The organism is Nonomuraea sp. NPDC050663 (assembly GCF_044456985.1).
Taxonomy (GTDB): domain Bacteria; phylum Actinomycetota; class Actinomycetes; order Streptosporangiales; family Streptosporangiaceae; genus Nonomuraea.
Map to the genome: position 1 here is coordinate 109952 of NZ_JBITGL010000004.1, position 55900 is coordinate 165851.

A 55900-nucleotide genomic window follows, 5' to 3' on the forward strand; every position below is an offset into this window, starting at 1 on the left:
GGGGCCTTGGCGTCGGCGAAGGCGTTGCTGTGACGCAGCGCCGGGTTGGCCGGGTTGTGCGGGCCGATCGGCGCCAGGTACAGGAAGAAGGGGTCGTCGGAGGCGGCCACGAACTCGCCCGCCTTGGTCGCGAGCACGTCGGACAGGTAGTCGGTCTCGGCCCATCCGTAGTCGACCAGCTTGCCGCTGGAGTTGAGGGTGTAGCCGTACTCCTCGTAGAGGTTGCGGACCGGCACCTCCCACCGGTCCCAGCCGGGCGGCACGTAGGTGGCCGCCGTCGAGGAGCCCGGGTAGTGGTTGAGGTACTTGCCCATGAGGGCGGTGCGGTATCCGGCGTCGTTCATCCAGGTGCCGACCGTGGAACGATCCAGTTCGAGCTGGTAGAAGCGGTCGAACCCGCCCTCGGGGGCCGTGTTGGTCAGCACCCCGTGGCTGTGCACGTACTGGGAGCGCAGGATCGAGGCGCGGGAGGGGCAGCACCAGGAGTTGGTGACGAAGGTGCGGTCGAAGGACATGCCCTGCCGGACGAGGTGCTGGGAGATCTTCGGGAAAAGCGCCAGATTTCCAGCCTCGAGGTCATCGGCCAGAATCAGCACGATATTCGGGCGTTTGGCACGTTCCATTCCCATGGCCGTCATCGGTTCGGCTGCCACAACCAGCAACAACAGGACACATATGACGCGGTACAGACCCTTCAGCACAGAGGTCACCTTGCCCTGAAGATCGTGCATTGACACCCGGCTCCGGATAATAGAACTTGTTCTAATGAAACTCGGTCTCAATCTCGGCTACTGGCAGCGCTCCGCGGACGACGCCACCGAGACCGTGCAGCTGGCCGAGCGGCTCGGCTACGACTCGGTGTGGACGGCCGAGGCCTACGGCAGCGACGCCTTCACCCCGCTGGCCTGGTACGGCGCGCGCACCAGCCGCATCAAGCTGGGCACCTCCGTGGCGCAGATCTCCGCCCGCACCCCCGTCGCCACCGCCATGACCGCGATGACCCTCGATCATCTCACCGGCGGCCGCCTGCTGCTCGGCATCGGCGCGTCCGGCCCTCAGGTCGTCGAGGGCTGGTACGGCCAGCGCTTCGCCCAGCCGCTGGCCAGGACCCGCGAGTACGTCGACATCATGCGCAAGGTGTGGCGGCGCGAGGAGCCCGTCACCAACGACGGCAGGCACTACCCCCTGCCGCTGCCCGACAGCATCGGCAAGCCGCTGAAGTCGATCACCCATCCGCTGCGCGCGGACATCCCGCTCTACCTCGGCGCCGAGGGCCCCAAGAACGTCGCGCTCTCCGCCGAGATCGCCGACGGCTGGCTGCCGCTGTTCGCCTTCCCCTCGAAGATCCAGGAGATGTACGGCGAGGCGCTGTCGGGAGCCCACGCCGACTTCGACATCGCCGCCATGGTGATGGTGATCATCAACGACGACGTGAAGCAGGCGCTGAACACGGTCAAGATGATGCTCACCCTCTACATCGGCGGCATGGGCGCCAAGCAGCGCAACTTCCACGCCGACATCATCGGCCGCATGGGCTTCGCCGACGCGGCCGAGCACATCCAGGCGCTGTACCTGTCGGGCAAGAAGGACGAGGCCTTCCACGCCATCCCCGACGAACTGGCCGACGGCATCTCGCTCGTGGGACCGGCCGGGCGCATCAAGGAGCGGCTGGAGGCCTGGCGGGCCAGCCCGGTGACGAGCCTGCTGGTCATGGGACCGCGCGACGAGCAGTCGCTGACGACCGTGCGGGACCTGGTGCTGGGCTAGCGGATCTGCCGGGTGCCTGGGCTAGAGTCCGGCGGATGATCCGCGTCTTACGTCCGGTCCTGGCCCTCGTCCTGCTCGGCGCCGGCACCGCCGCCAGCGCCACGGAGCCCGTGCGGCGCACGATCTGCCTCACGTTCGACGGCTCCATGTCGTGCGGCGACCCCGAGCTCGAGGCGTCGCTGCGGAAGCGGATGCTCTCTCCCGCGCAGGCCCAGGCCGCCGGATGCACGCCCGTGACCATCGGCCGGGGCGCGATGGACCGTCCCACCGGCCTGCGGCCGGCCGACGAGCCCACCCCTCCCCCACGTTCCCTCGACTCCGCCAAGGCCTCGCGGGTGAGCCGGGCCTGGGACCGGATCGAGCGCTGGCTGGGCTCCTACGCCTCCGGCACGCTGCGCAAGCTGGAGCACCCCAACGGCGAGTTACCGGTCTGGAAGCCGCTCCCCGACGAGCTCGACGCCTCCCTGATGCGACACGACGGCGGCCTGCCCCTCCCGCACGGCCTGGAGCTGCATGACCGCTGGGGCATCGCCGCCGACCAGGAGAGCCACTGCAACGACCTCGTGCTGGCCGGATCCGTGGACGAGGCCGATCCCGACGACGGCACCTGGCACGGCAGCCTCGTGCCGTTCGCGAGCGACTCCCGGGGGACGTCGCTGTTCATCGACCCGCGCACCGGCCGCGTCGGCGAGAAGCGGTGGGACGAGAACGTCGACTACGAGGGCTCCATGGGCTGGCCGTCGTACATCGCCCTCCTGGAAGCCATCGCGACCGCCCTGGAGAGCGGGCAGCCGCTGCGCGACTGGCAACCGGGCGTCTCCGCCGCCTGCGAGCTGACCTGGAGCACCGAACCCGCCGGTCCTCCCCCTGCCACGTGCGCCGGGCCGCCGCGCCCCTCCCCCACTCCCCAGGTGGAGCCGACCCAGCCCGGACCCACGCCCGCGACCGACGCGCAATTGAGCGAGCTCGGATGCCTGCCGTCCGAAGACCCCCCGGTCGTGAAATCTCCGGACAAGTCGGTGCGGAGGCAGGTCGACGCCGTCTGGTCGCGCATCGAACGATGGCTGGCCCGCAAGGCGCCCAAGTCCCTCCAGAGGCTGAACCCTCCCGCGGCGCCGCGGACCATCGCCAGGACCGAGCGGGCGATGGGCCTGACCTTCCCCGACGACTACCGCGCCTCGCTGCTGCGGCACGACGGCGCGCGCGACTGGGGGCTGCCCACCGACGGCCTGCACGCCCTGGTCCCCCTGAAGGAGGTCCGCGACGAGTGGCACATGATGTGCGGCATGTACCGCGACGGCACCACCACCCCCGACTTCGCCTTCTGGTGGCACGGCCACAGCGTTCCCTTCGCCAAGGCCGTCGACGGCGGGCACCAGCTGATCGACGTCAGGACGGGCGAGGTCTTCCACTTCTACAACGAGACGGGCCTGACCCAGGAGGCGCCCTCCTACCTGACCTTCCTGCGGCGCATCGCCACCTCCCTGGAGTCCGGCAGGCCCATGGGCATGTGGCAGCCGAAGGTGCGCGACGGCTTTCTCGACTGGAGCTCCGACTAGGCAGCTCTCAGGCGTGTCGCTCGACGAGCGCGTTGCCGATCGAGACCAGGTGGTCTCGCACCCCAGGAGGGCCGGTCACCTCGAGCCATTCGACCAGCCCGGCGATCTCGCACGCGAGCGTGTACTCGTCGTGGCCGCGGATCACGACCTCGACACGGCCGTCGGCCGTGGAGCCTCCCACCTGGAGCCGGTCGCCGAGCATCAGCCGGAGCGCGCCCATCGCCTGGGGCGCGCACACCGCCCGGAGCTCGAGCGGCGTCCGCCTGCGGTCGACCTCGTCGGCGATCTCGCGCCAGCTCGCGGCCAGGTCGAAGTCCTCCGGCCGGTGCACGGGATCGCCGGTCGGCTCGGCGGACGACACGCGGTCGACGCGGAAGGTCCGCCGCCCCGCCCCGGTGTGGGCGACCAGGTACCACGACGGGCCCTTGGCGACGATGCCCAGCGGGTGCACGGTCCTCTCGGTCACGGCGCCCTCGCGGTCGACGTAGCCGAGCCGTACCTGGACGCCGCGGATCACCGCGTCCAGGAGTTCGTCGAGGAACCGGGGCGAGCGGCGCTCGACCCGGCCGGCCCCCCACCGTTGCGGGTCCATGACCAGCGACGTCGCCGCCGCCTCGGCCTGCGTCCTGAAGGGCCCCGGCAGGGCCTGGACGAGCTTGCGCAGGGCCGCCTTCACGGCAGGCGTCGCGGCCGACGCCTGGCCGGCGACCAGGAACAGGGCGCGGGCCTCGCTGGCGGTCAGCCCGGACAGGTCGGTACGGGCGCCGCCGACCAGGCGCCAGCCGCCGCTCCTGCCCTGCATGGAGTAGACGGGCACCCCGGCCATGGCCAGGGCGTCGAGGTCGCGGCGGGCGGTGCGCTCGGAGACCTCCAGCTCCCGGGCGACCTCTGCCGCCGTCACCTGCTCACGCCGCTGCAGCATGAGGAGGATGGCCACCAGCCGATCGGTTCGCATACCTGGCGACACTTCCATGAAAACCGGTCATGAGATGACCGGTATAGGTCGGCAGGATGACTTTCACTGACGGCCATCTCCAGGAGGAAACGCGATGTTCGATCCCACCCTTGTCCCGGTCAACGGCGTGAAGCTGGAAGTCTTCGAAGCCGGCCGCCAGAACGCGGGCAATCCCATCGTGCTCTGCCACGGCTGGCCGGAGCACGCCTATTCCTGGCGTCACCAGGTGCCCGCCCTGGTCGCGGCGGGCTACCACGTCATCGTCCCGAACCAGCGGGGCTACGGAAACTCCTCCCGCCCGGCCGAGGTGACCGACTACGACATCGACCACCTGTCGGGTGATCTCGTGGCGCTTCTCGACCATTACGGCTACGAATCCGCCACCTTCGTCGGACACGATTGGGGGGCGATCGTCGTGTGGGGACTGACCCTGCTGCATCCGAACCGGGTCGACAAGGTGATCAACCTGAGCGTGCCGTACCAGGACCGCGGGGAGAAGCCCTGGGTCGAGTTCATCGAGGACGTGATGGGCGGCGACTTCTACTACGTCCACTTCAACCGGCATCCCGGCGTCGCCGACGCCGTGTTCGAAGAGAACACGGCCCGCTTCCTCCGCAACATGTTCCGGAAGAACCTGCCTCCCGCGGAGCCTCAGCCGGGCATGGCTCTGATCGACCTCGCCAGGGCGGAGACGCCGCCCGGCGAGCCCATCATGAGCGACGCCGAGCTGGACGTCTTCGTCTCCGCCTTCGAAGCGTCGGGCTTCACGGGCGGCATCAACTGGTACAGGAACTCCACCCGCAACTGGCATGCGCTGGCCGATGTGGACCCCATCATCCGGCAACCCGCCCTCATGATCTACGGCGACCGGGACGTGGTCCCGAGGTCTGAAAGGCTGACGCATTTCGTCCCCAACGCGGACGTGGTCAGCCTGGACTGCGGTCACTGGATCCAGCAGGAGATGCCGGAGGAGACGAACCAGGCGATTCTCGCGTGGCTGGCCAGGCACCCGGCCGCCGGACACCCGCGCTAGTCGGGACGCGGCGCCGGGTTCAGGGTCACCGAGCGCAGCAGCGGCCTGCTGAGCGCGCCCGCGGCCAGGACCCCGGCGAAGCCGACCGCCACGCAGGTCAGCAGCGTCACCAGCCCCCGCACGTTCATCCCGGCGAACATGAACGGCATCGCGCAGAACATCCCGATCGCGATCGAGCCGCCGCCCATGATGACCAGCGGGATCAGCGTCTCCGAGCGCCTGGCCCGGTCGAGCACCTCCAGAGGTGTCCCTGCCAGGCGCAGCAGCGCGTACGTCTGCCGCCTGTCGAGGACCGACGACGCCGCGGTGATGCCCGCGCTGGTGATCGCCACCAGGAACGACACGGCCAGCACCACGATCGTGCCGGTGGCGATGTCGGTCAGCAGCTGGCCGTCGACCAGGCCGTCGTCGGTCTCGGTCGAGGCCGAGCGGCCGGGCGACAGGCCCGCCAGCGCGGTGCGCGCCCGGTCGAGGTTCTCCTGGCTCGCGCCGGTGCCCAGCGCCACGACCAGGATGTCCTTCTTCCGCTCGACGGTGGCCTTCACCTTCGCCCCGGCCAGCCGTTCGCGCGCCTCGGTCACCGATACGTCACCCGACAACCTCAGCTGGTGGGCGTCGCGCGTGCCGAGCAGGTCGGCGCTGGGGCTGAGCAGGCCGAGGAAGCCGGCGACGAACCCCGTCAGCGCCACCCCGCTCACCGTGCGCCAGGCGGCGCGCGGATCGTCGACCAGGCGGCGCCCGGCCAGGAGCTGGTGCGCGCGGCGGGCCCTCTTGGCGGTGATGCGGCCGATGAGGCCGACCACCCACGGCCCGGCCAGGTTGATCGCCAGGAAGGCCAGCCCGACCACGATCACGATCACCGTGACGCTCGTCGCGCGGCTCACCATCGGCACCATCACCAGCGCCACGATCAGGGCGATCACCCGCACGAACCGCATCGCCGGCGGCGTCTCCCGCTTGGCCACGCCCAGCGGGCTGACCACCACCCGGCGCAGGCCCACCACCGCCGACAGGCCCACGAGCAGGGGTACGGCCAGCAGCACCAGGCCCATCACCCACGGCGGTGGCAGCAGATCGGTGACGAACCACGCTCCGCCCTGCATCGGGATGCGGCTGAGCAGGGGCGAGGCCAGGCCGTACAGGAGCGTGCCGGCCGCGGCCCCCGCGAACGCGACCATCACCGCCTCGGCCACCGTCATCCCCGCCACCTGGCCGGGGGTCGCGCCGATCAGCCGGAGCGCGGCCAGGCGCTGGTCGCGCCGGGCGACCGTGAGCCTGGCCGCCGCCCCGCCGAACACCAGCAGCGGGACGACCATCAGCACGCTGCCGATGAGGGCGAGCATCTGGTAGGCGATCGCGTCGTCCGTCGGCTCGCCGGCGAAGCTCGCGATCCGGGTCGGGGAGGCCGCCCCGTAGTCGCGCTTCACCTTGAACGCCGGATCGCCCGGCTCCAGGCCGACCACCGCGACCAGCTCGGACGGCAGGACCAGAGCCTGCTCGCCCAGCTCGCCGCGCACCTGGCCGAACCTCGCGGCGAGCTGCTCCTGCGGCAGTTCGTCCGCCAGGTCCTTCAGCGCCGGGGAGAGCCAGGTCTGGCCCGGCCCGGGGAAGGCCTTCAGCCCAGGAGGAGCAGGGGCGCCGGGCTTGAGCGCGGCCAGCTCGACCACGAGGATCGGGCTGTCGCGCACGTAGTCCCAGCGGGTCGCCTGCACCGCCACCGCGTCGCCCTCGGCGGCGACGGGATTGCGCCAGGCGCCGTGCTGGGCCCGCGCGTCGAAGGCCAGGTTGGCGCTCACCGCGAACAGCAGCAGCGCCGTGGAGATCACGACCGCGCCGAGGGTGAGCCAGGTGCCGAGCATGCCCTGACGGCCGCCTCCGCGCAGCAGCCGCCAGGTGAGGGAGAGGGTGCCGCTCACGCGTGACCTCCGGCGTGAAGGCCGGGCAGGACCGTCGTGTGCGCCCCCGGCCCGTCGCCGGTCAGGCGGCCGTCGCGCACCTCGACCGTGCGGTCGCACCACGAGGCCACGTTCGGGTCGTGGGTGACCACCACCAGGCACGCCCCGTTGTACTTGGTCGCCTCCACCAGCAGGCGCATCGTCTCCTGGCCCGTCGTCTGGTCCAGCGCGCCCGTCGGCTCGTCGGCGAAGACCACAGCGGGCTTGCTGACCAGCGCCCTGGCGATCGCCACCCGCTGCGCCTGGCCGCCCGACAACTCGCCGGGGCGGCGCGTCTCCATGCCCTGCAGGCCGAGCGGCGCGAACCACTCGCGCGCCTGCCGTACCGCCTGGGTCCTGGTCACGCCGCCGAGCATCAGCGGCAGCGCCACGTTCTCCTCGGCGGGCAGTTCGGGCAGCAGCTGGCCGAACTGGAAGACGAAGCCGAACCGGGTGCGGCGCAGCTCGCTGCGGCGGCGCTCGCCGAGGTTGTCGACGCGGTGGCCCATCAGGTGCACCTCGCCCTCGTCCGGCTTCATGATGCCCGCCAGGCAGTGCAGCAGGGTGGACTTGCCGGAGCCGCTCGGCCCCATGATCGCCACCGCTTCTTCCTGGTGGATGGTGATGTCCACCCCGGCCAGGGCCGTCGTGTGACCGAATCGTTTGGTCAAGAAGTGTCCGGACAGTACGTCGCTCATGGCATGAGAGCCTGCCGCCGCGGGCCCTCGCGCCGGATCGGTCGGGCGGTCGGTACGGCATCGGCCGAACGGCTGATCTTAAGCTGGGGGCGTGATCCGTGTCCTCATCGCCGACGACCAAGAGCTCGTCAGAACCGGCTTCCAGATGATCCTCGACGCCCAGCCGGACATGGAGGTCGTCTCCGCGGTCTCCGACGGCGCCGCCGCCGTGGCCGAGGCCAGGAGGCTGCGTCCTGACGTCTGCCTGCTCGACATCCGCATGCCCAAGCTCGACGGCCTGGAGGTCACCCGCCTGCTGGCCGGCCCCGGCGTCACCGACCCCCTGCGGGTGGTCATCGTCACCACCTTCGACCTCGACGAGTACGTCTACGGCGCGCTGCGCTCCGGCGCCACCGGCTTCCTGCTGAAGGACAGCGGCCCGACGCTGCTGCTGGAGGCCATCCGCGCCGCGGCCCACGGTGACGCGCTCGTCTCGCCGTCGGTCACCGTGCGCCTGCTGCAGCACCTGGCGCAGCCCGCGGCGCCCAGGCCGCTCGACGAGCCGCTGACCGACCGCGAGCTGGACGTCGTACGGCTGATCGCGCGCGGCAGGACCAACCAGGAAGTGGCCGCGGAACTCTTCGTTTCCCTTTCGACGGTTAAGACCCATCTTGGGAGCATCTTCACGAAGCTCGGTGCCAGAAATCGGGTGGAAATCGCAGCTTGGGCATGGGAATCCGGCGTGGTGAACTGATTAACAACGGGCTTGGCGGGATAGAAGTGAATCAGCACCTCAGCGCATGGAGCGGGGGGAGAAAGATTCGTGCGCTTCACCATCCGGGCCCTTTATGTGACCCTCGCCGCCCAGGTCGTCGCGCTCACCGCGCTCGTCGTCTTCGAGGAGACCCGCGGCAGCCGGCTCGCCACCCAGATCGCCACCATCAACGGAGACCACTCCAGCACCGCCGCGCAGGCCGTCGTCGGTGACGTGACCGCCTTCGCGGTGCTCATCATGCTGCTGGTCGTCACCTTCTTCGGCGCCGCCTCGGCCTACCTGACCTGGCTGGTGCGCGCCCGCCAGGCCAACGACCGCGCGGCAGCCACCGCTCCCGTGCTCGCCGGCTGGTTCGTCCCGGTCGTCAACCTGGCGGCGCCGCTCGTGCTCGTCGACGACGTGTGGAAGAACTCCCGCCCGCCGTACGACCGGCGGACGCGGTGGCTGGTCCTGATCGCCGCGTGGTGGCTGGCCTTCCTCACCGCGGCGGCCTCGATCTTCCTGCGCCTGTCGGACCCGTCGGCCGACACGCTCACGGGACTGGGGATCCGCGAGCTGGCGCTGGTGTGCGTCGCGGCCCTGCTGTGCGCGATGTCGGCCCGCGAGATCGTCCGCATCCAGACCTCACCGAGCCGCGCCCGCGTGATGGCCCCGGCCCCGATGACCTCGGCGCCCCTGTGACCGGCCGCGTGCGCCGTACCTGAGAGGACCGCCGCATGACGATCGCGATCACGGGTGCCACCGGCCGGCTCGGGGGCCGGGTGGCGGCGCGGCTGGCGGCGGCGGGGGTGCCGCAGACGATGCTGGTCCGTGACCCCGCCAGGGCGCCGGCACTGCCCGGTGCCACGGTGGTGCGGGCGGCGTTCGGGGAGCGGGAGCGGGTCCGGGAGGCGCTGAGCGGCCACGACGTCGTGCTGATGGTGTCGGCCTCCGAGGCGCCCGACCGGCTGGAGCAGCACCTGGCCTTCGTCGACGCGGCTGCCGCGGCGGGCGTGGGGCACCTGGTCTACGTCTCGTTCTACGGAGCCTCGCCCTCGGCCACGTTCACCCTGGCCCGCGACCACTGGGCCACCGAGGAGCACATTAGGGCCGGTGGTCTGCCGTTCACCTTCCTGCGCGACAACCTGTACGCCGACTTCGCCCCGTTCATGGTGGGCGACGACGGGGTGATCCGCGGGCCCGCGGGCCAGGGGCGGGTGGCGATGGTCGCGCAGGACGACATCGCGGACGCCGCGGTGGCGGTGCTGCGGGATCCGGGCGCGCACGCGGGCAGGACCCACGACCTGACGGGGCCGCGGGCGCTGACCTTCGGCGAGGTCGCCGAGACGATGACGCGCGTGCTGGGCAGGAAGGTCGCCTACCACCCGGAGAGCGTCGAGGAGGCCTACGCCTCCCGGGAGAGGTACGGCGCGCCGCGGTGGCAGGTCGACGCGTGGGTGTCGACCTACACCGCGGTCGCCGCCGGCGAGATGGAGGGCGTCAGCCAGGCCGTGCCCGAGCTGACGGGCCACCCGGCCAGGACCCTGGAAGAGGTGCTGGCGGCCTCGTGACGGTCACGCCGCGGCGGGACCGGAGCTGCCCTGGCTGGCGTGCCAGAGCTGCCGCGACGGGCTGACGATCGCGGGCCCGAGGTCGGCGTACGGCGAGAGCAGGAAGCCGTTGGCGTACTCGATGCGCCCGCCCGTGACGCCGGGCGTGGCGGCCGGGTCTCGCTCGACCAGTTCCCTGACGGCGTCGAGGCCGCGGGCGCGCCAGAGCTTCTCCAGGTCGATGAGGTTCCAGCAGTCGAGAGCGCGCATGGAGACCGCCTTGGGCCCGGTGCGGCGGATCACCCCGCGCGCCACCATGAGCCACGAGGTGAACACCGTGGAGGCGCAGTGTCCCTGCACCGACTCGAAGAAGGTCAGGTCGACCGGCCCCGTGGAGTCGTCGAGGGTGGCGAAGATGACGCGCTGGCCGGAGCGCACGGCAGGGGTCTGGGTGGCCACCTTGACCCCGCCCACCAGCACCTGGGCGCCGTTGCGCTGCTCCAGCAGGTCTCTGGCGCGCACCACGCCGAGCAGGTCGAGCAGCTCGTCGTGGAAGCTGACGATGTGGCGGCTGACGTCGATGCCGAGGATCTCCAGTTCGGCCTCGACCATCTCGGTCTCGGTCATCTCGGGCAGTTCGCCTGGCGCGATGTGCTCGGCGAAGCCCAGCGGTATCTGGACGGCCTCGTCGGGGCTCTGCCGTACGAGGACGGCGCGGGGGGCGTAGCCCTTGCGGGCGCGCGGGCGCGCGCCGACGCCCGAGGCGGAGGCCCGTTCCAGGGCGCCGACCTGGGCGATGAGGTCGCGGCGGGTGAGCTCGCCCGGCCGCCAGCGCGGCCCGCCGTCGCCCGGGTGCAGCTCGTGCAGGCCGTCGAGGCCGCCGACCTGGACGATGCGTTCCATGACGGGACGCGAGGGCCTGGCGCGGTCCCAGAAGTCCGACATCGAGGTGTACGGCTGGCCGGCGACCATGCGGTCGACCTCGGCCTCGCTGATGCCCTTGACCGCGGAGAACGGCACGCGCAGGGCGTAGCCGCGCCCGAGCTCCTCGGCGTGGAACCTGGTCCTGGGCCCCTGCTCTCCGGCGGGTCCCGCGAGGGACTGGGGGTCGACCCGCACCTCCATGCCGAGCCGCTCGACCAGCCAGTTCCGCCCCGATCTGTTGATGTCGAGCGGCAGGATGGTCACCCCGCACTGCCGCGCCTCGTCGACGATCACGCGCTGGGGGTACATGCCGGGCTCGTGGGTGAGCACTCCGGCGAAGAAGGCGGCGGCGTGGTGGCGTTTGAGCCAGGCCGACTGGTAGGTGGGCAGCGCGAAGGCGGCGGCGTGCGCCTTGCAGAAGCCGAAGGCGCCGAAGGCGTCGAGCACCCGCCAGGCCTCCTCGACCACGGCGGCGGAGTACCTCTTGTGCACCGAGGCGAAGAACCACTGGCGCACGTTCTCGCGGGTCGCGGGGGCCGCCAGGCTGCGCCGCATCCTCTCGGCCTCCGACAGCCCGCAGTCGGTCATGGCGTCGATGACCTTGAGCACCTGCTCGTGGAAGACCACCACGCCGTGGGTCTCGCGCAGCGCGTCGTGCAGGTCTTCGTGCGGGTAGCGGGAGGGCCGCCAGCCGTGGCGCATCTCCAGGTAGGGCGTGACCATGTCGGAGTTGACCGGTCCCGGGCGGAACAGCGAGATGTCGACGATCAGGTCGTGCATCGTGCGCGGCTCCAGCTTGGCGACCAGCTCGCGCTGGCCGGGCGACTCGATCTGGAAACACCCGAGGGTACGGCTGGCGCAGATCATGTCGTAGGTGGTGGAGTCGTCGTGGGGCACGGCGTCGAGCTCGATCTCGAGATCGTCGACCCGCTTGATCTCGCTGAGCGTGTAGGCCATGGCCGACTGCATGCGCACGCCGAGCACGTCGAGCTTGAGCAGCCCGGCCTCCTCGACGTCGTCCTTGTCGAACTGCGACATCGGGAACTCCAGCATGCTGCGCTCGATGGGCGTGGTGTCGCGCAGGGTGGAGTTGCCGATGAGCACGCCGCACGGGTGCAGGGCGATGTGCCTGGGCAGGCCGTCGAGCTTCTCGGCCAGGGAGAAGACCTTGCCGAGCCCGGCCTCGCCGAGCCGTGACTCGCGCAGTTCCGGCAGGTCGGACAGGGCGGAGCTGATCTGGCGGGCCCTGATGTGCGGGAAGGCCTTGGCGATGAGGTCGATCTCGTGCGGGGGCAGTCCCATGGCGGCGCCCACGTCGCGGATGGCGCTGCGGGCGCGGTAGGTCTCCATCATCGACACGCAGGCCACGCGCGCCTCGCCGTACATGTCGAAGATCGCCTTGTAGCAGTCGAGGCGGCGGGCGGACTCGACGTCGATGTCGATGTCGGGCAGGCCGATGCGGCCCTCCGACAGGAAACGCTCCATCAGCAGGCCGTGGTCGAGCGGGTTGATCTCGCCGATCCTCAGCAGGTAGTTGACCAGGCTGCCCGCTCCCGAGCCGCGGATGGCGCAGCGGATGTCCATGCCGCGGATGCGGTCGGTGATGCCGGCGACGGAGATGAAGTAGCCGGACAGCTCCTTCCTCTCGATGATCGACAGCTCCAGCCTCAGCCGGTCCTTGGCGTCGGCGGAGTTGCCGAGCCCGCGCTCGTACAGGCCGTCGTAGCAGCGGTTGCGCAGCAGCGGCACCGGGTCCCTGCCGACCTCGGGCAGGTTCAGCCGGCCCGCCTTGAGCCCGAGGACCTGGAGGGGGTCCATGGCGCAGGCCTCGGCCAGCCGGCGGGTGGTGCGCAGCAGGCGGGTGATGCGCTGCTCGTCGGCGCCGCAGATCTTCCGCGCGACCTGGAGCATTTCCTTGGTCGACTTGAGGTAGGCGTGCGAGGTGGCGCGTTCCAGGTGGCGGGGGTGCAGCGGCACCAGCTGGCGGGCGGCGTCGAGCACGTCGCCGGTCTGGTGGTCGGCGGGGTCGAGGTAGCGCACGGCGTTGGTCAGGATCGCCGGCACTCCCATCGACTCGGCCAGGGCGAGCATGCGGACCGCGGTGGCGGCGTCGCGGTAGCCGTACTGGTCGATCACCTCGACGGCCACCGTCAGGCTGGCGCGCCATCGTTCCAGCAGGGCCCTGGCCTGCTCGTCGCGTCCGGCGGCGACGGCCCTGCCGACGTCGGAGCGCGGCCCGAGCAGGACGATCAGGCCGGGGTGGGCGCCGACCAGGTCGGCGGTGACCGTGGGCGAGCCTCGCTCCCCCGCACGATGGGCGGCGGTGACCAGGCGGCAGAGCGAGGCCCACGCATCGGAGCGGGCCAGCACGGTGACCCGGTCCTGGGATTCGGGTCCGGTCCTGGGCCGGTCCTTCCCGCTGGAGGCGAGCGCGAGGTCGACGCCGAAGACCGCCTTGAGCCCGGCGTCGGCGCAGGCCTGGGCGTGCTTGATGGCGCCGTAGAGGCCGTCGCGGTCGGTCAGCGCGAGCATGTCCATGCCGTGCTCGACCGCCCTGGCGACGAGCGCGGGAGGGAAGGTGGTGCCGTAGCGCATGGAGTAGGCGGAGGCGACGTGGAGGTGGACGAAGGGTGTCATCAGTCCCACGCCCTCAGCAGCAGCCAGCCGCCGCTGGCGGTGTCGAAGCGCAGTTCGTAGGTGCCGGCCTCACGGCCGGGGCTGGCCTCGACGCGCCAGAACTGCCGCTCGCCGGGGTCGTTCTCGCCGGTCTTCCACCATTCGCGGGCCACCACCCAGTGATCGAGGACGCGGCGGACGAGGTAGAGCCGGTCGCGCCAGACGAACTGGGTGGGCTCCCCGTCGCGGGTCCACACCTCGATGGGGTCGCCATAGAGTCTGCTCAAGATCCTCTTCTCCCAGGAGTCCTCGCGAACTGCCCGGGGGAAGACGGGCGCTACGTATCGAACATACGTTCCAACGGCTCAAAAAGCAAGCTGGCGGACGAGGGGGTTGGCCCCGATCGAGTTGCGGATGCTGAAGGCCACGCTGCCCGCCCGGTAGCGGTCGTCGGACCACTCGACGGGCCGCCCCTCGTGGGTCGTGGTGATGCGCCGCTGGCGCAACAACGGGCTGCCCCGCCGTACGGCGAGCAACCGGGAGTCCTGCGCCCCCGCCGCGACCGCGTCGATGAGATGCTCCCCGTAGGCGAAGATCAGCCCGACCGAGTCGAACAGCGCCTGGGTGACCGATTCGCAGTCGCCCGGCAGCGCCTCGACGGCCGGCGCGATCCAGTCGGCGTAGACGGTCCGCTCCAGCAGCACCGGCTCGCCCTCCAGGGTGCGCACCCGCATCACCTCCAGCACCGTCGCGCACGACAGCCGGGCGCTCTCCACGCCGCGGGCGGCCCGCCCGCGCTGGGAGATCACCTGGCCGCCGAACCGGTAGCCGTTGGCGCGCGCCCACTGCGCGAAGCTGTGCAGCTCGGCGAAGCTCTGGCTGCGGGTGGTGCCCAGCACGATGCGCCGCGCGCCCTGCCGCGAACCCACCAGCCCTTCGGCCACCAGGACCGCGATCGCCTGTCGTACGGTGCCCCGGGCGGCACGGTAGTGCGCAGCCAGTTCTGACTCCGAAGGCAACAGAGTCCCGACCGGGTGTGTGCCGTTCATGATGTCATCGCGCAGCTCAGCGGCTATGTGTTCATACCGCGCAACCACTCAGGACCACTCCCATTCACCGAAACGCAACGAAGTAGGGCTGTTCTTGTCTGGACAAGTTTTCTATGGTCCAGACATATCCCATTTCTATGGAGGCGACGTGTCCGCTTTGCGAGTCGCAGGTCTCATAGCAGCCCTTACCGTAGTCACCGCGGCCTGCGGCGCCGCACCGTCCACCCAGACCCAGCCCTCGGCGGCGGGTGGCGTGGACGCCAAGGCCGCCACCTCGGCCGCCGACTTCGGCGGCCTGGACAAGCTCGTCGAGGCCGCCAAGAAGGAGGGCAACCTCCACGTCATCGCCCTGCCGCCCGACTGGGCCAACTACGGCGAGATCATCAAGGCCTTCGAGACCAAGTACGGCATCAAGGTCGAGAGCGAGAACCCGGATGCCTCCAGCGCCGACGAGATCACCGCGCTGAAGACCCGCAAGGGCCAGCCCAACGCCCCCGACGTCGTCGACATCAGCCAGTCGTGGGCCTTCACCGGCGCCAAGGAAGGCCTGTTCGCGCCCTACAAGGTGCAGGCCTTCGACAAGATCCCCGAGGGCCAGAAGGACCCGGGCGGCCTGTGGGTCAACGACTACGGCGGCTACGTCTCCATCGGCTGCGAGGCCAAGAAGGTCGGCACCTGCCCCCAGACCTTCGCCGACCTGCTCAAGCCCGAGTACAAGGGCCTGGTCGCGCTCAACGGCAACCCGAACAAGTCCGGCTCGGCCTTCGGCGGCGTCTGGGCGGCCTCGCTGTCCAACGGCGGCTCGCTCGACGACATCGCTCCCGGCGTGGAGTTCTTCAAGAAACTCAAGGCCGCGGGCAACTTCAACCCGATCGAGTCCACCCCGGCGACCGTCGAGAAGGGCGAGACGCCGATCTCGATCGACTGGGACTACCTGAACGCCGGATACCGCGAGCAGTTCATGCCCAAGGGCCTGGACTTCCAGGTCGCGGTGCCCACCGACGGCGTCTACGCCTCCTACTACGTGCAGGCCATCAACAAGGACGCCCCGCACCCGGCCGCCGCGCGCCTGTGGCAGGAGTTCCTCTACAGCGCCGAGGGCCAGAACCTGTGGCTCAAGGGCGGCGCCCGCCCGGTGCTGATGCCTTCGATGCAGGCCGACGGCACCATCGACAAGGCGCTGGCCGACAAGCTGCCGCCCGTCCAGGGCGAGGCCCAGTTCCCGACCGAGGCGCAGACCAAGGCGGCGCAGGACGCTCTGGCCAAGAGCTGGGACGCGGCTGTAGCGGGCTGATGAAGCGCATCATCGGCGCACTGCCGCTGCTCGTCTTCACCGCGCTCGCCCTCGGGATCCCCGCCATCGCCATGGTGGCGGGGGCCTTCGACCGCGGCATGGGCAACCTGGCGCTGACCATGCAGGGCGGCTACCTGCTCGCCCTGCTGAACAGCGTCAAGCTCTCGGCCGTGGTCGCGGTGCTGGGCGCGGTCCTGGGCACCTTCCTGGCCCAGGTGGTCGTCAGGTCCCGCTTCCGCGAGGCCGTGCTCACCGCCTCCGGCGTGCTGGCCAACTTCGGCGGCGTGCCGCTGGCCTTCTTCTGGGTGGCGACCCTCGGCAACTCCGGCACGATCAGCTCGGTGCTGGGGCTGCCGTTCGGGACGTTGTTCTCCTTCTGGGGGCTGGCGCTCGTCTACCTGTACTTCTCCATCCCGCTCATGGTGCTGGCCATCGCGCCCGCGCTCGACGGGCTCAGGCCGCAGTGGCGGGAGGCGGCGATGAACAGCGGGGCCTCCACCTGGCACTACTGGCGTTACGTCGCGCTGCCGGTGCTGACCCCGGGCCTGCTGGGCGGGGTCGTGCTGCTGTTCGGCTCGGCGTTCGCCGCCTACGCAACGGCGGCGGCGATGGGCGCCGGCACGGTGCTGCCGCTGATCACGCTGAAGATCGCCGCGGCGCTCTCGGGCGACGTGCAGACCGGCTACGAGAGCGTGGGCCTGGCGCTCGCGCTCGACATGGTCGTGGTCGCCGCCCTGGTCATGGTGATCTACGTGCCGCTGCAGAGGAGGAGCACCCGATGGCTGCAGTGAACACCCCCGCCATGCGGGTGACCTGGCTGCTGGCCGCGCTCTACTTCCTGGTGCCGCTGGCCTGCTCGGTCTGGTTCACCGTCTACAACTCCGCGCAGGGCCTGTCCCTGGCGCCCTACACGGAGCTGCTGGTCACCGAGGGGTTCGCCGCCAGCCTGCTGCTGTCGCTGGGCCTGGCCGCCGCCACGATCGTGCTGGTCCTGGCGCTCATGCTGCCCGCGATGATCACCGTACGGCTCGCGGCTCCCGGCCTGCGTCCCGTGCTCGAGGTGGTCTGCACGCTCCCCCTCGTCATCCCGCCGATCGCGTTCGTCTCCGGCTTCGGCAAGTCGCTGGCGGTCGGCAACGAGCTCCTGGCGCCCACCCCGTTCTGGGCGACGCTGACCGCGATGCGCAGCACCGCCTTCCCGCTGGTGCTGGTCTTCGCCTACGTCATCCTCGTCCTGCCGTTCGTCTACCGGGCCCTCGACGCGGGCCTGCGCACCATGGACGTGCGCACCCTGGTGGAGGCCGCGCGCAACCTCGGCGCCTCCTGGCCGCACGTGATGTTCCGCGTGCTGATCCCGAACCTGCGCTCGGCCCTGGCCAGCGCCGCGTTCCTGTCGCTGGCGCTGGTGCTGGGTGAGTACACCATGGCCTCGCTCCTGGGTTACCAGCCGTTCGCGGTGTGGATCGTGACCATCTCCGGGTCCAAGGGGCAGATGTCGGTGGCCGCCTCGGTGCTCAGCCTCGTCCTGATCTGGGCGCTCCTGCTCAGCATTTCCGGTATCTCCCGAAAGAGAGCCTCGAAGTGACCGCCCAACTGGAGTTCCGGCAGCTCCGCCGTACCTTCGGCAAGACCGTCGCCCTCGACGGCTTCGACCTCACCATCGAGCCGGGCGAGCTCGTCGCCCTGCTCGGGCCGTCCGGGTGCGGCAAGACCACGGCGCTGCGCTGCGTGGCCGGCTTCGAGACGCCCGACTCCGGCGCGGTGCTGCTCGACGGCAACGACATCACCCGCGTCCCGGCCAACAAGCGCGACGCGGGCATGGTCTTCCAGGCCTACTCGCTCTTCCCCAACCTCGACGCGCTCGACAACGTCGCCTTCGGGCTGCGGGTGCGCAAGGTCGCCCAGGCCACGCGCCGGGCCAAGGCCCTGGAGCTCCTGGAGCTCGTGGGCCTGGCCACCCACGCCGACCGCTATCCGCACCAGCTGTCGGGCGGCCAGCAGCAGCGTGTGGCCCTGGCCAGGGCGCTGGCCCTGGAGCCCAGGGTGCTGCTGCTCGACGAGCCGCTGTCGGCGCTCGACGCCAAGGTCAGGGTGGGGCTGCGCGAGGAGATCCGGCGGCTGCAGCTCGACCTCGGGATCACGACCGTCTTCGTCACCCACGACCAGGAGGAGGCGCTGTCGATCGCCGACCGCGTCGCCGTGCTGCGCGATGGGCGGCTGGAGCAGTGCGGCTCGCCCGCCGAGGTCTACGACCGTCCCGCCACGCCGTTCGTGGCCGAGTTCGTCGGCACGATGAACCACCTGCCGGGGCGCGTCTCCGGCGACCGGGTGACGGTGCTGGGGCAGTTGCTCCCGCTCGACTCGGCCACCTCGCTGACCGACGTCGACGTGCTCGTACGGCCCGAGGCGATCCGCGTGGAGCCGGAGCCCGGCGGGAGGGCGGAGATCGTGGCCGCCTCCTTCCGCGGCGCCTCCGTACGGCTGCGCGTCACCCTGGAGGGCGGCGAGGTGCTGGCGGATGTGCCCGGCCACGAGGCGACGCGCCTGGGACCCGGCACCAAGGTGTCGGTCAGGCTGGTCGAGCGGCCGGTCCTCGTCGCCCCGCGCCGCGCCGACGCGCCGCTGCCCGTGACCCCGTCGGAGGATCCCGCCGGTGTGGTGTGACGCCGTGCTGTTCGACATGGACGGCACGCTTGTCGACACGGAAGGGCTGTGGTGGGAGTGCGTCGCCCTGGTCGCCGCCGAGTTCGGCGTGCCGCTGGGCGAGGCCGACGTGCCTCACGTGTACGGGCGCACCATCGCCGACACCGCCGCCTACCTGGCTCCCGGCGACGCCGCCCCGGTCGCCGACCGGCTGGGCGAGGAGTTCGACCTGCGGGTCGCCGCCGGGGTCGAGCTCCTGCCCGGAGCCCTGGAGCTGCTCGCGGAGCTGGGCGACGCGGGCATCCCCACGGCCCTGGTGAGCGCCTCACCCAGGAGCGTGGTCGACCGGGTGCTGCCGTTGCTCGACGGGCACGAGTTCAAGACCACCGTGGCCGACGGCGAGACGGCCAGGGGCAAACCGCACGCCGACCCGTATGTGGAGGCGGTGGCGCGGCTGGGCGTGGTGGCCGCGCGGTGCGTCGCGGTGGAGGACAGCCCCACCGGGATCGCCGCGGCGCGGGCGGCGGGCTGCCGGGTGTTCGAGGTACGCCACGGCCGCCTGCCGACGCTGCGCGAACTGGCGGATTGAGTACGACCTACTCAGGCGTTCATCCTCCCGCCACCCGCACCATCCTTCTCAGGCGCAATCCCGAGGAGGACCGATCGTGAGTGCTGAACACAGAGCGCGTGCCCGGCGTCGCTGGTGGACGCTCGGGGCGTTGGTGGTGCTGCTCGTGGCGATGATCCCGGCGACGGCCACGCGGTCGGCCGCCGCCGCCCCGAGCCGCTCGCTGACCTTCTCCATCGACTATCTCCGGCAGATCGAGGACCCGGACAGCGGCGGCGTGGGCGAAGGGGACTACTTCCCCCGCGTCAAGATCGGCGACGGGCCGCTGGTGCAGGGGCCGCGGATCGAGGACGACGAGTTCGAGCCGAAGGGGCTGCCGGAGGCCCCCAACGGCTGGGTCTTCACCAACACCGATCTGCCCGGCGACCAGGACACCGTGAACATCACGGTGGCGATGTGGGAGTACGACTCCGGGGTCAACTCCAACGAGGACCGGATGGACATCAGTCCCCGGGACCAGGATGTCGTCCTGGACCTGGTCTACGACTTCCGCACCGGCTCGCTGACCGGCGACGACTTCGTCTTCGGCACTCCCTGCACGCACTCCAACGGCCAGCCCAAGGGCCAGAGCTGCGTCCAGGGCGACGGCGACCACGGCTTCCCCCGCAACAACGACGGCAGGATCACCCGGATCGGCGTCAGCATCGTCAACGACGCCGACGGCGACGGCATCCCTGACGCCGTCGAGCTGAACGGCGTGCGCGACAGGTCGGGCGCGATGATCGCGAACCTGCCCGCGCTGGGCGCCGACCCGTGCCGCAAGACGATCGTGCTGCAGACCGACTTCATGGTCGACGCGGCCCCCGCCACCGCGCACTCGCACCAGCCCAAGGCCGGGGCGATCACCCTGGTGCGCGACGTCTTCGAGGCCGCGCCGGTCAGGGTGGCCGATCCGTGTCCGTATCCGGGGACCAGGAGCGACGGCATCGACTTCGTGCACATCCCCGGTGCGCAGCTGGCCGAGCAGGCGTTCATGGGGATGGCCAACAACGCCGACTTCCGCAACGCCAGGACCGCGAACCTGCGCCCGGAACTCGCCCCCTACGCGCACTACACGATCTTCGCGCACGACCTCGTGACCACCAACGGCGCCGGGAGCGTCAACAGCCCCGGCACCTCCGGCCAGTGCTGCGAGCCCACCAGGGACAACAACAAGGACTTCATCGTCACCCTCGGCTCCTGGCGGACCATGTGCGTCGTGGACTTCGGCGTCGACTACGCCGGTGACGGCATGCTCCAGAGCACACGCTCGGGCGACGACGTCATCCCCGCCGGCACCACCCAGATCCACGTCGGCGACAACGGGATCTGCGACTCCACCAGCGGGCACGCCACCGACCGCCAGGTGCTCACGGTGGGCACGGGGGCCGCGGACGCCAGGGTCGGCACCGAGGTCGACCAGGCGGGCACGATCCTGCACGAGCTCGGCCACGCGCTGAACCTGCGGCACGGCGGCGACAACAACGACCAGTACAAGCCCAACTACCTCAGCGTCATGAACTACTTCTTCCAGACGGGCATCCCCAACAGCCCGCCGCCGCTGCTGGTCAACCAGCTGCGCGACTGGCAGAAGGGCGCGGTGCGGCTGGACTTCTCGACCGGCGCCCTGCCGCAGCTGGCCGAGGGTTCGTTGCTGGAGAACAACGGCATCGCCGACGGCGCGGACTTCACCTTCTGGTGGACCGTCCTCAACCCCGCCACCGGGTTCAGGCCGCTGCGTTCCGGCATCGGCAACGCGCCGCTCAACTGGAACGACTCCACCAACCCCGCGACCGGGGCACCGATCATCGAGGCCACCGGCGTGCCCGTGGACATCAACGCGGAGAAGGGCCTGACCACCCTGTCCGACCACAACGACTGGCCGGCGATCAAGTACCGGGCGATCCAGTCGCCGGACGTCAGGGGCCCGGCCTGCAGCGGCTACCCGGCGGGCGCGCCGACCTGCACGGGATCAGGGGACGAGCTCACCTTCGCGACCGTCGTCAACCAGGAGATGTCGTTCTTCAACCTCTACGACCCCGACGTCAAGGTCGGCAAGACCGTGGACAAGGCCGACGCCGAGCCCGGCGACACGCTCACCTACCAGGTGAAGCTCGACAACATCGGGGCCGGGCCCGCCGCCTCCATCGAGGTGACCGACGACCCGCCCACCGGGGCCGACCAGACGCGCGCCCTGCCGTACCTCGGAGTGGGCAACAGCGCCACCGAGACGTTCACCTACGAGATCCCGTGCGACACCGCCGACGCGAGCGTGCTGACCAACAAGGCGACGGTGACCGCCGAGGACACGGCGGGCGGGGCCGAGGCGAACACCGGTGACAACAGCGCGCAGGCCTCGACCACGATCCACGCGCCCAGGCTCACGCTCGACAAGACCGCGCCCGCCACGGTCAACGCGGGCGAGGCGATGACGATCGACATCGAGGTCGCCAACGTCGGCAGCGCGAACGCCACCGGCGTCGTGCTCACCGACACGCTGCCCGCCGAGGTGTACTACAGCAAGGCTCTCGACCGGGGCGCCGGGCCCAAGCCGGACACGGTCACCCGCAACGCCGACGGGACCACGACGCTGACGTGGACGCTCGGCACCCTCGCCGCGGCGCAGGACCTGTCGGTGCGGTTCACGGCCAGGCCCAGCCTGCTGTTCACGGCCGGCGCGCAGCTGCCCGACACGGCTTCGGTGACGTACGGCAACGCCAAGGGCTGCACCTACGACCCGGTGACCGACTCGGCCACGACCGGCGTCACCGAGGTCACGCCGTCGCGTGCCCCCCGCTCCCACGGCTACTGGAAGACGCACCCGGAGGAGCGCACCTGGGAGCTGCTGGCCCGCGTGCAGGCCACGGACCAGCGGTTCGACTCGTCGGGCGACGGTGAGCTGAGCAACGCGGAGGCGGGCGCCGTCCTGTCGGCGAACGGCCCGCAACCGGCGCCGGCCAGGTTCCAGCTGGCGGCGGCCCTGCTCGACCTGGCCGCCAGGCACATCAACGCCTCCACCCGGATCGACTCCGCGCTCTCCCGCCGGCTCGGCACGGGCACGGTGGGCGCGGCGGTCAGGTACGCGTTCGCGACGCTCGCCCTGCCGGTGAGCAGCGCGACGGCGCAGAGGTACTCCGACGCCACCGCCTTGCTGGACGAGATCGTCAACAACAGGAGCGAGGTCTACTGACGCCGGCGGGCGTCGACCTCGATCTCGATTCTCATCCGCGGGTCCGCGAGCCCGCAGACGAGCATGGTGGCCGCTGGCCGGACCTCGCCGAAACACCGGCGCAGGACCGGCCAGCACGGCTCGAAGTCGGCCGCGTCGGGCAGCAGGTAGCGCACCCGGACCACGTCGGCGAACGTGCAGCCCGCCTCGGCCAGCGCGGCCCCGATGTTGCGCAGGCACTGCTCGGCCTGCTCCACCACGTCGTCGGAGATCGTCATCGTGGAGTAGTCGAACCCGGTGGTGCCGGACACGTACACCTGGTCACCGTGCACCACGGCACGGGCGTAGCCGATCTGCTCCTCGAAGGTGGAGCCGCTGAGGATCGTACGTCGCTCTGTCATGCGCGGAACCCTAGCTGGCGGCCCCTGACCCGTGGAGGGAGGGGACGATTGCCACTAAGCTGACCGACCGTGAACCAGATCGGACGCTATCGCCTGCTGCAAGTCCTGGGCAGGGGCGGCATGGGCACCGTCTACCTGGCGGAGGACCCCCAGGGCACGCGCGTCGCGGTCAAGGTGATCAACCCCGAGTTCTCCCAGCACGAGCAGTTCCGCATGCGCTTCAGGCGCGAGGCGGAGGCCGCGCAGCGGGTGCGGCGGTTCTCGACGGCGGCCGTGCTCGACGCCGACCTCGCGGGCGACCAGCTCTACGTGGTCACCGAATACGTGCCGGGCCCCAACCTCGAGGAGGCCGTCCGGCAGAGCGGGCCGCTCAAGGGCTCCAACCTCGACGCCCTGGCCGTGAGCGTGGCCACCGCGCTGACGGCGATCCACGGGGCCGGGGTCGTGCACCGCGACCTCAAGCCGTCGAACGTGCTGCTGTCCCCCATCGGCCCCCGGGTGATCGACTTCGGCATCGCCCGCGCGCTCGACATGCTCGGCGGCGTCACGGGCACCGGCGAGCTGATCGGCACCCCGCGCTACATGGCTCCCGAGGTGCTGCGCGGCGAGCCGGTCTCGGCCGCGTGCGACGTCTTCTCGTGGGGCTGCCTGATGACCTACGCGGCCACCGGGCGGGCGCCGTTCGGCGGCGAGGCGCTTCCCGCGATCGTCTACCAGGTGCTCAACACCGAGCCCGACCTGTCGGGGGTGGAGCCCGGGCTGCGGGAGCTGGTCCAGGCGGCGCTGATCAAGGATCCGCAGCGGCGCCCGACCGCGCAGCAGCTGCTCGACCATCTCGTCGGCCGCCAGGCGCAGCAGACCGCCCAGGTGAACTGGCAGCAGTCGCACACCACCCCCTACACGCAGGCCCCGGCCAGGAAGGCGGGCCGCAAGGGCATGCTGATCGGCGCCGCCGCGGCGCTCGCGGTGCTGGCGGGCGGCGCGGTGACGGCGTGGGCGCTGCTCACCTCGAGCGCGCCGCCCAACCTGCCGCGCGTCTACGGCGACGACTTCACCAACGCCTCGGGCGACTGGCGCGGCACCTACAACACCGACAGCGACCACAGCTACGGCTACACCAACGACGGCGCCTACGGCCTGGACGCCGCGCCGTACAGCGAGGAGGAGTTCGCCCAGGCGCCGATCCCCTTCCTCGTCGGCGAGCCCACCGCGACGCCGATGCCCTCCGACTCGCCCACCGCGCGGGTGCCCGACTCGGTGGTGATCGGGGTCGACGCGACCGTCAGGAGCGTGGTGGGCAACGGCGAATACGGCCTGTGGTGCCGGGGCGACGGCGACGGCACCTACTACGAGTTCGCCGTGAGCACCACGGGCGAGGCCCGCATCCGCAAGGTCGTCAAGCAGGCGGGCAGCAACCTGGAGAGCCCCGTCAAGGTGGAGGGCTTCAAGCCGCGCGAGAAGAACCGCCTCGAAGCCTCCTGCGAGCAGGCGGGCGGCTCGGTGCGGCTGACGTTGTGGATCAACGGCAAGGAGGTCCAGCGCGTCGAGGACTCCGGCGGGCTGGCGCCCGGCCACGTGGGCATGTTCTCCCGGGTCCAGAAGGGCAGCGAGTCGGTGCTGAAGGCCGTCTACGACAACTTCGAGCTGCGCGGCTCCACGGCTAAATGACCCCGGCGCGGGCGGCGGCCAGCGCGGCGTCCGCCGACCGGATCGCGTCTTCCGGCGTGACCGGCTCGTGGGTGACGAAGAGCCGGTAGTAGATCGGCGCCACCGCCACCCTGATCACCTCCTCGGCGTCGACGGAGGCGGGCAGCTCTCCGCGCTCGACCGCCTGCCGTACGACCGCGGCCGACTGGTCGTGGCGGGCGGCGAAGAAGCGGTGCAGCGCCTCGGCGGCGGCGCGGTCCTGCATGGCTGCGGCGACGAAGGCCGACGAGACCGGGCCCATCGCGGGGTCGGCGAATCCCGACTGCACGAGCAGGGCGATGCCGCGCAGATCCTCCTGGACCGAGCCGGTGTCGGGCACCGGCCACGGCTCCTCCTCGGCCAGCGCCAGCGCATCGGCGACCAGACCCTCCGCGTTGCCCCAGCGCCGGTAGACGGTGGTCTTGTGCACGCCCGAGCGCAGGGCGACGTTCTCCACCGTCAGCGCCTGGAAGCCGTGCTCGGCGAGTTCGGCCAGCGTGGCCTGCCGTACGGCGTCGCGCACGCGGGCGCTGCGCCCTCCTGGACGTTGCAAAAGCTACTCCTGTTGCATTAGGTGGAATGCTGAGCTACCTTAAAGCTACACAAGTTGCGATTGGAGTTCCACCTGACCACCCAGCTCACCCTTCGCGGGATCACCAAGTCGTACGGCGACCGCCTCGTCCTCGACCACGTCACCCTGTCCATCAAGCCCGGCGAACGCGCGGGCATCGTCGGAGAGAACGGCAGCGGCAAATCCACGCTCCTGCGCATCCTCGGCGGAAACGAGCAGCCCGACGAGGGCGAAGTGCTCCTCACCGGCCAGGCAGGGCATCTGGAGCAGACCCTCGGCGCGAGCACCGTCCAGGAGGCCGTCGACCAGGCGCTGGCCGAGCTGCGCGAGCTGGAGCGGCGCATGCTGCGGGCCGCCGAGGAGCAGGACATGCAGGCCTACGGCGAGCTGCTGACCGCCTTCGAGGCGCGCGACGGCTACGAGGCCGACGCGCGGGTCGACAAGTCCATGCACGGCCTGGGCTTGGCCGGCATCGAACGCGACCGCCCCCTGCGCACCCTGTCGGGAGGCGAGCGGGCCCGCCTGGCCCTCGCCTGCCTGCTGGCCGCCTCCCCCGAGGTGCTGCTGCTCGACGAGCCGACCAACCACCTCGACGAGGCGGCGCTGACCTGGCTGGAGGAACGGCTGCGCGGCCATCGCGGCACCGTCGTGGTGATCTCGCACGACCGGCTCTTCCTCGACCGCGTCGCCACCGTGATCATCGAGGTCGCCGACGGCGGCGTCACCCGCTTCGGCGGCGACTACACCTCCTTCACCCGGGCCAAGGCCGCCGCCCGCGCCCGGTGGGAGCAGGCCTACGACGAGTGGCTGGCGGAGATCGCCGCCCTCAGGGAGCACGCCTCCACCACCGCCCACCGGGTGGCCGCGGGTCGGTCCATGAAGGACAACAACAAGATGGCCTACGACCGCAACGCCGGGCGGGTGCAGAGCTCGATCTCCTCCCGGGTACGGCAGGCGGCCGAGCGGGTGCGGAGGCTGGAGGACCATCCGGTGCCCAGGCCCCCGGAGCCCCTGCGCTTCAGGGGCGGCTTCACCACCTCAGGGCGCGGCGAGCGGCTGCTGGTCACCGGTCCCAACGGCTCGGGCAAGACCACCCTGCTGGACAGCATGTACGAGCAGGCCCGCGGCCGGGTCGGCTACCTGCGCCAGGAAGAGCGCTTCGACCCCGCCCAGACCCTGCTCCAGGCCTACGGCGGCGACCGCGAGGAGTTGCTGGCGACCGGGTTGTTCCACCCCGAGACGCTGGAGGTCAGGGTGGGCGCGTTGTCCGAAGGCCAGCGCAGGCGCCTGGCGCTGGCGCGGGTGCTCGCGGGCGAGCACGATCTGCTGCTGCTCGACGAGCCCACCAACCACCTGTCGCCGGCCCTGGTGGAGGAGCTGGAGCAGGCACTGCGCGACTACGAGGGAGCGCTGGTCGTGGTCACCCACGACCGGGCGCTGCGCGAACGATTCGAGGGAAGGACGGTGGCTGTCTGATGCGCGTCGACGGTTCTCCTTACGGGGTGGCACACGGTCCCGGCGGGGCGTTGTGGTTCACGATGGCGAAGGAAGGCAGGGTCGGGCGCCTCACCGACGGCGTGGTCGACACGTTCGAGGTCGGCGGGCAGCCCACGGTGATCGTCGCCGGGCCCGACGGGGCCATGTGGTTCGCCGACTACCCCGGCGACCGCATCGGCCGGATCGCGGGTGACGAGGTGAGCTTCGTCGAGGCCGCCTCGCCATACGGCCTGTGCTTCGCCCCCGACGGCGGGTTGTGGTTCACCCAGGTCCAGGCCGACAGGGTCTCCCGCCTCGGCGGCGAGTCCTACGAGATGGAGGGCATGCCCTCGGCCATCGCCGCGGGTCCCGACGGGACCCTGTGGGTGACGCTCAACCAGGGCAACGCGATCGCCAGGATCGCCTCCGGGCAGGTCACGCGCTTCCCGCTGCCCACCGAGGGAGGCATGCCGGTGGGCATCACGGCGGGGCCCGACGGCGCGATGTGGTTCGTCGAGATCGGCGCCGGCCAGATCGGCCGGATCGCCGCGGACGGCACGATCACCGAGTTCCCGCTGCCCGACCGGGGCGCCAGGCCGCACGCCATCGTGACGGGCCGAGACGGGGCGTTGTGGTTCACCGAGTGGGGCGTGCACCGGCTGGGGCGCATCACGCCCGACGGCGAGATCACCGAATACGACCTGCCGGGCACCGAGCCCCACGGCCTCACCGACGATCTGTGGGTCGCCCTCGAGTCCGGGGTTCTGCACCGGGTTTAATCGCTTCATGCGAGCGATTGTCATCTCCGCCCAGGGCGGCCCCGAGGTCCTTGAATACGCCGAGCACCCCGACCCCACGCCGGGGCCCGGGCAGGTGGTGGTCGACGTCGCCGCGAGCGGCGTCAACTTCATCGACATCTACCACCGCTCGGGCGTCTACCCGGTCCAGCTGCCCAGCCCGATCGGCTCGGAGGGCGCGGGCACCGTCTCGGCGGTCGGCGAGGGCGTCACCGGCGTCTCCGTGGGCGACACGGTCGGCTGGGTCAACATCCTGGGCAGCTACGCGGAGAAGGCCGTCATCGCCGCCGACCGGCTGGTTCCGGTCCCCGACGGCCTGGCCCCCGACCTGGCCGCCGCCGCGCTGCTCCAGGGCATGACCGCGCACTTCCTGGTCCGCTCGGCTCACGAGGTCAAGGCGGGCGAACGGGTTCTCGTGCACGCGGGCGCGGGCGGCATGGGCCAGCTGCTCATCCAGCTGTCCAAGCTGCACGGCGCCACCGTGCACACGACCGTCTCCAGCGAGGCCAAGGCCGAGCTGGCCCGCGCGGCCGGCGCCGACGAGGTGCACACCTACGACTCCTTCGCCGACACCCTGCGCGACAGCATGGACGTCGTCTACGACGGCGTCGGCGCCTCCACCTTCGACGGCAGCCTGGTCGCCGTCCGTCCGCGCGGCCTCATGGTGCTGTACGGCGGAGCCAGCGGCGCCGTGCCGCCCATGGACCCGCAGTTGCTCAACCGCCAGGGCTCGATCTTCCTGACCCGCCCCTCCCTCGTGCACTACGTGGCCGAGCGCGAGGAACTGCTGTGGCGGGCCAGGGAGGTCTTCGACTGGGTCGCCAAGGGCGAGCTGAAGATCAACGTCTCCGAGCGTTACCCGCTGTCCGAGGCGTCCAGGGCGCACGAGGACCTGGCCGCCCGCCGTACCACCGGCAAGCTGCTGCTCATCCCCTAGGCGGCCAGTCGAGCAGCCGGGCGCCGAGCACCGCCGTCTCCAGCGTGAAGCGCTGGGTCGGGTCGTCGGGCGCGAACCCGGTCAGGCGGCGGATGCGCTCCAGGCGGTAGGTGACCGCGCGCGTGCTGATGCCCAGGCGCCGCGCGGCCGCCGCCTGGTTGCCCTGGGCGGCGAAGATCGCCTCCAGGGTCTCCAGCAGCGGCTCGGCACCGCCTCGTGCCTGCAGCAGCGGGCTGAGCACGGTGGTGACCAGGTCCTCGATGGCCTCGCGGTCGCGCAGCAGCACCGGGAAGACCAGCAGGTCGGCCGCCTTGACCACGGCCGGTCTGAGACCGAGCCGATCGGCCAGCTCCAGCGCGTTGGCCGCCTCCCTGAAGGAGGTGACCACCCCGCCCGGCCCCCGGTGCGGGCGGCCGACGCCCACCCGCCAGCCTTCCGGGAAGCGGGTGCGCACGTGGTAGGTGAACTCCCCCAGCGCAGCGGTCAGCGTGGCGGGCGCCACGCAGGCCAGCAGGCCGTCGCGGACGGCGACGAGCACGTTGTGCGAGCCGAAGCGGGCGGTCAGCGCCTCCTCGATGATCCGCGGCAGGTCTCCGGTCACGCCCGAGGCCACCGCGACCGTGTACGACTCGGCCAGGCGCAGCCCGAAGTGCTCGGCCCGCTCGGCCAGCCGCTCCGCCCTGCCCTGGAGCAGGTCGGCGACGAACTCGTGACGGGCCTCGTGCTCGGCGCGCAGCGCGTCGAGCTGGGCCGCCTCGTATCCCTCGATGAGCGCCAGCACCCGCTTGCGCACGGCGTCGTCGGGGATGGCGGCGGCCACGATCTCGCGGAGCGGGACCCCGTCCTCGGCGGCTTGCCGCCCGGCCGCCTTGAGATCCATCAGACTCCTACATCACGCCTGTCGAAGGCCAGGACGGCGGTCAGGAGCAGCACCGCCGCCGCGCCGCCCAGGACAAGGTAGTCCCCGACCGGCACGCCGGTGTAGAGGGGCCTGGCCCCGGAGTAGTAGTGCCAGGGCGAGACCCACCGCAGCCAGGAGATCGCCTCGACGTTCTTGCCGACGGTGACGACCACGTATCCGCCCGCCGCCCAGACGCCCATGGCGCTCGTCCCGATCGCCTTGCGGCCGGTGGCCGCGCCGCAGAACAGGGTGACCGTGCCGAGGAACAGCGCCAGCAGGAACACGCCCAAATGCCCGGCCAGCACGTTGCCGACAGGCACGCCGAAGTCGAGCCCGCTCACCAGCGCGATCACGACGACCCCGGTCAACACGGCCGTGATCAGCAGGACGAGCACCATCGCGGCGAACCGTTCGAGCAGCAGGCGTTTGCGGTCGATGGGCAGGGTGACGGTCAGCTCCAGCGTGCCGTTCTCCTCCGGCTCGGCGATCGCCCGGTTGGCCAGGAGCATCGCCATGATGGCGAACAGCAGCGGCACGAACAGCTGGTAGACGACCGAGCTGAGGTAGCCCAGCGGGGTGGTCAGGTCCTGCATGCCGCCCATCAGGTCGCGCAGCGCCCCCGGATACTTGGCGATCACGGCCTCGCTGAGGGTGTTGCGGTCCATGCTGGAGTAGATGCTCGTGTACATCGCGACGAAGAGGCTGATGCCGATCGTCCAGCCGATCAGCATCCTCCGGTACTCACGGAGCGTCTTGGCGATCATGATTCCTCGCTGTAGTACGTCAGGAAGATCTCTTCGAGGTCGGGCTCGGCGCTGACCAGGTGCACGACGGTGTACTTGGCGGCGGCCTTGATGAGCGCGTCAGGGCGGCCGTCGATCGTGCACGACAACGCGGCGCCCTCGACCCGCAGCTCGCGCACGCCGGGCAGGCCGGCGAAGGCCTCCTGCGGCACGGGCGCGTCGAAGTGGAACTCCACCCGTCGCACCGCCTTCTCGCGCAGCGCGGTCACGTTCTCCACCGCCACCAGCCGGCCGTCGCGCACGATGCCGACGCGGTCGGAGACGCTCTCCACCTCGGCCAGCATGTGCGACGACATCAGCACCGTGCGCCCCGAGGTGCGCACCTCGCGCACCATCGTGAGGAACTCCTGCTGCACCAGCGGGTCGAGCCCGGCGGTCGGCTCGTCCAGGATGAGGAACTCCGGCTCGTGCATGAACGCCTGGATCAGGCCGATCTTCTGCTTGTTGCCCTTGGAGAGCTTGCGCATCGGCACGCCCAGGTCGGCGTCCAGGCGTTCGGCCAGCGCCTCGACGCGGTGCCAGGACACGCCGCCCCTGACCCTGGCCAGGAGGCGCAGGTAGTCGCGGGCCTTCTCGCGTCCCTCCAGCGCCAGCTCGCCCGGCAGGTAGCCGACGCGGCGGCGCACGCCGGGATCGCGGCTGCTCTCGCCGAGCACGCGCGCCGTGCCCCTGGTCGGCCTGATCACGTCGAGCAGCAGCCGGAGCGTGGTCGTCTTGCCCGCCCCGTTGGGGCCCAGATAGCCGAAGACCTCGCCCGGCTGGATGGTCAGGTTCAGGTCCTCCAGGCCGCGGCGCCTGCCGTAGAACTTGGTCAGGCCCTCGGTCTCCACGACTGCGGTCATGCCCCCGATGGTGCTGGCCCGCGCCGCGCATGTCAGGGCCAGGATCCGGCAGTACGGCAGGCCGTTCGGCTTCCGGGAACCGGCAAGATTACGCTGGGGCGCTATGGCCAGCGTGGAAGAACGGCTCGCGGAGCTGGAGGCACGGATCGCCGCCCTCGAAGGGTTCAAGGCGAGCCCGGCGACGGGCGACTCGGGGGTCGTCGGCTACGGCGGCGAGGTCAGGCTGGGCGGCTACGGCTACACCTGGGAGATGCGCCGCACCCCCGAGTGGCTGGTCGAGCAGCCCAGCGCTCCCCTGTCGGGCGTGCTGGCCGCGGCCGGGCACCCGGCGCGTTTCCGCATCCTGCAGCTGCTGGTGGCCGGGCCCAAGGGCGTCGTCGAGCTGCAGGAGTCGCTGGGGCTCGCCTCGCAGGGGCAGCTCTACCACCACCTCAAGACCCTCACCTCCGCCGGCCTGGTCGACCAGCCGGAACGCGGGGTCTACCGGGTGCCGCCGAAGTGCGTCGTGCCGGTGCTCGCCCTGGCGGCGGCCGCGGTCGACGTGGCTCACCAGTCTTGATCGAGGCCTGACATGCGGCGGAGGTATTCGTCCTCGTCGATCTCACCGGCGGCGTAGCGTCGTTTGAGGATCTCGCGCGGGCTCTCCTGCCGGGAGACGGCGCGGCGCTGAGCGGCCAGCATGATGCCGATCACCACCACGGCGATCACCGCGATGACGAACAGGACCACCAGCAGTCTGCCCATACCCCGATGATAGACGGGTGGAGACGGCTTTCGTTCTCGGTGGCGGCGGCGTGCTGGGCGCGCACGAGGTCGGCATGCTGCGTGCGCTGGAGGAGGCGGGCATCCGGCCCGACCTGGTGCTGGGCACCTCCATCGGGGCGCTGAACGGCGCTCTGGTGGCCTGCGGCGGCGATGCGGTCAAGCAGCTGACGTCATTGTGGTTGTCGGACGTGGTGCGCACCGCCTTCGCCGGAAATTTCCTGACACGGCTCTCGACGCTGGCCCGCACCGGCACCCACCTGCATCCCATCGGCCCCCTGCGCTCCCTGCTCTCCTCCGTGGTGCCCTTCCAGGCCATCGAGGAGCTGCCCGTGCCCTTCCAGTGCGTGGCTGCCTCCGTGGAGAAGGCCAGGGCGCACTGGTTCACCTCGGGGCCCCTGGTCGACTCGGTGCTGGCCTCGTGCGCGGTGCCGGGGCTGCTGCCGCCGGTGCGCCTCGACGGGCAGCACTTCTTCGACGGGGGGCTGGTGCACAGCATCCCGGTCGGCCGTGCCGTACAGCTGGGGGCCCGGCGGATCTTCGTGCTGCACGTCGGGCGCGTCGAGCATCCGCTGCGGGCGCCGCGCCGCCCGTGGGAGGTGGGGCTGGTGGCGTTCGAGATCGCGCGGCGGCACCGGTTCGGGGAGGAGATGGAGTCGCTTCCCGGCGATGTCGAGGTGCACGTGCTGCCGACCGGCTCCACGGCTCCGACCTCGCCCTTCCGCTATCGGGACCTGTCGAGAATCTCGGCGTGGATAGATCAGGCTTACGCGGCTTCTTCCCGATATCTCCGGACAAGCGCAGTATGAAAGGGTGCTTCCTCCGCGCATCCTGCGGCGCCTGATCCTCGCCCCGCTCGTCCTGGTGCTCACCGTGGCCGTGATCCTCACACTGCCGCTGTGGCTCGTCGTGATCACCGCGGTGTCCTTACGGCTGCCGCCCCCGCAACGCCGCGGCGCCCGCTTCCTGTGGTTCGGGGTGGCCTGGCTGGTCCTGGAGTGCGGCGTGCTGATCGCCAGCCTGGGCCTGTGGGTGGCCAGCGGCCTGGGCGGGCGGTTGCGCCGCGACGAGTTCCAGGAACGGCACTACGCGCTCATCCGCTGGTTCCTGGGCAAGGTGTACGGCGCCGCCGTGGTGATCTTCCAGCTCAGCGTCACCGTGGAGGAACCCGTCCTGACCTCCGACGAACAGGCCGCCAGGCTCACCCGGCCCGTGATCGTGCTGGCCAGGCATGCCGGTCCAGGCGACTCCTTCCTGCTCGTCCACCACCTGCTCGCCAGGTACGGCAGGCAGCCGCGCATCGTGATGAAGGCCGCCCTGCAGTTCGATCCCTCGCTCGACGTGCTGATCAACCGGCTGCCCAACGCCTTCGTGCCGCGCAAGGTGAGCGAGAGCGGCATCCTGACCGAGATCCGCCGCCTGGCCGCGGGCATGGACTCCGACGACGCCCTGGTGATCTTCCCGGAGGGCGGCAACTTCACCCCGCGCCGCAAACGCGCCGCCGTCCAGCGCCTGGAGGAGCGCGGCCTGTCCGCCGAGGCCAAGCGCGCCGACAACCTCGACCACCTGCTGCCGCCGCGTCCCGGCGGGGCCATCGCCGCCATCGAGGCCTGCCCGGCCGCCGACGTGATCTTCGTGGCCCACACCGGGCTCGACCACCTCATCACCATCGGCGACGTCTGGCGCCAATTGCCCGTGCGGGCGCAGATCACCGCCAAGTGGTGGCGGGTGCCCGCCGACGAGGTGCCCAAGGAGGACCGCATCTCCTGGCTCTACGACCAGTGGGAGGCCATCGACGAGTGGATCACCTCCACCAAGCGGGTGGGGCCCTAGGGTCCTACGCGCGCTCGAACTGCCAGACGGGCCGTTCCCTACGCACGCTCGAACTGCCAGACGACCAGGTACGGGATGTCCGCGGCCGCCGCGCGGGAAGCGACGGGGACGAGGTCGGTCAGGCTCCACGGCCAGCCCTCCCACGGGCCGGGCCCGGTCGCCGGCTCCGGCGCCGGTCCCATGTCCGCGTAGCCCGGCGAACTGGGCTCCTCGCACCGCCGCACCTGCAGACCCGCCGCCAGCCCCGCCCTGATGTAGTCGCCGATGAGGTGACGGTGGCTGGCCACCCGGACCGGACGCCCGTCCGGCAGCCGCATCAAGGGGATGTGGCCGCGAAACACGCTCTCGGGGTGCATGTCGGAGATCACCAGCTGCCCGCCGGGGCGCAGCACCCGCCCGAACTCGGCGAACACCGGACCCAGGTCGCGCACGTGCGTCAGCGCCAGCGAGCAGGTGACCAGGTCGACGGAGCCGTCCGGCAGCGGGATCGCGGTCAGGTCGCCCTCCAGGAAGGCGCCACCGGGGACCCGCCGCCGCGCCCTTTCGAGCATCTCCGGCGAGCTGTCCAGCCCGGTCACCCGGTGGCCGCGCCCCGCGAGCCTGGCGGCCAGGCGGCCGGTGCCGCAGGCGGCGTCGAGGGCGTCACCCGCGGGCAGGGTGTCGAGGATCGCGTCGATGCGCGGCTCGTCGGAGTCGAACGCCGAGTTGGGCCCGTCGTAGGTCGCCGACCAGAGGCGGTAGCCCTCGCGCGTGTCGATCGTGGTGACCTCGACCGGGCGCAGGTCGTCGTCGTCGAGGAGCTTCCTGATCTCGGCCAGGCGCTCCTCCACGAAGCGGGCGTCGTGCTCGCCGGTGTAGGCACGGAGCAGGGCCAGGCCCTCCACGCCGAGGATGTAGGCCAGGGGGTGCTCGTAGGGCATGGGTGCGAGGCTAGCCATCGGGGACGCGGGCGAGCCATCGGTTTTCCGGCCGGGCGTCTTGAGACCTGCGGCCTTTCCTGCCGGGTGTGTTAGGACGGCGGCCTGCCGGCCGGGGGGAGGGTCGGCACCGGTCCCGTGCCCTGCTCGATGAGCCTCAGCAGGGCGTCGGTGTCGAGGTGCCGCTCGACGAGGTCGCCGAGCGCGTCGAGGCGCTCCTCGCGCAGGTCTGCGAAGCACGTGCCGGGGTCGGCGGTGAAGTCGCGCCCCGACAGCGCCGCCACCTCCCGCAGGAAGGCACGCCTGAACGCGTCGTTCTCCAGCGCCCCGTGCCACGTGGTGCCGAACACGTCACCCTCGCGGCACCCGTCGAGGAACGGCTCGCCGCCCGACACCGTGACGACGCCGTGGTGGATCTCGTAGGCCCTCACCTCGTGGCCGCGCCAGGAGCCCTCCGGGCGGGCGAGCGTCTTGTCGGGACGGAAGGCCACCGTGGCGGGCAGCAGCCCGAGCCCGGGGACGACACCCGCCTTCGACTCCACCTCGTCCGAGATCTCGTGGCTCAGCATCTGGAAGCCGCCGCAGATCCCCAGCATCGGGCCCTTCCTGGCGGCCAGGGCGTCGGCCAGGCCGCGCTCGCGCAGCCAGGCCAGGTCGTCGACCGTGGCCCGCGAGCCCGGCAGCACCACCAGGTCGGCGTCGTCGAGCTCGGCCGGCGAGGTGACGAAGCGCACCACCACACCCGGCTCGCAGGCCAGGGCGTCGAGATCGGTGAAGTTGGAGATGCGCGGCAGCCGTACCACCGCCACCCTCAGGGTCTGCCTGCCGTACGGCTCGCGGGACTGCACCTGGCGGTTGTCGAGCGCCAGGGAGTCCTCGACGTCCAGCCACAGCCCGTCGAGCCAGGGCAGCACCCCGTAGACCTGCCGGCCGGTCAGTTGCTCGATCGTGTCGAGGCCGGGCCGCAGGAGCTCGACCGCGCCGCGGAACTTGTTGACCACGAAGCCCGCGATGTGCGCCTGATCCGCCTCCTCCAGCAGCGCGACCGTCCCATAGAAGGCGGCGAAGACGCCGCCGCGGTCGATGTCGCCCACAACCACCACCGGCAGGTCGGCCGCGCGCGCCAGCCCCATGTTCGCGATGTCGCCCGCCCGCAGGTTGATCTCCGCCGGGCTGCCCGCCCCTTCGCAGATCACCACGTCGTAGGCGGCGCGCAGCCGGTCGAGCGACTCCAGGGCCGCCCGGCGCAGCCTGTCGCGGAACGCCCCGTACTCCAGCGCGTCGACGTCGGCCACCGGCCGGCCCATCAGCACCACCTGGCTGCGCCGGTCGCTGCCCGGCTTCAGCAGGATCGGGTTCATGTCGGCCACCGGCTCCAGCCCGGCCGCCTGCGCCTGCATCGCCTGCGCCCGCCCGATCTCCGCGCCGTCGGCCGTCACGAACGAGTTGAGCGACATGTTCTGCGCCTTGTACGGCGCCACCCGCACGCCCTGCCGCGCCAGCCAGCGGCAGATACCCGCGGTGACCACGCTCTTGCCCGCGTCCGATGTCGTCCCAGCGACCAGCAATGCACCCTTCACGCTGCCAAAGTAGCGTGAACACGAGGAGGCCCGACCATAGACAGGCTTGAACCAACAGAGGGGAACCGGTGGCGCGGGTCGGATCTACGCTGGGATGGATATGAACCGGGAGGAACCATGAAGTTCATGGATGTCCACCATGGCATGACCGGCATCACCGCGGACCAGCTCAAGCAGGCCCACGATGCCGACCTGGCCATCCAAGGGGAAGAGCAGGTCACTTTCGAGCAGGCGTGGGCCGACCCGGACTCCGGCGTCGTCTACTGCCTGTCCGAGGCGCCGGACGCCGCCGCCGTCCAGCGCATCCACCAGCGTGCGGGACACCCTGCCGACGAGATCCACCCCGTGCCGCTGACCATCTGACTGCTCGGACATTCTCCCCATCAGTACGAAAGGGGACGAAGAGCATGATCGAGATCAAGAACATCGACAAGCCCGACGAACGCCGCGACTTCCCGCACGGCCATCTCGAGGTGCTGGGGCTCAGCGGCCTCAGCTTCGGCGTCATCACGCTGGAACCGGGGTGGAAGTGGTCGGAGTCGGTCGGGCCGATCGCCGGCACCGAGCTGTGCGAGGTCCACCACAACGGCTTCGTCGTCCAGGGCCGCATCCGCCTGCGCATGCGTGACGGCACCGAGTCCGAGGTGGGCCCCGGCGACGTGTTCGTCTGCCCGCCCGGCCACGACGCCTGGGTGGTGGGCGACGAGCAGGCCGTGGCCTACGACTTCGCCGGCGGCGCCGACGAGTACGCCAAGGCCCCGTCCGACTGAGACGGCCGTTCCGTGTACGGCGGAGCGGTCTGCTCCGCCGTACCTAGGCGGGCGAGCTGCGCCCGTCCGGGACCTGCACGAGTGCCAGCGGCTTGACGATCCGCCGCACCACCACCGGCCCCGCGAGCAACCCCGCCGCGAACACCAGCAACGTCACCCGCATCCCCGCCCACGTGGCCAGCGCACCCGCCAGCACCGCCCCCAGCGGGCTGGCTCCCCACGTGATCCAGCGCGCCGACGCCGCCAGCCTCCCCTGCATCTCGGGAGGTGTCAGCAGCTGCCGCAGGCTCTTCTGCACGCTCTGGAAGACGATCGCCGCCACCAGCAGCAACCCCCACGACACCCCCAGCACGATCTGACCGGCCAGGCCGGGCCCGATCAGGCCGATGGGCGCCACGAAGAGCGGGTACGCGAGTGCCGCACCGATCAGCACCCGCGCCATGCCGTACCGGTCGGTGAGAGGTCTGGCGAGCATGCCGCCGGCCAGGCCGCCCAGCATGCTGGCACCGAAGACCAGGCCGAGCGCCTGGCTCGACCAGCCGAGCTCGCGCGCCAGGTAGGTGATCTCCAGCGCTCCCGTCCCCGCCAGGCAGAAGCTGATCGTCGCCATGCCGAACAGCAGGGGGCCGATCACCGGGTGGCGCACGACGTACCGCAGCCCCTCGGCGATCTCGCGGCGCAGTCCCCTACGGTCACGGGGCTCCGGATCCGGTTCCTGGGTGCGGATGAAGGCCATCGTCGCCGCCGCCGCCAGGAACGAGGCCGCGTCGACGAGCACCGCCTTGGCCGGGCCGAGGAGGCCGATCAGCACCCCGCTCAGGGCGGGGCCGGACATGCCCGAGACGGTGATCGTGGTGGTGAGCTTGGCGTTGCCCTCCATGATCCGTTCGGGACCGAGGATGAGCAGCGGGTAGGTCTGGTAGGCCGGGGAGTAGAACACCTCGCAGATGCCGGCGAGCAGGGCGACCGTCCAGAGGTGCGCGATCGTGAGCACGCCGGCCATCGCGGCCAGGGGCAGGGTCAGCATGATCAGGCCCGAGAGGGTCAGGCTCCAGATCATGATCGGCCGCTTGCGCCACCGGTCGGCCAGCGCCCCGGCCGGCAGCGACGCGAACAGCACCGGGGCCTTCCTGGCGGCCGTCAGCAGACCGAGCTCCATCGGGGAGGCGTTGAGCAGCAGCCCCGCGATCAGCGGGATGGCGAGGGTGGACACCTCGCTGCCGAGCGCACTCGTCGTCTGCCCCGCCCATAACAGACGGAAGTCGCGGTGCTTCGAAAGTTTCAGGGTCGAGAGTGGCCCGCTCCTCATGTTCTACCTGGTGATTCGGAGTGACATGCCGGACTTCGGTGGGCATGAGGTTGACAGGGTGTAGATAGTTTCATGACTCTACCGATAATTTCTGTCCTCACGGGAAGGTAGCCGCTCTTGAACGACATCCCCTGGATCCGGCGACTCGTGCGCAGCGCCTGCGTCATGGCGCTCATCCTCGCCGCGATCACTCTGCCCAGCGGCGCCCACGCCGACACGACCATCACCTCCAACCAGACCGGCAACGACAACGGCTATTTCTACTCCTTCTGGACCGACAGCCCCGGCACGGTCTCCATGACCCTCTCCACGGGAGGCAACTACCGGACCTCGTGGAGCAACACGGGCAACTTCGTGGCCGGCAAGGGCTGGAGCACGGGCGGTCGCCGTAGCGTGAGCTACTCGGGGAGCTTCAATCCCTCGGGCAACGCCTACCTGACGCTCTACGGGTGGACGCGCAATCCGCTCGTGGAGTACTACATCGTCGACAACTGGGGCACCTATCGACCCACCGGGACGTACAAGGGCACCGTGACCAGCGACGGCGGGACGTACGACATCTACCAGACGACCCGCTACAACGCCCCCTCCATCGAGGGCAACCGGACGTTCAACCAGTACTGGAGCGTGCGCCAGTCCAAGCGCACCGGCGGGACGATCACCTCGGGCAACCACTTCGACGCCTGGTCCAGGAACGGCATGAGCCTGGGCAGCCATGACTACATGATCATGGCGACGGAGGGCTACCAGAGCAGCGGCAACTCCAACATCACCGCCGGCGGGTCCGGGGGCGGCGGAGGTGGTGGCGGCGGTTGTACGGCGACGCTCTCCGCTGGGCAGCAGTGGAGCGACCGCTACAACCTCAACGTGTCGGTCAGCGGCTCCAGCACGTGGACCGTGACCATGAACGTGCCCTCACCGGCGAAGATCATCGCCTCGTGGAACATCAGCGCCGCCTATCCCAGCGCCCAGGTGCTGACGGCCAGACCCAACGGGAGCGGCAACAACTGGGGGGTGACGATCCAGCACAACGGCAACAGGACCTGGCCGACGGTGTCGTGCAGCACGGGCTGACTCCGGGGGTGCGCCGGTCCCGACTGTTGTCACGTCTGAGGAAACACTGTATCCATCAAGGATGAGGATGCGGTGGGATGTGATCGTGGTCGGGGCCGGACCCGGCGGGCTGGCGTGCGCCATCGCCGCGGCGGACGCGGGCAGCCGGGTGCTGGTGCTCGAGCAGGCCGCCGACATCGGCGGGGCGCTGCCGTACTCCGGAGGCCACCTGTCGGCGGGCGGCTTCTCGGCGCAGCGTGAGCGCGGGATCGAGGACGACCCGGAACGGCATTATGCGGACATCGTGCGCATCAACCGGGGGACGGGGCGGGAGGACCTGACGCGGTTGTCGCTGGCCGAGCAGCCAGCGGTGCTGGAGTGGCTGGCAGGGGGCGGGTTCGTCGCCGACCCTGGGACGCCGCGCATCGTGTACGGGCACGAGCCGTACACGACGCCGCGCACAGTGCACGCGACGGAGACACCCGGCGGGCCCGCGGTGCTGGCCGCGCTGCGGCGGCTGCTGGAACCGCACGTGGCGAGGGGGCGGGTGCGGGTGCTGTGTGGGACGGCTGTCGCGGAACTGCTGGTGGAGGACGACTCGGACGGAGGCGCGCCCACTGGTGGCGGCGGCCCCCTCGATGACGGCCCTCTCGGCGGCGGCCCTCTGGATGGCGACCCTCTCGGCGGCGGCTCCCCTGAGGGCGACTCGCTGGGTAAGGGCTCGCTTGGTTGCGGCGTCCCCGGTGACGGCCCTCTCGATGGCGCCCTTGTCGATGGCGGATCCCTTGGCGGCGGATCCCTTGGCGGCGGATCCCTTGGCGGCGGATCCCCCCGCGGTGGCTCCCTCGGCGGCGGCCCTCTGGATGGCGGCCCTCTCCGCCCCGACCCCCTCCGCCCCGACCCCCTCCGCCCCGATCTCCCCGGCGGCGGCCCCCTCGGTGGCAGCGTCGACGGTGACGCCCTCGCAGGTGGCCCCGCCGACGGCGGCATCGTCGTCAGAGGCGTGATCACCGCGGACGGGCGGCGGTGGGAGGCGGCGGCCGTCGTGCTGGCGACCGGCGGGTTCGGCTTCAACGCCGACCTCTTCGCCGAGCTGGAAGGCGCACCACTCACCACCTCGGCCGCACCCACCTCCACCGGGTCCGGGCTCCTGATGGCGAGGCGGATCGGCGCAGGGCTCCAGGGCACGGGGCGATACCTGCCGACCTTCGGCGGCCTCCCGCCCGAGTCCGACGACGATCCGCGCGTCGACTGGATACACCGCCCCCACCTGGTGGCCCAGGAACGCCCGCCGTGGGAGATCTACGTCGACCGGCACGGCCGGCGCTGGGTGGCCGAGGACGAACCGAGCATCGACCGCAAGGAACGGGCTCTCATGAAGCTGGAGCGGATGACGTTCTGGATGATCTTCGACGCCCGGGCATTACGCGAGTCACCCCCGATGGTGCACGGGTGGTCACCGCAAGAGCTGGACGCCGCGTGCGGGCACCGGCGCGGGGTGCATCGGGCGGGAACGCTGGAGGAGCTGGCGTCGCTCGCGGGAATCTCGGGCGTCGGGCTCGCCGAGCAGGTACGGCGGTACAACGCGGCGGTGAGGGAGGGGGTGGACGAGGACTTCGGGCGCACCCATCTACCGGCGGTGATCGGTGAGGCGCCGTTCTACGCGATCGAGAACCGGCCGGTCACGTTGATCACCTTTGCGGGGGTCGACGTGGATGAGCGGCTGCGGGTGCGGCGGGCGGACGGGCGGGTCATTCCCGGGCTGTACGCGGTGGGTGAGGTGATCGGGTCGGCGGCCGTCAACGGAAACGCGTTCTGCTCGGGGATGTGCCTCACGCCGGCGATGGCGTTCGGGCGCCTGGTGGGACGATCACTCGGCAGTGGAGGCGGCGAGATCGACGGCTCAGCGGCCTCAGCGGCTTCCTTGACTTCAGCCGCCTCAGTGCCTTCAGCCGCCTTTGTGGCCGAAACGGAACCCGGCCGCGCGGAGTCTGGCCGATGAGACCGGCACCACCGGAAGCCGGATCTGGCTGCGATAGGTAAGCAGCGGCAGCCCTTCCGCATCGCAGATGGCGGCGAACGCCTCGGCATTCGTGGGCGGGATCTCCGCGTCAGGGTAGGCGTTGTACACGCCGGTCAGCCCCTCGGTCACCACGAACGTGAGCGCCGCGGCGGCGTCCCGGTAGTCGATGCGGTAGAGCAGCGCATCGGGAGCGAACGGCACGGCACCGCCCATGTGGCTGTGGGCGAAACGCACCCGCGCCGGATAGTCGAGGTCCGCAGGATGCCCATGGACGTCGGGGATGCGCACAACGGCGCCACCCGGACTAGCCAGGACCGCTCGCTCGGCGGCGAGATAGGAGCGCGGTGAGGGGTCGGAGCTGTCGGTGGTGGGTGCGCTCTCGTCGAGTACGGCATCAGCGCCCACGGGATGTTCCCCAGCGTCGGCAGCAGAAGTCACGTCCCCAGCGGCGCCATTCGATACGCCGCTGCCGTACACCGACCCCGAACTCGCGAACACCACCCTGTCATGCACCGCCACCGCCGTACGAGCCGTCGTCACCAGCGTGTCGGTGTACTCCGCCTCCCTCGCCGCGGCGTCGACCGCTCTGGCCAGCCGCGGCCCGACCGTCAGCACGACCGCGTCGGCCCCGTCCACGGCCCGCGCGACCGCCTCGCGGTCGCTGCCGCGCAGCACCACCACCTCGGCACACACCGCGGCCAGCTCGCCCACTCGCCCAGGTGTCGTGGTCGTCCCCACCACGACATGCCCGGCACCCGTCAGAAGCCGGGCGAGCTCGAGCCCCACATGCCCGCACCCGATGACCGCGCACCGCACGAAGCACCTCCGGAGGGAAACAGCGTTTCACTCCGGACGATTGTGCGGTGTCACGTCACCACAAGCAACCGTTCTCAGGGAGCGACCAGGACCGGAGTCCCCAGCGGCATGCGCGCCAGCACCTTCAGCGCGCTCGCGGGCACCCGGATGCACCCGTGCGTGACCGCCTTGCCGAACACCTTCTTGTCCGGCCACCCGTGGAAGGCCACCGTGCCGGGCCCGCCGCCGAACGTGTCGAGCGTCGGCGAATGGGTGCCCAGCGGCAGGATCAGCGGGCTGTACGTCTTCTTCTTCGGCGACATCAACGCCAGCATGAAGGTCCGGCCCGTCGGGGTCGGCGTCTCGGGCCCGCCGATCGCGACCGGCCAGGTTCCGATCTTCTTCTTGCCCTTCATCACGATCAGCTGCTTGGTGCTGAGCGTCACGATCGCCCGGTGGCTGCTGCGCGCCGTCTTCAGCCCCTTGGACTTGATCCAGCCGGTCAGGTGGTTCGGCTTGCTGGGCAGGAGCACCCGGTACCAGCCCTTGCGCGACTCCATCACCGGCACCCAGGTCTGGCTGCCGAGCTGCTTGGCCGGCAGAGTGGCCACAGGCTTGGCGCCACCCGGCTGCGCGTAGACGTAGACCGTGCGAACCGGGTGTACGACGAAGCCGCTCAGCTTGCCGTACAGGTCGGTGTCGGCGGGAAGCCCAGCCAGCGTCGTGAAGGTTGTCGCCTGGGGCAGCTTGGCGACCGCCTCGGTGGCGGCGGCGTTCGTCACGGGCGCGGCGGCGACACCGGCGGGGGTCGAGGCGACGAGGCTGGCGGCGACGAGCGCGGCGCCGATCAGTCGGCGGGGGGCAGCGAGGGGCACGATCGGCTCCAGAGTTGTACGGCACAGACGACACGAACGCCTAACCGTTTGACCCTGCTGTATAACGTTTTGGAACGTTTGAGGGGCGTGGGTCAACGGATGCGTCATTCTTGCATAGATGAGTCCCGTGAGACTCAGCTCTACTTCCTCCCGAGGTGCGGTCGTGACACCCCCAAGACTCTCTTCCTTCAGTCGCCGGCTCACGGCGACGCTCATGCTCGCGGCGGGGGCGCTCGCAGCGCTCGTCGTCTCCACCAGTCCCTCCGCCGGAGCGGCCCTGGGGACCACGCCCGGCGACAACGGCACCGTCAAGGTCCACGAGTCGACGACTCCCGAGGACGACCCTCGCGACGAGCCCAAGGTGTGCGTGTTCTATCTGGTCGGGTCGGGCTTCGACAAGGTCCAGTCGGTGAAGTGGGAGATCAAGACCCAGCCCGGCAAGGAGGACCTGGTCAAGAGCGGCACGCTGACGCTCGACGCCAAGGGCCACGGCCGCACGGCCGACATCGACCTGCCTGACGGTCAGTACAAGCTGTACTGGGACTTCGACGGCAGCAACGGCGCCCCCAAGCACAAGGTCTTCAAGGTCCAGTGCAAGGAAGAGCCGACGCCCACGCAGACGCCCACCTCGACGCACACCCCCACCACGTCGCCGACCTGCGGCTGCACGCACACCCCGAAGCCGAGTCACACCCCGACTTCGACCCCCACCACCACCCCCACCCAGACGCCCACTCCCACGTACACCCCGACGCCGACCCACACTCCGACCCCCACCCCGACGGTGACGCACACCGGCGGCAAGGGCACCACGGTGACCAACACCTGGGTCGACTGGAGCGAGGACGTGCCGGAGACGGACGAGACCCCCACGCCCGCCCCGACCCCCACGCCGGTGAAGACTTCCGTCCCCGTCACCGGCTGACATTCGGAGCATGAACGAAGCGAGGGCCCGGATCGGTACACGATCCGGGCCCTCGCCTTTGCCCGGCCACAACCCCCGACGAACCGGCATCCCTCTTCCTAGGCTGCGCGTCATGGACAAGAGCCGAGCATCTCTCCGGACACCAGACGTCACCAGAGCTCTTGACCCGGTGCTCACCACCCTGCGCAATGTCGGACTCCGACGCGATGGATGCATCGGAATCGGGCCATGGCGGCACCACGTGTGGATCGGATGCGGATCACAACAGGTTCCCCGTGGCCCGTCTGGGACGGCGAGCCGTATCAGCTCGCATGAAGCAGAGCAGATCGATACGAACCCCTTCTCGATCATCTGAGCACGCCACATCTGGGACCGACTCGGCCGCCCGAACCGCAGAGCCTGACTCATCCCGGGCACCCAGGCCATTGCAGCGATGACCTAGAAGAGGCTAGACATTCTGGTGTCAGGCTGGACGCACGCACCGGACCGATCGAGGGCGGCGATGACCGACACTCCCGACAGTGACAGGTTCCCCACGACGATCCCCGCGTTCATGGCGCACCTCGTCCCCCTGACCCTGATCGGGGCCACGGGATCGTGGTTACACGATAAGTACGACTGGACTGATCACGGGGGTTTCGACGCCCCGATCGTCTACCTCCTGGGCACCTTCGCAGGCGGCTCCCTCACCACCGTCGCCACCCTCTCAGCGCCCCTGCTCCTCATACGGCTGGGCCGCGTGCTTCCCCGACGTACCTACGCCCGACTCAGCCGTACCCTGCTGGCCGTCAGTCTGGCTGTGCTCGCGGTCACGTGGGCCACGCTTGAGAGCGACGCTAGCGGAGACACCTGGCCCGAGCGGCTGCTGATCGGAGTGATCACGCAATTCAGCATCTGCGGCATCTTCGGACTTGTGCACGGCGCCGTCCTCACCGGGCGAGATCGCCGGACCAGGACCGTCGATTCCTGAGCCGGCGGCTGAGGTCCCTCAGGAAGCCGCAGAGATCCGCGGGTCGCGCTAGGTGTACTTGGCCAAGATCTTGGTGACACGTGGTCGTGAGTAGCTGACCAGCAGAAAGACCTCCGGGCTTAGTGGAGTTGCCGCTTCACCAAACACACGGAGGTCTTCATGGCACACGCTAACGCCCGGCTCACCTTCCACGGCCGATGCCTGCTGGTCCGCCGTGTCGTGGAGGAAGGCCGCCCCGTGGCCCATGTCGCCGCCGAGATGGGCGTATCACGCCAATGCGGTCACCGCTGGGTCCGCCGCTACCTCGCCGAAGGCCGGGACGGGCTGAGGGAACGGCGCAGCGGACCACGCTCCTCACCCCGTCGTACCCCGCCCGAGACCGAGCAGCGGGTCCTGGCCGCCCGGGACGAGCTGCGCGCCGGCCCCGACCGGCTCGCCGCCGCCACCGGCGTGCCCGCCCGCACCATCACCCGGATCCTGCGCCGCCACGGCACGCAACCACTATCGGCGTGTGACCCGCTGACCGGTACCCCGATCCGTGCCACCCGCATGAGCAGCCGCCGCTACGAGCACCCCGCACCGGGCGACATGATCCACCTGGACGTCAAGAAGCTCGGCCGCATCCCCGACGGCGGCGGCCACCGAGTCCACGGCCGCAGCGAACAGGTCCGCGGACGCGGGATCGGCTACGACTACCTGCACACCGCCATCGACGACCACACCCGCCTGGCCTACATCGAAGTCCTGACCGATGAGAAAGGCGAGACCTGCGCCGCCTTCCTCGCCCGCGCCGCCACCTTCTTCGCCGCTCACGGCATCACCCGCATCGAGCGCGTGATGACCGACAACGCCAAGAACTACCGCATCAGCCGCGCCTTCCAGCAAGCCTGCACCGCCCTGGGCGCCCGCCAGAAATTCACCCGACCGCACTGCCCCTGGACCAACGGCAAAGCCGAACGCCTCAACCGCACCCTGGCCACCGAATGGGCCTACCGCCAGCCGTATGCCAGCAACCAACACCGCACCGACGCCCTCGGCCCCTGGCTGGACTACTACAACCATCAGCGACCCCACTCAGCCCTCGGCGGCCAGCCACCCATCAGCCGACTGTCACCAAGTCCATGACCAAGTACAGCTAGGCGTCGGCAAGGACCGCGGCGGCCTCCGCGATGTAGCCAGCACAACTACTCGATGATCGTCCTTGTTGTGATACCAGCGCCTGCCGCCTGCTTTCGGCACTCGTCTTCGCTGAGCGAACCAGGCGACCCTCGACATTCACCAGCGCTCGAAGCCGGGAGTACGCGGCCGATCTCACCATTCGGCGACGTCACCACCCGCCGTTGGATCGCCCTTCAGCTCACCGGTGACGGCCTACGGGCCGCACATGCCGCCAAAGTGCGATCACACAAAAGGCCTGATCAGAAGGGTTCAACCGGCCAAGTAAGCGCGCCCTGCAGGATTCGAACCTGCGACCGTCGGATTAGAAGTCCGGTGCTCTGTCCAGCTGAGCTAAGGGCGCCCACGCATCATTGTGCATGATCCCACACCCAGCCACGAACTCGATTACCCATCCATCTTGCGATGTATCGCGTCTCCGTACATACTCGAAGTCGAGTATTCGACCAGGAGGCCCCATGCGATCCAGGAGCAACCCCCTGGCCCTGGCCGTGCTGGCCCTGCTGTTCGAAGGGCCGATGCATCCGTACGAGCTGGCCACCACCATGCGGGAGCGCCACAAGGAAGAGAGCATCAAGCTCAACTACGGCACCCTCTACTCCGTCGTGCAGAGTCTCGACAAGCGGGGCCTGGTCAGGGTGAAGGAGGTGGTCCGTGAGGGCAGGAGGCCGGAGCGGACGATCTACGAGATCACCGAGGCCGGGCGCGTCGAGATGATCGACTGGCTGAGCTCCCTGCTCGCGACGCCGGCCCAGGAGTTCACCGACTTCGAGGCCGGGTTGTCGCTGGTCGGGGTGCTGGAGCCGGAGATCGTGCTGCGACTCCTGGAGGAGCGGCTGATGCGGCTGACCCAGCAGGTGCAGGGTCAGGAGGCGATGTACGAGTCGGCGTTGAAGGACGGGCTGGCGAGGCTGCTGCTGATCGAGATGGAGTACGTGATCACGCTGCGCCGGGCGGAGCTGGGCTGGTTGCGCGAGCTGGTCGGGCAGTTGCGCGACGGCACGCTGGAGGGGCTGGAGCTCTGGCGGGAGTGGCATCGGGAGCCGGACGAAACAACCTGACAGAACAGAAGAGCCCCGGCGCCGGTGTTGCAGCACCGGTGCCGGGGCGGAAGGTTCCGCGTGGAGGCGAAACCCTCGGGCAACCTCAGGATAGCCCTCCACGCCCTGACACCAGAAAGGGCGACCATGCCGGCGATTGCGGCACGGGGACTGGTCAAGACGTACGGCAAGCAGCGTGCGCTTGACGGCCTGACCATCGAGGTGCCCGAGGGCACCGTGTTCGGACTGCTGGGCCCCAACGGGGCGGGCAAGTCGACGACCATCAAGATCCTCACCACCCTGACCACGCCCGACTCGGGCACGGCGCACGTCGTGGGACATGACGTGACGAAGAGTCCGGGCCGGGTACGGCTGGCGATCGGCTGCGTCTCGCAGAAGATCAGCGTCGACCCGTGGGCGACCGGCAGGGAGAACCTCGTCCTGCACGGCGGGTTGTACGGCATGCGCCCGCGTGACCTGAGGCGGCGCGCGGACGAGCTGCTGGAGCGCTTCGACCTCAAAGCGGCGGCCGACCGCCTGACCAGGACGTACTCCGGCGGCATGCAGCGCAAGCTCGACGTGGCGATGGGGCTGATCCACCGCCCGAAGGTGCTCTTCCTCGACGAGCCGACGACCGGGCTGGACCCGGAGGCGCGGGCGGCGATGTGGACGGAGATCGCGGCGCTCTCGCGTGACGAGGGGCTGACGATCCTGCTCACCACGCACTATCTGGAGGAGGCCGACAAGCTGGCCAGCACGCTGGCGATCGTCGACCGGGGCCGGGTGGTGGCGCTGGGCACCCCCGAGGGGCTCAAGAGCGAGTTGCGCGGCGATGCCGTACAGGTGGAGCTGGCCGAGGCCGGCGACGCGATGCGGGCTCAGCGGGCGCTGGAGCGGCTGACGACGGAGATCACCGCGGCGGGCAGGTCGTTGCGGGCCAGGGCGGACGACGGGGCGGCGGCGGTGCCCGCCGTGCTGGCGGCGCTCGATGCGGCGGGGGTGGCGGTGCTGTCGGTGACGGTCGCCCGGCCGTCGCTGGACGACGTGTACCTGCGCCACGCGGGCCGCGTCTTCGAGGAGGTGGCGGCGTGAGCACCACGACCGTGAGGGTGCGGGGGCAGTTCGTGCGTCATGCCGGATATTTCATGACCAGGGGGTTGCGCGCTCTTCTCCGCCAGCCGATGTTCGTCGTCATCACCCTCATCCAGCCGATGATCTGGCTCCTCCTCTTCGGCCAGCTCTTCCGCCGTATCGTCGAGCTCCCCGGTTTCGGCGCCGGCGACTACCTCGACTTCCTCCTGCCCGGGGTGCTCATCATGACGGCCCTGTTCAGCAGCGGCTGGAGCGGGGCGGCGTTCGTCGACGACATGGAGCGCGGCATCATGGACCGCGTCCTGACCACCCCGGTCAGGCGCGGCGCGCTGATCACCGGATCGATCCTTCACAACGCGATCGTCTACGTGGTGCAGGCCTGCATCGTCCTGGTCGCCGCGTGGCTGATGGGCGCGACGATCGGGCCGGGGGTCCTGCTCGCCCTGGTCGCCGCGATCCTGATGGTGGCCGCGTTCGCGAGCCTGTCGAACGCGATCGCCCTGCTGGCCAGGACCACGGAGGCGCTCATCGGCGCCACGCAGTTGCTGGTGCTGCCGCTGATGTTCCTGTCGTCGACGATGATGTCCGAGCAGGTCATGCCGGACTGGATCGCGACGGTGGCGGCCTACAACCCGGTGAACTGGGCGGTGGTGGCCGCCCGCGAGGCGATGGCGGGCACCGTCGACTGGGCGCACCTGGGCCTGCTCGCGGCGCTGACGTTGCTGCTGGGCTTCGCCAGCACCCGGGCATTCAGGGCGTACAACCGGTCTCTGTAGTAAAAGCCAGATAACAACTCGCTCGCGTCTGGCAGAAAACGCCAGGCGCGAGCCCCTGAGATGGCTTTATGCTCTTCTGCCATGGTCACGGCGCTCGTGCACGAGATCCCGCTGCGAGGCGGAGACGTGACGGACGGCGTGGTGCGGATCGGCGACACCGTCCGCAGACCGGCCTGCCCGTCGACGCCCAACGTGCACGCCCTGCTCGACCACCTCCACCGCGCCGGGTTCGACGGCGCCCCGCGCGTGCTCGGCTTCGACTCACGCGGCCGCGAGGTGGTCACCTACGTCGAGGGCGTCGCGGGCCTGACCGACGACGCCGCGAGCGACGAGGCGCTCAAGGGGCTGGCCGTGCTGCTGCGCGAGTTCCACGACGCGACCGCGTCGTTCCCGCTGACGTTCGACGGCTGGGAGGGCGGCTCCAACGACGACGGGCCGCCCGAGGTCATCGGCCACTGCGACCTGACGCCCGACAACGTGATCCTGCGCGGCGCGACTCCGGTCGCCTTCGTCGACTTCGACCTGGCCCGCCCCACGACGCGGCTGTTCGACGTCGTCACCACCCTCAGGCACTGGGCGCCGATCGCCGACCCGGTCGACCGGCCCGCCGTCCTGCGCGACACCGATCCCGGCCCTCGCATCAGGCTCTTCTGCGACGCGTACGGCCTGCTGCCCCGCGAGCGGCGCCGCCTCATCGAGCTGTCGCGCCTGCGCTTCCACCGCTCCTACGCGGTCATGCGCGAGCGGGCGGCGCGGGGCGGGGCCTGGGCCACGATGTGGTCGTCGGGCGCGGGGCAGCGCATCAGGCGGGCCGCCGCATGGCTGGATGTACACGAAGATGAACTTCGTGCACATCTCGTCTAGAGCGCCCGGCGTCGAGCAGAAACACATCTCGTCTAGAGCCCTCGGCCTCGCCCTGGGCGTCGCGCTCGACGCCGCCTTCGCCGACCCGCGCCGCGGCCACCCGGTCGCGCTCTTCGGGCGCGCCGCCGCCGCTCTGGAGCGCAGGCTGTACGGCGACGCCCGCGCCAACGGGGTGGCGCACGTCGCGATCCTCGTCGGCTCGGCCACCGCCCTGGGCGTCGCCGCGGAGAAGGCCCCTCCGGCGGCCAGGACCCTGCTGACGGCCGCCGCGACCTGGGCGGTGCTCGGCGGCACGACGCTGGCGCGTGAGGGCGAGCACATGGCCGGCCACCTGGAGTCGGGCGACCTCGGCGCGGCTCGCGAGCGCCTGCCGCACCTGTGCGGGCGGGATCCCTCGCACCTGGAGGCCCCCGAGCTCGCCAGGGCGACCATCGAGTCCGTCGCCGAGAACACCTCGGACGCCGTCGTCGCCCCCCTGTTCTGGGGCGCGGTCGCGGGTGTGCCCGGCCTGCTGGCCTACCGCGCGATCAACACGCTCGACGCCATGGTCGGGCACCACTCCCCCAGGTACGAACGGTTCGGCTGGGCCGCGGCCAGGACCGACGACGTGGCCAACTACATTCCCGCCCGCCTGACGGGGTTGATCACCGTCGCCGCCGCCCCCGATCGCCGCAACGCGCTCGCCGTACTGCGCAGGGACGGCCACCGCCATCCCAGCCCCAACTCGGGCCGCTGCGAGGCCGCCTTCGCCGGCGGTCTGGGGATCACGCTGGGCGGGACCAACGTGTACGGCACGCGCGTCGAGCACCGCCCCGAGATGGGCGACGGCCGAAAGCCGGAGGTGGGCGACATCAGGCGGGCGGTACGGCTGGCGCGCCGGGTCTGCCTGGGCGCCGCGGCGGCGGCCGTAACAGTGGCGTTCGTACGAGGGCTCACAAACGCGCGACGGCGGTGAGCCAGCCGCAGTGCTCGGGGACGATCGCCGGTTCCGTCCCGTCGGGCCGCCACTGGCTGACCCAGGCCAGCCCGGGCTCGACCAGTTCGAGCCCGTCGAGCAGTTCGTGACATTCCCGGACGGTCCTGAAGGTCAGCCCGAGCCGCATGTCGCGGACCGTCGCCTGTACCTCCTGCGGAAAGCCTTCCAGGGAGCAGAGCGTGAGCCACAGGAAGCTGCCCGGTGCGAGCGCGGCGCGGTAGGCGGGGACCGGCGAGTGGGCGACCTCGTGCATCGACAACACCGCCGCGGCGACGGGCCGGTCCCAGTCGAGGAAGGTGTGGCCGAGGGCGTCCTCGGGGCGGCTGATGTCGCAGTCGGCGATGCGCACCCGGTCGGAGGTGAACAGGGCGCGGGCGTGGCCGAGGGCGAGCGGGTCGCGGTCGGCGTAGACGACACGGGCCAGGGGGTTGAGGGGGAGGATGGTCGCGTGCGGCGGCAGGGCGCTGGGCAGGCCGCTGCCGACGAGCAGGAACTGGTCGATGCCCTGGACCGCCAGGTAGCGCACCACCCGGTGCACCTGCTGGTGGTGGGCGATGAGCGCCTGCGCGGTCGTCGGGCTCAGCGCGCGGGTGCTGGCCAGGGCCGCGCGGTCGGCGCCGAGGTTCTGCTTGCCGCCGAGCGCTGCGTCGTAGATGCGTGCCGAGCTGGGTCGTGATAGCAGGTCCTCAGGCCTGTCCACTGAGCTGCTCCCTGATCTCGGCCAGCACCTCGATGGTGACGTCGGCCGGGTGGGCGGAGATGTAGAGGCGGGCGAAGGCGACGTGGTAGTCCTCGACCTGCTGCCGGTCGGAGACCATCCGGGGTCCGTGCATCATGTGCAGCGTGAGCAGGTCGGCGCGCTGCGCCTCGGGGAAGCGGGTGAGGGTGAAGGGCGCGCCCTGGTAGAGGTACTGGGTGACGGCGCTGGGCCGGGTGATCTGCAGGGTGATGCGCGGTTGCTTGGCGGCCTCGATGAGGTGGTCGATCTGGGCCAGCCGTGCCTCCACTCCTGCCAGGGGCGGGTCGAGCAGGGTCTTGCGGTCGAGCACCACCCAGAGGGTCGGCGGCTCGTCGCGGCGCAGCAGCTCCTGGCGTTTCATGATGAGGTCGGCGCCGCCGCGGAGCTGCTCGGGGGTCGCGCCGGGACGCTGGAAGGCGCGCACCGCCGCTTCGGCGTAGGCGCGGGTGTGCAGCAGGGACGGCAGGTAGTGCGGGCCGTAGCTGTAGATGAGGCTGGCGCGGTCCTCCGCGTCGAGCGCGGCGGCCATCCAGAGCGGGATGGGCGGCTCGTCGAACCAGCCGGGCGATCGTTCGCCGCGCACCAGCGACTGCAGGTGCTGGGCCTCGTGCCAGTCGTGCACGCCGTACAGGGTCAGGAGCCTGCCCACCTCCTGCTCCCCCAGCGGGTGGCGGCCGTGCTCGGCGCCGGAGACCTGGGCCAGCGTCAGCCCCACCGCTGTGGCGGCCTCCTCCATCCGCAGGCCGCGGCGCGTGCGTAACAGCGCCAGGTGGCCACCGACCAGAGTCTCTGCTTTCACTTCAACCTCCGCTGGACGAGCCATCGCAGCGTACGGCAGGCGTCACAGATTAACCCGAGAATCATTCAGATTCCTGACTTTGTAGGCTGACTGCATGACGGACCGCAAGCCCCTGGGCATGCCTTTCGAGAGCTGGATCGACAAGCAGATTCGTGAAGCGACCGAGCGCGGCGAGTTCGACGACCTGCCCGGCACGGGCAAGCCGCTGCCGGGGGCCGGTGAGCCGCTCGACGACCTGTGGTGGGTCAAGCAGAAGGTGCGCGACGAAGGGCTGAAACTGCCCCTTCCCCCGACGCTCCAGTTGCGCAAGGACGCCGAGGTGGCGCGCGAGGAGGCGCTCGGCGCCCGGTCGGAGACCCAGGCGCGGCAGATCGTCGAGGAGATCAACGCGCGCATCTCCAAGGCGCTGCGGACGGCGATGTCGGGTCCCCCGCTCAACCTGATGCCCTTCGACGCCGACGAGATCGTCAGGGAGTGGCGGGCACGCCGCAAATAATGGTTGGCCGCGCGCTCGGCCTCCTTGTTACGCTCCCCGCGACCCGTCCGGAGCCGACCCGAGGAATGGCATATGACCCAGCCCGCGCCGAGCGCGCCTTTCCACCACAGCTGAGAAACGCACGCTCGGCCTTCCTTGCCCCCTTTCTTCTTTCAGAGAGCAAGGAGCTCCGGCGTTGTCCGCACATCTCATCGACACCTTCGTCTGCGAACGCTGCGGCCTGACCGTCTCGGCCGGCGCACCCGGCGGAGGGCGTCGTGATCACTGCCCCACCTGCCTGCATTCCCTGCACGTCCTGGACCGGGTCCAGGGCGGCGCCTCGGAGTGCCGCTCACGCATGGCACCGATCTCCATCGCGGTGCTGCGCACCGGCGAATGGATGATCATCCATCGTTGTTCGCGTTGCGGAGAGCTGACGTCCTCACCGGTCCGTGAGGACGACAACCAGCTCATCCTGCTGCGCATGGCCGTACGGCCGCTGTCGAATCCGCCTTTCCCGCTCGAAGCGCTGGGCAGGTTGTGATGCCGCGCCGTAAGGACCGCGAACGGCGGCCGCAACGCAGCAAGATCAGTACGGGTCCCGACACCTTCAGGTGCGTCAGCTGCCGGCTCGACGTGCCGTTCGAGGCGCCGGGCACCGCGCATCGCAACCACTGCCCGAACTGCCTGACCAGCCTGCACCTGGACCGCCGGGTGCCGGGCGACCGTCAGGCGGCCTGCCGGGGGCGCATGCACCCGCTGAGCCTGTCGGTACGGCATGACGGCGAGTGGATGCTCATCCACGAGTGCGTCTCGTGCGGCGAGCTCAGCGCCAACAGGATCGCGGGCGACGACAACGCGCTCGCGCTGGTCCGCATGGCGGTGGCCCCGCTGATGGCCAAGCGGTAGCCCGTTCGTTCAGAGCCCGCGCCCGAGATCCACGATGAACCTCGCCAGACCCGCGCGGCGGCGGAAGAACTCGTGGAGCTCGGGCGTGGGCGGCTCGCCGAGCCGGTCCAGGGGCAGCGCCATCCAGGCGGTGCGCAGGACCAGCGAGGCGACGTAGCCCTCGTAGACCTCCTTATCCGGAAATATCGCGGAATAGGAGTCGAGGATCGCCTCGTGGATCGCGGGCAGCTCCGCCGGATCGACCAGCCCGTCGTTGGCCTGCCCGACCAGCAGCTGCCCCAGATCGAAGCCGATCACCGTGGCATAGGGCCAGCTCCAGTCGATGGCCACGAACTCGGCCGAGCCGTCCGCCGGAACCAGCAGGTTCTGCGGGCAGGCGTCGCCGTGCGCGTGGAAGTGCGGCAGCCGTTCCGACAGGGCCAGCAGGTCGGGGATGCGGTCGGCCAGAGCCAGCAGGTCCGCGTGCAGCAGCGGATCGACGGCGGCGGCGACCAGCGGATGCCGCCAGAACCCCGGATCGCGCAACGCGGGCAGGCAGGCGTTCTCGACGGGACCGGCCAGGTAGTAGCGCATGCCCAGATCGGCCTCCCTGGCCGGGCTGAGCGCGGCGAGCTCGGCCAGCAGCCGCGCCGCCCGCCGATAGCGCGGCAGGTCCCACCCTCCTGACGCCTGTTCCACGTCCTCCATCCAGATCCGCAGCCGGTCGTCGCCCAGGTCCTCGATCAGGTAGATCTCGGGCAGCCTGAGCCCCGGCGGCAGCGGCGGCGGATCAAGGTACAGGTCGGCGTCGGCACGCCACGGGTAGTGCGCGACCGCCCTGTCCCGCTCCTGCGGCGGGATCTGCTGCAGCATCGGGGCGTGCTTCATCGACTCGATCGTCTTGGACATCACCGACCACGGCCGCCCGTCGGCGGTCACGCCGCTGAAGCGCAGCAGCTCCCGCGTCGACAACGCCGCGAACCGCAACGCCTCGCGCTGGTGCCCGGCGATCTCCGCGCCAGGATCCCCCACGCACACCCTGACCACATCCCGCAGGCTCATGATCTGACGATCCCGTTCCCCGGCGCTCCCGCGCATGAGTAAGCCATACTCAAGTGTGTGGCCATTCTGCGGGCGTAGCAGCCAGGTCTCGGCGATCAGGTCGGCTTCTCACGGCATCGTCGTGGCAGGTCCGCCGGGCGCGGGCAAGAGCCGTCTGGTCTCCCACGCGCTCGGAGAGGCCGCCCCGGCCCCCGCCGCCTGGGTGCGGGCCACCGAGGCAGCCGCCGCGCTGCCGCTGGGCGCCTTCGCCGCGCTCCTGCCCGCCGAACCGCCGCAGGGCAACCCCCTCGGGTGGGCCGCAGCCGCGATCAAGGCGCCGCTCGTCGTGGTCGACGACGCCCACCTGCTCGACTCCGCCTCCGCCGCCCTGCTGCACCACCTCGTCGTGCACCGCCGTACGAGAGTCGTCGTGACCGTCCGCACCGAGACGCCCGCCCCCGACGCGGTCCAGGCGCTGTGGAAGGACGACCTGCTGCCCCGCCTCGACCTGAGCCCGCTCACCGAGGAGGAGACCGCCGAGCTCCTGGCCGCGGCCCTGCGCGGCCCCGTCGAGCCCGCGGCGGTCTCCCGGCTGTGGCGCGCCAGCGACGGCAACGCACTGTGGCTGCGCGAACTGGTGTTGTCAGGACTGCTGGCCTGTGCCGGCGGCGTGTGGCGCTGGCGCGGCGAGGTCACCATGACCCCGTCGCTGCGCGAGGCCATCGCCGGGCGCATCGGCGAGCTGACCGGCGACGAGCGCGAGGTGCTGGAGTTCCTCGCGTACGGCGAGCCGCTCGGCGCCGACCTACTGGCCGACCTGTCGTCGGAGGCGGCGGTGGAGCGCCTGGAGGACCGGGCCCTCGTGGCGGTCGACCGCGACGGCAAACGCCTGCAGGTACGGCTCGCGCACCCGCTCTACGGCGAGGTGATCCGCTCGGGATGCGGACTGCTGCGCGCTCGCGGCCTGATGCGCCGCCTGGCCGACGCCGTCGCGGCCGCCGGGCAGCGGCGCCGCGAAGACGTGCTGCGCGTGGCCGTCTGGCGCCTCGACAGCGGCGCGCCCGCCGACCCCACCCTGCTGCTCGCCGGATGCGACAGGGCGCGGGTGACCCGCGACCTGCGGCTGGCCGAACGACTGGCCAGGGCCGCCGTCGAGGCGGGAGGCGGGGCCGCGGCGAGCCTGGCCCTGGCCACCGTGCTCTTCTACAGCGACAGGTACGACGAGTCCGAGCAGGTCTTCGCCGCCGCCGACCGCCTCGGCCTGTCCCCCGAGCAGC

The 55900-nt window shown here is 70.8% G+C and carries 56 protein-coding genes and 1 tRNA gene (2 of these 57 cut by a window edge); 35 read left to right on the forward strand and 22 right to left on the reverse strand.

The features are described from left to right. Positions 1–701, reverse strand: the 5' portion of a protein-coding gene (locus tag ACIBH1_RS13750) for a sulfatase (RefSeq protein ID WP_397314047.1). The gene continues 739 nt to the left of window position 1, outside the view; 701 of the gene's 1440 nt are visible here — the first part of the coding sequence; it begins with the start codon at positions 699–701; its stop codon lies beyond the left edge, outside the window. Positions 702–765: 64 nt separating this feature from the next. Here ACIBH1_RS13750 and ACIBH1_RS13755 point away from each other — a divergent pair, with 64 nt between their 5' ends. Both ACIBH1_RS13755 and ACIBH1_RS13760 read left to right on the forward strand, forming a co-directional pair. Beyond that, on the forward strand, positions 766–1767 hold the full coding sequence (locus tag ACIBH1_RS13755; protein WP_397314048.1) for an LLM class F420-dependent oxidoreductase: 1002 nt from the start codon (positions 766–768) through the stop codon (positions 1765–1767). 35 nt (positions 1768–1802) lie between these two features. Further along, positions 1803–3326, forward strand: coding sequence for an SMI1/KNR4 family protein (locus ACIBH1_RS13760; RefSeq protein WP_397314049.1), 1524 nt, complete (start codon positions 1803–1805; stop codon positions 3324–3326). Between the two features lie 7 nt (positions 3327–3333). Here ACIBH1_RS13760 and ACIBH1_RS13765 read toward each other — a convergent pair whose 3' ends face one another. After that, positions 3334–4281: a helix-turn-helix transcriptional regulator gene (locus ACIBH1_RS13765; RefSeq protein ID WP_397314050.1), complete on the reverse strand. Its 948-nt coding sequence runs from the start codon at positions 4279–4281 to the stop codon at positions 3334–3336. A gap of 94 nt (positions 4282–4375) precedes the next feature. Here ACIBH1_RS13765 and ACIBH1_RS13770 point away from each other — a divergent pair, with 94 nt between their 5' ends. Continuing rightward, positions 4376–5314 carry an alpha/beta fold hydrolase gene (locus tag ACIBH1_RS13770; protein WP_397314051.1) on the forward strand — a complete coding sequence of 313 codons (939 nt, stop codon included), beginning with the start codon at positions 4376–4378 and terminating at the stop codon, positions 5312–5314. Here ACIBH1_RS13770 and ACIBH1_RS13775 read toward each other — a convergent pair. Both ACIBH1_RS13775 and ACIBH1_RS13780 read right to left on the reverse strand, forming a co-directional pair. Continuing rightward, complete coding sequence (locus ACIBH1_RS13775; RefSeq protein WP_397314052.1) at positions 5311–7230, reverse strand: FtsX-like permease family protein; 1920 nt, start codon at positions 7228–7230, stop codon at positions 5311–5313. The genes ACIBH1_RS13770 and ACIBH1_RS13775 overlap by 4 nt on opposite strands. After that, positions 7227–7946, reverse strand: a complete 720-nt coding sequence (locus ACIBH1_RS13780) for an ABC transporter ATP-binding protein (protein ID WP_397314053.1) — start codon at positions 7944–7946, stop codon at positions 7227–7229. The genes ACIBH1_RS13775 and ACIBH1_RS13780 overlap by 4 nt, the downstream gene beginning before the upstream one ends. A 91-nt stretch (positions 7947–8037) precedes the next feature. Here ACIBH1_RS13780 and ACIBH1_RS13785 point away from each other — a divergent pair, with 91 nt between their 5' ends. From ACIBH1_RS13785 to ACIBH1_RS13795, 3 genes are all read left to right on the forward strand, one after another. Continuing rightward, positions 8038–8679, forward strand: coding sequence for a response regulator (locus ACIBH1_RS13785; RefSeq protein WP_397314054.1), 642 nt, complete (start codon positions 8038–8040; stop codon positions 8677–8679). Between the two features lie 69 nt (positions 8680–8748). Next, the gene (locus ACIBH1_RS13790) at positions 8749–9381 is read left to right on the forward strand and encodes a DUF4328 domain-containing protein (RefSeq protein WP_397314055.1); all 633 of its coding nucleotides are present in this window, start codon (positions 8749–8751) and stop codon (positions 9379–9381) included. Between the two features lie 35 nt (positions 9382–9416). After that, a complete protein-coding gene (locus ACIBH1_RS13795; protein WP_397314056.1) occupies positions 9417–10250 on the forward strand; it encodes an SDR family oxidoreductase in 834 nt (277 codons plus the stop codon). Positions 10251–10253: 3 nt separating this feature from the next. Here ACIBH1_RS13795 and ACIBH1_RS13800 read toward each other — a convergent pair whose 3' ends face one another. The 3 genes from ACIBH1_RS13800 to ACIBH1_RS13810 all read right to left on the reverse strand — a co-directional run bounded on the left by ACIBH1_RS13800 (position 10254) and on the right by ACIBH1_RS13810 (position 14866). Then, on the reverse strand, positions 10254–13790 hold the full coding sequence (locus ACIBH1_RS13800; protein ID WP_397314057.1) for a DNA polymerase III subunit alpha: 3537 nt from the start codon (positions 13788–13790) through the stop codon (positions 10254–10256). Further along, positions 13790–14056, reverse strand: coding sequence for a DUF6504 family protein (locus ACIBH1_RS13805; RefSeq protein ID WP_181612319.1), 267 nt, complete (start codon positions 14054–14056; stop codon positions 13790–13792). Before ACIBH1_RS13805 ends, ACIBH1_RS13800 begins: the two co-directional genes overlap by 1 nt. 78 nt (positions 14057–14134) lie before the next feature. Further along, positions 14135–14866, reverse strand: coding sequence for a GntR family transcriptional regulator (locus ACIBH1_RS13810; RefSeq protein ID WP_397314058.1), 732 nt, complete (start codon positions 14864–14866; stop codon positions 14135–14137). A 100-nt stretch (positions 14867–14966) separates the two neighbouring features. Here ACIBH1_RS13810 and ACIBH1_RS13815 point away from each other — a divergent pair, with 100 nt between their 5' ends. The 6 genes from ACIBH1_RS13815 to ACIBH1_RS13840 all read left to right on the forward strand — a co-directional run bounded on the left by ACIBH1_RS13815 (position 14967) and on the right by ACIBH1_RS13840 (position 22552). After that, positions 14967–16112, forward strand: coding sequence for an ABC transporter substrate-binding protein (locus ACIBH1_RS13815; protein WP_397314059.1), 1146 nt, complete (start codon positions 14967–14969; stop codon positions 16110–16112). Then, on the forward strand, positions 16112–16903 hold the full coding sequence (locus ACIBH1_RS13820) for an ABC transporter permease (protein ID WP_397314060.1): 792 nt from the start codon (positions 16112–16114) through the stop codon (positions 16901–16903). The genes ACIBH1_RS13815 and ACIBH1_RS13820 overlap by 1 nt, the downstream gene beginning before the upstream one ends. After that, on the forward strand, positions 16891–17697 hold the full coding sequence (locus tag ACIBH1_RS13825) for an ABC transporter permease (protein WP_397314061.1): 807 nt from the start codon (positions 16891–16893) through the stop codon (positions 17695–17697). Before ACIBH1_RS13820 ends, ACIBH1_RS13825 begins: the two co-directional genes overlap by 13 nt. Further along, positions 17694–18776, forward strand: coding sequence for an ABC transporter ATP-binding protein (locus ACIBH1_RS13830; RefSeq protein WP_397314062.1), 1083 nt, complete (start codon positions 17694–17696; stop codon positions 18774–18776). Before ACIBH1_RS13825 ends, ACIBH1_RS13830 begins: the two co-directional genes overlap by 4 nt. Further along, on the forward strand, positions 18766–19344 hold the full coding sequence (locus ACIBH1_RS13835; RefSeq protein WP_397314063.1) for an HAD family hydrolase: 579 nt from the start codon (positions 18766–18768) through the stop codon (positions 19342–19344). Before ACIBH1_RS13830 ends, ACIBH1_RS13835 begins: the two co-directional genes overlap by 11 nt. A gap of 76 nt (positions 19345–19420) precedes the next feature. Beyond that, complete coding sequence (locus ACIBH1_RS13840; RefSeq protein WP_397314064.1) at positions 19421–22552, forward strand: hypothetical protein; 3132 nt, start codon at positions 19421–19423, stop codon at positions 22550–22552. On the opposite strand, the gene ACIBH1_RS13845 is transcribed toward ACIBH1_RS13840, so the two are convergent. Further along, a complete protein-coding gene (locus ACIBH1_RS13845; protein WP_397314065.1) occupies positions 22546–22932 on the reverse strand; it encodes a RidA family protein in 387 nt (128 codons plus the stop codon). The genes ACIBH1_RS13840 and ACIBH1_RS13845 overlap by 7 nt on opposite strands. Positions 22933–23001: 69 nt before the next feature. On the opposite strand from ACIBH1_RS13845, the gene ACIBH1_RS13850 reads away from it, so the two are divergent. Continuing rightward, complete coding sequence (locus ACIBH1_RS13850) at positions 23002–24600, forward strand: serine/threonine-protein kinase (protein WP_397314066.1); 1599 nt, start codon at positions 23002–23004, stop codon at positions 24598–24600. Here ACIBH1_RS13850 and ACIBH1_RS13855 read toward each other — a convergent pair. Further along, the gene (locus tag ACIBH1_RS13855; protein ID WP_397314067.1) at positions 24593–25171 is read right to left on the reverse strand and encodes a TetR/AcrR family transcriptional regulator; all 579 of its coding nucleotides are present in this window, start codon (positions 25169–25171) and stop codon (positions 24593–24595) included. The two genes, ACIBH1_RS13850 and ACIBH1_RS13855, sit on opposite strands and share 8 nt — an antisense overlap. Before the next feature lie 54 nt (positions 25172–25225). Here ACIBH1_RS13855 and ACIBH1_RS13860 point away from each other — a divergent pair, with 54 nt between their 5' ends. The 3 genes from ACIBH1_RS13860 to ACIBH1_RS13870 are packed head-to-tail and all read left to right on the forward strand — an operon-like array spanning position 25226 to position 28399. Then, positions 25226–26665: an ABC-F family ATP-binding cassette domain-containing protein gene (locus tag ACIBH1_RS13860; RefSeq protein ID WP_397314068.1), complete on the forward strand. Its 1440-nt coding sequence runs from the start codon at positions 25226–25228 to the stop codon at positions 26663–26665. A 26-nt stretch (positions 26666–26691) separates the two neighbouring features. Beyond that, a complete protein-coding gene (locus ACIBH1_RS13865) occupies positions 26692–27444 on the forward strand; it encodes a virginiamycin B lyase (RefSeq protein WP_397314069.1) in 753 nt (250 codons plus the stop codon). A 7-nt stretch (positions 27445–27451) separates the two neighbouring features. Next, positions 27452–28399, forward strand: coding sequence for a quinone oxidoreductase family protein (locus tag ACIBH1_RS13870; protein ID WP_397314070.1), 948 nt, complete (start codon positions 27452–27454; stop codon positions 28397–28399). On the opposite strand, the gene ACIBH1_RS13875 is transcribed toward ACIBH1_RS13870, so the two are convergent. The 3 genes from ACIBH1_RS13875 to ACIBH1_RS13885 are packed head-to-tail and all read right to left on the reverse strand — an operon-like array spanning position 28389 to position 30945. Then, positions 28389–29279: a PucR family transcriptional regulator gene (locus ACIBH1_RS13875; protein ID WP_397314071.1), complete on the reverse strand. Its 891-nt coding sequence runs from the start codon at positions 29277–29279 to the stop codon at positions 28389–28391. The genes ACIBH1_RS13870 and ACIBH1_RS13875 overlap by 11 nt on opposite strands. Further along, the gene (locus tag ACIBH1_RS13880; protein ID WP_397314072.1) at positions 29279–30064 is read right to left on the reverse strand and encodes an ABC transporter permease subunit; all 786 of its coding nucleotides are present in this window, start codon (positions 30062–30064) and stop codon (positions 29279–29281) included. Before ACIBH1_RS13880 ends, ACIBH1_RS13875 begins: the two co-directional genes overlap by 1 nt. Continuing rightward, positions 30061–30945: an ABC transporter ATP-binding protein gene (locus ACIBH1_RS13885; protein ID WP_397314073.1), complete on the reverse strand. Its 885-nt coding sequence runs from the start codon at positions 30943–30945 to the stop codon at positions 30061–30063. The genes ACIBH1_RS13880 and ACIBH1_RS13885 overlap by 4 nt, the downstream gene beginning before the upstream one ends. Here ACIBH1_RS13885 and ACIBH1_RS13890 point away from each other — a divergent pair. Continuing rightward, a complete protein-coding gene (locus ACIBH1_RS13890) occupies positions 30944–31504 on the forward strand; it encodes an ArsR/SmtB family transcription factor (RefSeq protein ID WP_397314074.1) in 561 nt (186 codons plus the stop codon). The genes ACIBH1_RS13885 and ACIBH1_RS13890 overlap by 2 nt on opposite strands. Here the strand turns inward: ACIBH1_RS13890 and ACIBH1_RS13895 are convergent. Continuing rightward, positions 31492–31689, reverse strand: a complete 198-nt coding sequence (locus ACIBH1_RS13895) for an SHOCT domain-containing protein (protein WP_397314075.1) — start codon at positions 31687–31689, stop codon at positions 31492–31494. The two genes, ACIBH1_RS13890 and ACIBH1_RS13895, sit on opposite strands and share 13 nt — an antisense overlap. Positions 31690–31706: 17 nt before the next feature. On the opposite strand from ACIBH1_RS13895, the gene ACIBH1_RS13900 reads away from it, so the two are divergent. Both ACIBH1_RS13900 and ACIBH1_RS13905 read left to right on the forward strand, forming a co-directional pair. Next, on the forward strand, positions 31707–32516 hold the full coding sequence (locus ACIBH1_RS13900; RefSeq protein WP_397314076.1) for a patatin-like phospholipase family protein: 810 nt from the start codon (positions 31707–31709) through the stop codon (positions 32514–32516). A 4-nt stretch (positions 32517–32520) separates the two neighbouring features. After that, positions 32521–33540, forward strand: coding sequence for a 1-acyl-sn-glycerol-3-phosphate acyltransferase (locus tag ACIBH1_RS13905; protein WP_397314077.1), 1020 nt, complete (start codon positions 32521–32523; stop codon positions 33538–33540). Positions 33541–33578: 38 nt separating this feature from the next. Here the strand turns inward: ACIBH1_RS13905 and ACIBH1_RS13910 are convergent, their stop codons facing one another. Continuing rightward, positions 33579–34460 (reverse strand): class I SAM-dependent methyltransferase, encoded by an 882-nt coding sequence (locus ACIBH1_RS13910; protein WP_397314079.1) that lies wholly within the window; start codon positions 34458–34460, stop codon positions 33579–33581. A gap of 89 nt (positions 34461–34549) precedes the next feature. Next, positions 34550–36037 (reverse strand): cobyric acid synthase, encoded by a 1488-nt coding sequence (locus ACIBH1_RS13915; RefSeq protein ID WP_397314080.1) that lies wholly within the window; start codon positions 36035–36037, stop codon positions 34550–34552. 126 nt (positions 36038–36163) lie between these two features. Between ACIBH1_RS13915 and ACIBH1_RS13920 the strand changes: the two genes are divergently transcribed. Both ACIBH1_RS13920 and ACIBH1_RS13925 read left to right on the forward strand, forming a co-directional pair. Further along, positions 36164–36400, forward strand: coding sequence for an SCO4226 family nickel-binding protein (locus ACIBH1_RS13920; RefSeq protein WP_397314081.1), 237 nt, complete (start codon positions 36164–36166; stop codon positions 36398–36400). Between the two features lie 44 nt (positions 36401–36444). After that, entirely contained in the window at positions 36445–36807 is a 363-nt protein-coding gene (locus ACIBH1_RS13925) for a cupin domain-containing protein (protein WP_397314082.1), read from the forward strand. A gap of 43 nt (positions 36808–36850) precedes the next feature. Here ACIBH1_RS13925 and ACIBH1_RS13930 read toward each other — a convergent pair whose 3' ends face one another. Continuing rightward, entirely contained in the window at positions 36851–38116 is a 1266-nt protein-coding gene (locus ACIBH1_RS13930) for an MFS transporter (RefSeq protein ID WP_397314083.1), read from the reverse strand. 165 nt (positions 38117–38281) lie between these two features. Here ACIBH1_RS13930 and ACIBH1_RS13935 point away from each other — a divergent pair, with 165 nt between their 5' ends. Both ACIBH1_RS13935 and ACIBH1_RS13940 read left to right on the forward strand, forming a co-directional pair. Then, positions 38282–39190, forward strand: a complete 909-nt coding sequence (locus ACIBH1_RS13935; protein WP_397314662.1) for a glycoside hydrolase family 11 protein — start codon at positions 38282–38284, stop codon at positions 39188–39190. A gap of 61 nt (positions 39191–39251) precedes the next feature. Next, positions 39252–41171: an FAD-dependent oxidoreductase gene (locus ACIBH1_RS13940; protein ID WP_397314084.1), complete on the forward strand. Its 1920-nt coding sequence runs from the start codon at positions 39252–39254 to the stop codon at positions 41169–41171. On the opposite strand, the gene ACIBH1_RS13945 is transcribed toward ACIBH1_RS13940, so the two are convergent. Both ACIBH1_RS13945 and ACIBH1_RS13950 read right to left on the reverse strand, forming a co-directional pair. Beyond that, the gene (locus ACIBH1_RS13945) at positions 41118–42008 is read right to left on the reverse strand and encodes an NAD-dependent epimerase/dehydratase family protein (RefSeq protein ID WP_397314085.1); all 891 of its coding nucleotides are present in this window, start codon (positions 42006–42008) and stop codon (positions 41118–41120) included. The two genes, ACIBH1_RS13940 and ACIBH1_RS13945, sit on opposite strands and share 54 nt — an antisense overlap. Positions 42009–42082: 74 nt before the next feature. Then, positions 42083–42862, reverse strand: a complete 780-nt coding sequence (locus ACIBH1_RS13950; protein ID WP_397314086.1) for a L,D-transpeptidase family protein — start codon at positions 42860–42862, stop codon at positions 42083–42085. 163 nt (positions 42863–43025) lie between these two features. On the opposite strand from ACIBH1_RS13950, the gene ACIBH1_RS13955 reads away from it, so the two are divergent. From ACIBH1_RS13955 to ACIBH1_RS13965, 3 genes are all read left to right on the forward strand, one after another. Then, positions 43026–43787, forward strand: coding sequence for a hypothetical protein (locus ACIBH1_RS13955; RefSeq protein WP_397314087.1), 762 nt, complete (start codon positions 43026–43028; stop codon positions 43785–43787). Positions 43788–44289: 502 nt separating this feature from the next. Then, positions 44290–44757 carry a hypothetical protein gene (locus ACIBH1_RS13960; protein WP_397314088.1) on the forward strand — a complete coding sequence of 156 codons (468 nt, stop codon included), beginning with the start codon at positions 44290–44292 and terminating at the stop codon, positions 44755–44757. A gap of 159 nt (positions 44758–44916) precedes the next feature. Next, complete coding sequence (locus tag ACIBH1_RS13965) at positions 44917–45882, forward strand: IS481 family transposase (protein WP_397314089.1); 966 nt, start codon at positions 44917–44919, stop codon at positions 45880–45882. 320 nt (positions 45883–46202) lie between these two features. Here ACIBH1_RS13965 and ACIBH1_RS13970 read toward each other — a convergent pair. Beyond that, positions 46203–46276: transfer RNA gene (locus tag ACIBH1_RS13970), tRNA-Arg, on the reverse strand. A 115-nt stretch (positions 46277–46391) separates the two neighbouring features. On the opposite strand from ACIBH1_RS13970, the gene ACIBH1_RS13975 reads away from it, so the two are divergent. The 5 genes from ACIBH1_RS13975 (at position 46392) to ACIBH1_RS13995 (ending at position 50660) form a co-directional block, all read left to right on the forward strand. Continuing rightward, entirely contained in the window at positions 46392–46994 is a 603-nt protein-coding gene (locus tag ACIBH1_RS13975; RefSeq protein ID WP_397314090.1) for a PadR family transcriptional regulator, read from the forward strand. 126 nt (positions 46995–47120) lie between these two features. Further along, positions 47121–48065: an ATP-binding cassette domain-containing protein gene (locus ACIBH1_RS13980; RefSeq protein ID WP_397314091.1), complete on the forward strand. Its 945-nt coding sequence runs from the start codon at positions 47121–47123 to the stop codon at positions 48063–48065. Further along, positions 48062–48841, forward strand: coding sequence for an ABC transporter permease (locus ACIBH1_RS13985; RefSeq protein WP_397314092.1), 780 nt, complete (start codon positions 48062–48064; stop codon positions 48839–48841). Before ACIBH1_RS13980 ends, ACIBH1_RS13985 begins: the two co-directional genes overlap by 4 nt. Positions 48842–48922: 81 nt before the next feature. Continuing rightward, positions 48923–49705: a phosphotransferase gene (locus ACIBH1_RS13990; protein WP_397314093.1), complete on the forward strand. Its 783-nt coding sequence runs from the start codon at positions 48923–48925 to the stop codon at positions 49703–49705. Continuing rightward, the gene (locus ACIBH1_RS13995) at positions 49680–50660 is read left to right on the forward strand and encodes a cobalamin biosynthesis protein (RefSeq protein ID WP_397314664.1); all 981 of its coding nucleotides are present in this window, start codon (positions 49680–49682) and stop codon (positions 50658–50660) included. Before ACIBH1_RS13990 ends, ACIBH1_RS13995 begins: the two co-directional genes overlap by 26 nt. Here the strand turns inward: ACIBH1_RS13995 and ACIBH1_RS14000 are convergent. Both ACIBH1_RS14000 and ACIBH1_RS14005 read right to left on the reverse strand, forming a co-directional pair. After that, entirely contained in the window at positions 50638–51381 is a 744-nt protein-coding gene (locus ACIBH1_RS14000) for an SAM-dependent methyltransferase (RefSeq protein WP_397314094.1), read from the reverse strand. The genes ACIBH1_RS13995 and ACIBH1_RS14000 overlap by 23 nt on opposite strands. Next, on the reverse strand, positions 51368–52219 hold the full coding sequence (locus ACIBH1_RS14005) for a helix-turn-helix domain-containing protein (protein WP_397314095.1): 852 nt from the start codon (positions 52217–52219) through the stop codon (positions 51368–51370). Before ACIBH1_RS14005 ends, ACIBH1_RS14000 begins: the two co-directional genes overlap by 14 nt. 94 nt (positions 52220–52313) lie before the next feature. Between ACIBH1_RS14005 and ACIBH1_RS14010 the strand changes: the two genes are divergently transcribed. The 3 genes from ACIBH1_RS14010 (at position 52314) to ACIBH1_RS14020 (ending at position 53603) form a co-directional block, all read left to right on the forward strand. Next, positions 52314–52715, forward strand: a complete 402-nt coding sequence (locus ACIBH1_RS14010; protein ID WP_181612350.1) for a DUF1992 domain-containing protein — start codon at positions 52314–52316, stop codon at positions 52713–52715. Positions 52716–52890: 175 nt separating this feature from the next. After that, positions 52891–53238, forward strand: coding sequence for an RNHCP domain-containing protein (locus ACIBH1_RS14015; RefSeq protein WP_397314096.1), 348 nt, complete (start codon positions 52891–52893; stop codon positions 53236–53238). Further along, on the forward strand, positions 53238–53603 hold the full coding sequence (locus tag ACIBH1_RS14020) for an RNHCP domain-containing protein (protein ID WP_181612352.1): 366 nt from the start codon (positions 53238–53240) through the stop codon (positions 53601–53603). Before ACIBH1_RS14015 ends, ACIBH1_RS14020 begins: the two co-directional genes overlap by 1 nt. Before the next feature lie 9 nt (positions 53604–53612). Here the strand turns inward: ACIBH1_RS14020 and ACIBH1_RS14025 are convergent, their stop codons facing one another. Then, entirely contained in the window at positions 53613–54644 is a 1032-nt protein-coding gene (locus ACIBH1_RS14025; protein ID WP_397314097.1) for a hypothetical protein, read from the reverse strand. A gap of 121 nt (positions 54645–54765) precedes the next feature. On the opposite strand from ACIBH1_RS14025, the gene ACIBH1_RS14030 reads away from it, so the two are divergent. Further along, a protein-coding gene (locus ACIBH1_RS14030) for a LuxR C-terminal-related transcriptional regulator (protein ID WP_397314098.1) crosses the window boundary here: on the forward strand, positions 54766–55900 show its 5' end (the start). The gene runs 1325 nt beyond the window's last position; the window shows 1135 of its 2460 coding nt (coding positions 1–1135); it begins with the start codon at positions 54766–54768; its stop codon lies beyond the right edge, outside the window.

Coding starts and splice junctions, on each gene's coding strand:
- ACIBH1_RS13880 (WP_397314072.1), bottom strand. CDS start 30,064: ATGATCGCCAAGACGCTCCGTGAGTACCGGAGGATGCTGATCGGCTGG.
- ACIBH1_RS13825 (WP_397314061.1), top strand. CDS start 16,891: ATGGCTGCAGTGAACACCCCCGCCATGCGGGTGACCTGGCTGCTGGCC.
- ACIBH1_RS13755 (WP_397314048.1), top strand. CDS start 766: ATGAAACTCGGTCTCAATCTCGGCTACTGGCAGCGCTCCGCGGACGAC.
- ACIBH1_RS13885 (WP_397314073.1), bottom strand. CDS start 30,945: ATGACCGCAGTCGTGGAGACCGAGGGCCTGACCAAGTTCTACGGCAGG.
- ACIBH1_RS13890 (WP_397314074.1), top strand. CDS start 30,944: ATGCCCCCGATGGTGCTGGCCCGCGCCGCGCATGTCAGGGCCAGGATC.
- ACIBH1_RS13975 (WP_397314090.1), top strand. CDS start 46,392: ATGCGATCCAGGAGCAACCCCCTGGCCCTGGCCGTGCTGGCCCTGCTG.
- ACIBH1_RS13925 (WP_397314082.1), top strand. CDS start 36,445: ATGATCGAGATCAAGAACATCGACAAGCCCGACGAACGCCGCGACTTC.
- ACIBH1_RS13870 (WP_397314070.1), top strand. CDS start 27,452: ATGCGAGCGATTGTCATCTCCGCCCAGGGCGGCCCCGAGGTCCTTGAA.
- ACIBH1_RS13940 (WP_397314084.1), top strand. CDS start 39,252: ATGAGGATGCGGTGGGATGTGATCGTGGTCGGGGCCGGACCCGGCGGG.
- ACIBH1_RS13770 (WP_397314051.1), top strand. CDS start 4,376: ATGTTCGATCCCACCCTTGTCCCGGTCAACGGCGTGAAGCTGGAAGTC.
- ACIBH1_RS13845 (WP_397314065.1), bottom strand. CDS start 22,932: ATGACAGAGCGACGTACGATCCTCAGCGGCTCCACCTTCGAGGAGCAG.
- ACIBH1_RS13960 (WP_397314088.1), top strand. CDS start 44,290: ATGACCGACACTCCCGACAGTGACAGGTTCCCCACGACGATCCCCGCG.
- ACIBH1_RS13800 (WP_397314057.1), bottom strand. CDS start 13,790: ATGACACCCTTCGTCCACCTCCACGTCGCCTCCGCCTACTCCATGCGC.
- ACIBH1_RS13895 (WP_397314075.1), bottom strand. CDS start 31,689: ATGGGCAGACTGCTGGTGGTCCTGTTCGTCATCGCGGTGATCGCCGTG.
- ACIBH1_RS13820 (WP_397314060.1), top strand. CDS start 16,112: ATGAAGCGCATCATCGGCGCACTGCCGCTGCTCGTCTTCACCGCGCTC.
- ACIBH1_RS14020 (WP_181612352.1), top strand. CDS start 53,238: ATGCCGCGCCGTAAGGACCGCGAACGGCGGCCGCAACGCAGCAAGATC.
- ACIBH1_RS13795 (WP_397314056.1), top strand. CDS start 9,417: ATGACGATCGCGATCACGGGTGCCACCGGCCGGCTCGGGGGCCGGGTG.
- ACIBH1_RS14025 (WP_397314097.1), bottom strand. CDS start 54,644: ATGAGCCTGCGGGATGTGGTCAGGGTGTGCGTGGGGGATCCTGGCGCG.
- ACIBH1_RS13995 (WP_397314664.1), top strand. CDS start 49,680: ATGAACTTCGTGCACATCTCGTCTAGAGCGCCCGGCGTCGAGCAGAAA.
- ACIBH1_RS13990 (WP_397314093.1), top strand. CDS start 48,923: ATGGTCACGGCGCTCGTGCACGAGATCCCGCTGCGAGGCGGAGACGTG.
- ACIBH1_RS13765 (WP_397314050.1), bottom strand. CDS start 4,281: ATGCGAACCGATCGGCTGGTGGCCATCCTCCTCATGCTGCAGCGGCGT.
- ACIBH1_RS13875 (WP_397314071.1), bottom strand. CDS start 29,279: ATGGATCTCAAGGCGGCCGGGCGGCAAGCCGCCGAGGACGGGGTCCCG.
- ACIBH1_RS13760 (WP_397314049.1), top strand. CDS start 1,803: ATGATCCGCGTCTTACGTCCGGTCCTGGCCCTCGTCCTGCTCGGCGCC.
- ACIBH1_RS13920 (WP_397314081.1), top strand. CDS start 36,164: ATGGATGTCCACCATGGCATGACCGGCATCACCGCGGACCAGCTCAAG.
- ACIBH1_RS13780 (WP_397314053.1), bottom strand. CDS start 7,946: ATGAGCGACGTACTGTCCGGACACTTCTTGACCAAACGATTCGGTCAC.
- ACIBH1_RS13980 (WP_397314091.1), top strand. CDS start 47,121: ATGCCGGCGATTGCGGCACGGGGACTGGTCAAGACGTACGGCAAGCAG.
- ACIBH1_RS14010 (WP_181612350.1), top strand. CDS start 52,314: ATGACGGACCGCAAGCCCCTGGGCATGCCTTTCGAGAGCTGGATCGAC.
- ACIBH1_RS13910 (WP_397314079.1), bottom strand. CDS start 34,460: ATGCCCTACGAGCACCCCCTGGCCTACATCCTCGGCGTGGAGGGCCTG.
- ACIBH1_RS13965 (WP_397314089.1), top strand. CDS start 44,917: ATGGCACACGCTAACGCCCGGCTCACCTTCCACGGCCGATGCCTGCTG.
- ACIBH1_RS13930 (WP_397314083.1), bottom strand. CDS start 38,116: ATGAGGAGCGGGCCACTCTCGACCCTGAAACTTTCGAAGCACCGCGAC.
- ACIBH1_RS13935 (WP_397314662.1), top strand. CDS start 38,282: ATGGCGCTCATCCTCGCCGCGATCACTCTGCCCAGCGGCGCCCACGCC.